The organism is Vibrio sp. 10N.222.54.A3, assembly GCF_041474095.1.
GTDB lineage: Bacteria > Pseudomonadota > Gammaproteobacteria > Enterobacterales > Vibrionaceae > Vibrio > Vibrio crassostreae_C.
In genome coordinates this window covers 1-57,671 of sequence record NZ_JBFRTN010000026.1, presented here as the reverse complement: position 1 = coordinate 57,671, position 57,671 = coordinate 1, and the positions used below count along the sequence as shown (strand labels likewise).

Genomic DNA, 57,671 nt, shown 5'->3' with positions numbered 1-57,671 from the left:
TTAGCTCAGGTGGAGTAAGTCGGCCATCTGAGGCTGTTGTATGACTATGTAGATCAATTCTCATATATTCTTTTTCATTGTTTTCAATTTTTATCGTTATATTTGTGTCAACACACTTGACCCGCAAGCATAAAACTAGTTAACTAGTACACAAATACGAAGTATCACATTTGATAGGTTCACCATGTTACAAGAATTTAACCAAAACCATAAAGATAAAGTTTTAGAACTTTCTTCAGTAGAAGCAAGTTCAGAGCTTAATTGGTGGCGCACTTGGACAAGTTCTTGGTGGGCTAACGTGTACTTCTAGTTAAACAGTTTGTTTATAAAAAAGTTATCACTAAGCCCGCTTTAATAGCGGGCTTTTTAATTTGTCGAACATCTCACATTCAACTGACTAACAAATCATCGAATTGACCATATTCTAGATTGGGTGAAAGGTATCTTTATGCGACTATGTACGGCAGGAAATTTAAAGAATCATAAAGGAGGTCTTGTGAACAAGGCCATTGAAATCAAAAAGCTGGGAACCATTGAGGTCATCAATTCCTCAGTTCCTTACTCGCAAGATCCAACCAGCGTTTTTCATACTTTGTGTGAAAACAAAACTGATAGTCTTTTGTTGGAATCTGCCGAGATTGAATCTAAACAGAACCTGACAAGCCTACTCCTTATCGACTCTGCTGTTCGCATCGTATGTCGCGGACATGAAGTAACCTTTCAAGCATTGACTGAAAACGGTCAAGCGCTTATCGAACATCTCACTCAAAACGTGAAAGCAGAAATTAAATCTGACCTTACTGATAACGTTTTGACGCTGACTTTTATCGAACCAAGCAACGAATTAGACGAAGACTCACGTTTAAGAGAAGCCTCTTCATTCGATGCACTGCGTTTGGTTCAGCACAGCTTTGAGCAAGACGCGGATAACAAACACGCATTATTCATGGCGGGCTTATTCGCTTACGACATCGTGGCAAACTTTGAGCCACTAGGTGATGCTGAAGCAACCAACAATTGTCCTGACTTTGTATTCTACGTAGCTGAAACACTATTGCGTTTCGATCACCAAGAGAACGAAGGCCTACTTCACGCGAGCTTATTTGCTCAAGATGACAACATCAAAGTGCAATTAACTGACCGTCTAGCCGACATTCAAACTCAGTGTCAGTCCCTGAAAGCCATCACTGAAGTAACGCCGTTAGACAACGTTGAAGCTGTACCTAGCGTTTCAGATGAAGACTTCTGCCAAACGGTTCGTGATTTAAAAGAGTACGTAGTTAAAGGCGATGTATTCCAAGTGGTACCTTCACGCCGCTTCACTCTACCTTGCCCTGCCCCACTGGCGGCTTATAAAGAACTCAAACAAAGCAACCCAAGCCCTTACATGTTCTACATGCAAGACGAGCTGTTTACTCTGTTCGGTGCATCTCCAGAAAGCGCGCTGAAATACGAGACAGAAACCAACCAAATCGAGATCTACCCGATTGCTGGTACTCGTCGTCGTGGTAAGCGCCCTGACGGTCAAATCGATTTCGACCTAGACAGCCGTATCGAGCTTGAACTGCGTACCGACAAGAAAGAAAACGCCGAGCACATGATGCTAGTTGACCTAGCGCGTAACGATGTGGCACGTATTGCCGAAGCTGGCACTCGCCACGTAGCAGACTTACTGAAAGTAGACCGCTACAGCCATGTAATGCACTTGGTTTCTCGTGTTGTTGGTCAGCTCCGTGAAGACTTAGATGCTCTGCACGCTTACCAAGCTTGTATGAACATGGGCACGCTAACGGGCGCACCAAAAATCCGCGCAATGCAGCTTATTCGTGACGTAGAAAAAACGCGTCGTGGTAGCTACGGTGGTGCAGTCGGTTATCTAACCGGTGAAGGGACTCTAGATACTTGTATCGTAATTCGCTCTGCTTACGTTGAAGATGGCGTAGCACAAGTACAAGCTGGCGCTGGTGTGGTATTCGATTCAGACCCACAAGCAGAAGCCGATGAAACTCGCGGCAAGGCACAAGCGGTTATCTCAGCGATTCAAGCAGCTCATACTAAGAACCTAACAAATAAGAAGGAGTCGTAATCATGGCTGATATTGTATTCATCGATAACTTCGACTCGTTCACTTACAACCTTGTAGACCAATTTCGTTCATTAGGTCACAGCGTAAAAATTTACCGTAACAACATTCCTGCAAAAGTAGTTGAAGCGGCGATCAACGAACTAGACAACCCTGTTGCACTGCTTTCACCAGGCCCTGGCGCTCCAGCAGATGCGGGCTGTATGCCAGAGCTGATTCAGCTTCTAAAAGGTAAAGTGCCAATGATTGGTATTTGCTTAGGCCACCAAGCGATTGTTGAAGCCTATGGCGGCACCGTTGCAGGCGCTGGCGAAATCATTCATGGTAAGGTGTCGATGATGGAACACCAAAACCATGCGACTTACCAAGGCTTACCTTCGCCATTGGCTATCGCTCGCTACCACTCTTTAGTGGCAACGCATGTATCTGATAGCCTAACGGTGACCGCTGAAGTAGATGATTTGGTGATGTCTGTGGTTCAAGAACAAGACAAGGTGTGTGGATTCCAATTCCACCCTGAATCAATTATGACGACCTACGGTGCAACGCTTCTAGCAAACGCTATCGAATGGGCTCTTGAGAAAAAGACGATATAGGAAACGATCATGGAACAGATTAATAAACTTTACGAACAGCAGTCTCTTACTCAAGAAGAAAGCCAACAGTTATTTGATGTGATCATCAAGGGTGAACTAGACCCAATCTTGATGGCTTCTGCGCTAACTGCACTGAAAATCAAAGGCGAAACGCCCGATGAAATTGCAGGCGCAGCAAAAGCACTACTTGCGAATGCAAACCCGTTCCCGCGCCCTGATTACGATTTCGCAGACATCGTAGGTACAGGTGGCGACGGTCACAACACCATCAATATCTCGACGACTTCTGCATTTGTTGCCGCAGCGTGTGGCTTAAAAGTCGCGAAGCACGGTAACCGCAGCGTATCGAGCAAATCAGGCTCTTCTGACCTACTGGATTCGTTCGGTATCAACCTAGCGATGACAGCTGAAGACACACGTACGGCTGTTGATGAACTTGGCGTAGCATTCCTATTTGCTCCGCAATATCACGTTGGTGTACGTCACGCGATGCCGGTTCGTCAAACAATGAAAACGCGCACTATCTTCAATATTCTTGGCCCACTGATTAACCCTGCTCGCCCTAACATCGAGCTAATGGGTGTTTACAGCAAAGAGCTGGTACGCCCTATCGCAGAAACCATGCTGCAAATGGGCATGAAGCGCGCGGCGGTTGTTCACGGTAGCGGCCTTGATGAAGTAGCGATTCACGGCGAAACCATGGTTGCTGAAATCAAAGATGGCACAATTCACGAATACACAGTGACACCAGCAGACTTTGGTTTGAACACTCACCCTCTTGAAGCAATCAAGGGCGGCGAGCCAGAAGAGAACAAAGCCATCACAACCGATATCCTGACGGGTAAAGGCACTGATGGTCAAGTTGGCGCAGTGGCAGTCAACGTTGCTCTATTGATGCGTCTGTTTGGTCACGAAGACCTAAAAGCCAACGCACAGCAAGCAATTGACGCGATGAACTCTGGCAAAGCATACGAGCTTGTACAAAAGCTTGCTGCACACGCCTAACGAACGACGAATCGAGACAAAGAACATGACACAGACTACCGATAAACTGTCGACCCACGTTTCAGTCAAAGAAGCTGAAATGGCGGAAGTATTAGCAAAAATCGTTCGTGATAAATACCAATGGGTTGAAGCACGTAAGCAGACTCAACCATTAGACGAGTTTAAAGCGTCACTAACTGCAACAGACCGCAGCTTTTATGACGCTCTGAGCGGAGAACAAACGGTTTTCATCACTGAATGTAAAAAGGCCTCTCCGTCAAAAGGTTTAATCCGTGACGAGTTTGACCTCGACTACATTGCTTCTGTTTACAACAACCACGCAAACGCGATTTCTGTGCTGACAGACGAGAAGTACTTCCAAGGTGACTTTGAGTTTTTACCTAAAGTTCGCAGCATTGCTAAGCAGCCTATCCTGTGTAAAGACTTCATGGTTGATACCTACCAAGTGTATCTAGCTCGTCATTACTCAGCTGATGCTATCTTGTTAATGCTATCGGTATTAGATGACGAAGAGTACAAAGCGCTGGCGGAAGTCGCTCACTCACTCAACATGGGTGTATTGACCGAAGTCAGCAACGAAGAAGAGCTTCACCGTGCAGTCGCTCTAAACGCTAAGGTGATCGGCATTAACAACCGTAATCTTCGTGACCTTTCGACTGATTTGAACCGTACTAAAGAGTTGGCGCCGCTGATTCGCGAACTGGCTCCAAACGCAGTTGTGATTTCAGAGTCTGGCATCTACACACATCAACAAGTTCGTGACCTTTCAACGTTTGCAGATGGCTTCCTAATCGGTAGCTCTCTAATGGCAGAGAAGAACCTCGAGCTTGCGGTACGCAAAGTAACACTGGGTGAAAACAAGGTGTGTGGTTTAACTCACTCTGACGATGCAGCAAAGGCTTATCAAGCTGGTGCGGTATTCGGTGGTCTGATATTCGTTGAAGCATCTAAGCGTCATGTGGATATCGAAGCGGCTCGTTTGACTATGAGCGGCGCACCTTTGAACTACGTGGGTGTGTTCCAAAACCACAGCGTTACTGACGTTGCGAAAACGGTTTCTGAGCTAGGCCTGTTCGCTGTGCAATTGCACGGTGATGAGTCTCAAGCGTTTGTCGATGAGCTAAAACAATCACTACCTGAAAGCGTTGAGATTTGGAAAGCTTACGGTGTTTCTCCCGATGCTGAGAGCTCGCTACCAGAATTACTGGAAAGCAACGTGACTCGTCACCTGCTAGATACTAAAGTGGGTTCTCAAACTGGTGGCACAGGCCAAGTGTTCGATTGGAACCTAATCAACAACCAAAGCGCAATCATGTTGGCGGGTGGTCTAACCCCAGAAAATGCTAACCAAGCGGCTAAGTTGGGTTGCTTAGGATTAGACCTAAACTCTGGTGTTGAATCTGCTCCAGGCAAAAAAGACGCAGACAAACTGCAACGTGCTTTTGCTGCGATTCGTAATTACTAGTCCAAGCTCGGCGCTAGAAATTAGAAAGCAGAAACTAAAAACATATTTGTGAGCTTTGCCTTTTGCGAAGCTCAAACAAGATTAAATGACTTGGTGTGAATACACATCAGTAGAATTGAAGGAATAACACAATGGCTAAACTCGATGCCTACTTTGGTGAATACGGTGGTCAATACGTACCGCAGATCCTAGTGCCAGCACTAGACCAACTTGAACAAGCATTTATCGATGCACAAGCCGATCCTGAGTTCCGCAGCGAATTCATGACGCTTCTTCAAGAGTACGCTGGTCGTCCAACGGCACTAACGCTAGCACGCAACCTAACAAAAGGTACAAAAACAAAACTGTACCTAAAGCGTGAAGATCTACTTCACGGCGGTGCTCACAAGACAAACCAAGTTCTTGGTCAAGCATTGCTAGCAAAACGTATGGGTAAGCAGGAAATCATCGCTGAAACTGGCGCAGGCCAACACGGTGTGGCAACGGCTCTAGCGTGTGCTCTACTAGGTCTTAAGTGTCGTGTTTACATGGGTGCAAAAGACGTTGAACGTCAAAGCCCGAACGTGTTCCGTATGAAGCTAATGGGCGCAGAGGTTATCCCTGTTCATTCTGGCTCTTCAACGCTAAAAGATGCGTGTAACGAAGCGCTACGTGACTGGTCTGCAACTTATGAAGACGCGCATTACCTATTGGGTACTGCAGCGGGCCCTCACCCATTCCCAACGATTGTTCGTGATTTCCAACGCATGATTGGTGAAGAAACGAAGAACCAAATTCTAGCTCATGAAGGTCGCCTTCCTGATGCGGTTATCGCTTGTGTCGGCGGTGGTTCGAACGCTATCGGTATGTTTGCGGATTTCATTGAAGAAGAAACTGTTCGCCTAATCGGTGTAGAGCCGGCTGGTAAAGGTATTGATACCGACCAACACGGCGCGCCGCTTAAGCACGGTAAAACCGGTATCTTCTTCGGCATGAAAGCGCCACTGATGCAAGATGAGAACGGCCAAGTAGAAGAGTCTTACTCTGTATCTGCGGGTCTAGACTTCCCATCAGTTGGTCCTCAACACGCGCACCTAAATGCTATTGGCCGTGCTGAATACGACAACGTGACCGACGACGAAGCGCTAGAAGCGTTCCAATTGATTGCACGTAAAGAAGGTATTATCGCAGCGCTAGAGTCATCTCATGCTTTGGCTCATGCTGTTAAAATGGCTCACGATGACCCAGAGAAAGAACAGCTATTAGTGGTTAATCTATCTGGTCGTGGTGATAAAGACATCTTCTCTGTACACGACATTCTTAAAGAGAAAGGAGCATTATAATGGATCGCTATCAATCACTCTTCACTCGCTTAGCTGAAAAGAATCAGGGCGCATTTGTACCATTCGTAACGGTTGGCGATCCTAACCCTCAGCAGTCTCTTAAGATCATGGAAACACTCGTTGAAGCGGGTGCTGATGCACTTGAACTTGGTATTCCATTCTCAGATCCGCTTGCAGATGGCCCGACAATCCAAGGTGCAAACATTCGTGCGTTAGATTCAAAAGTAACGCCAGATGTGTGTTTTGATCTTATTGGTCAAATTCGTGCTAAATACCCAGATCTGCCAATCGGCCTACTGATGTACGCAAACTTGGTGTACGCACGTGGTATCGAGAACTTCTACAAGCGTTGTGCGAATGCAGGTATCGATTCAGTATTGATTGCTGATGTACCAACCAACGAGAGTGGCGAGTTTGTTGCTGCAGCTAAGAAGTTTGGCGTTCACCCAATCTTTATTGCTCCACCAACAGCAAGTGATGAGACGCTTCAATCGGTTTCTGAGCTAGGTGGTGGTTACACTTACCTACTTTCTCGTGCTGGCGTAACGGGTGCAGAAACCAAAGCAAACATGCCTGTGACTGCCCTACTTGATCGTTTGAACAAGTTTGATGCGCCACCAGCACTGCTTGGTTTCGGTATCTCGGCTCCTGAACAAGTGAAAGAAGCAATTGTAGCTGGCGCTGCTGGTGCTATCTCTGGCTCAGCAGTTGTGAAAATCATTGAAAACAACGTTGAACAACCAGAAGCAATGCTTAAAGCACTTGCTGAGTTTGTTACACCAATGAAAGCGGCAACGCAAAAATAATAAATAGGCTCCCACTAGTGCGATAATTTGCGCTGTGGGAGTTTTTCTCCGAGAACACGTCCAAACCCTCTCAATTGTTAAATTTCTGATAAAAACAACACCTCATACAAACCTGTAGCACATCTATAATACCCCACCCAAATATCACTACCATTTATAAAAATAATGATAAATCAAAAAGCAATCGTTTGCTTTAGCGTAAAAAATCATCAAATGACATTTGATTACTGCTTTTTGGTGTTCTTTCATCTCTGCTCATATTGATAAATGTAAAGGATACGTGTAAAACTTCTCGCGAAATATTAATCCAATGGTACATCGTACATTGGTGAGTAGTTCTGGGATTTTTATATTTAGTAGCACAGAGGTTATGGAAGTGTTAAAAGAAAAGAGTTTACTAAGCAACATCGGCGTTCAAGTCGTTATTGCAATGATCATCGGTACCCTAGTCGGTGCGATGATGGGTGACAGCGCAACTATGTTCGCTCCACTGGGTGCTATCTTCATCAATTTGATCAAGATGCTGGTTATCCCTCTAGTCGCGGTTGCCCTAATTTCAGGTGCTGCTGGTCTAGGCAACAGCTCATCAGCAGGTAAAGTGGGCGTGACCACTCTAGGTTACTTTGCACTAACGTCTGCACTTGCTGTAGCACTAGCGCTAGTAATGGGTGAAATATTCGAACCAGGTCGTGGTATCGATGTTTCTGGCGTTGAAGGCATGTTCTCTTCTGAATACGCTGCGAAAGGTGAACTTCCAACGTTCTGGGCAACCATCACAGGCATGATCCCGACCAACGTTTTCCAATCACTGAATGAAGCAAACATTCTGCAAATTCTAGTTTTCTGCTTATTCTTCGGTATTGCGATTTCTAAACAAGCGAAAGAGAAACGTGACCCTATCATCAATGGCGTAAACGCGATTGTTGACGCTATGGTTTGGATGATCAACAAGGTTATGATCATTGCACCACTAGGCGTATTCGGCCTAATGGCAGAAGCTGTGGGTACATTCGGCTTTGGCGCACTTATGGTTGTGTTCAAACTGTTCGTTGTCTACATCGCTGCGATTCTGATCTTCGGCTTTGTTGCTTACCCGCTAATGATTCAAATCTTCACTAAGACTTCTGCTAAGAAGTTCCTAGTGGCAATGAAGAAGCCTCAAGCGGTTGCACTATCAACAGCATCTTCAATGGCGACACTGCCAGTAACAATGGAAACGGTAGAGAAAGAACTTGGCGTTCGTAACTCTACGGCTTCATTCGTTCTGCCACTTGGTGCGACGATCAACATGTCTGGTAACGCAATTTACTATGGCCTAGTTGCTATCTTCTTCGCACAGCTGTTCAACATCGACCTGTCTATGGGTGCTTACGTTGCTATCATCGTAACGTCTACGCTTGGCGCAGTTGGTCAAGCGGGTGTGCCAGGTCCTTCTTTCCTAGTGGTTGCGGTTCTTCTAGCAGCTGGTATCCCTATCGAAGGTCTACCTCTGTTGTTCGCTTTAGACCGTATCTTCGACATGATTCGTACTGCTCTAAACATCACTGGTGATGCTGCATGTGCAGTCATCGTTGATTCTCTAATCGAAGACGAAGCGAAAGAAGCTGAGCTACAAAAACAGCAAGCGTAATATTAAGCTTCAGTTTGATTGATAAATAAAACCGCCTTCATGAGGCGGTTTTTTTATTAGGTAATGATCGATATTGATTCGGTAAATCTTACCCTTGTCAGGCTAATTGATGAGTCCAAACGCACGAGGCAGAGCCAAACTAATTTCAGGAATAAAAGTAATGGCCAACAGTGTGACGATCAATACGGCACAAAACGGCATGATACTTCTTATAACGTTTTCAATCTTAGAGCCACTGACACTACAACCCACAAATAGCGCCGTACCAACGGGTGGCGTTGCAATGCCAATACATAAGTTGAAGATAATCATCATCGCGAAGTGAATTGGATGCATGCCTAAATGCTCAGCAATCGGCATAAAGATAGGGGTAAAGATCAATACGGCTGGCGTAAGGTCCATAAACATACCCACAATCAGTAGAATCAGGTTCATCAGAATAAAGATGATAATTGGATTGTCTGAAATAGAGAGCATCCAATCGCTGATCATGGTTGGTAGACCGGTAAACGCCATAGCCCATGACATGATGGTAGAAGCACCAATCAAAAACAGCATAATGCCAGTGACCTGAACGGTTTCTCTACAAATTATCGGGAAGTGTGCCCATTTGAGGGTTCGGTAACAGAGTGACAGTATAAAAGAGTAAAGAACCGCTATACATGCCCCTTCTGTTGCAGTGAAAACACCACCAATAATACCGCCAATAACCACTACAATAAGCCCTAAGCTGGGCGTTGCTTGCCAAACAATATTCAGCACATCTTTCGCTGTGAAGCCGTCATTGGCACTTGTTTTATAGCCTTTCTTTTTAGCGATGAAATAGGCGACGACCATACAACTTAAGCCCATTAGAATACCTGGGACATAACCTGCGATAAACAACGCCGCAACGGATGTTCCGCCCGATACTACTGAAAATACGATCAGTGAATTACTCGGCGGTATTAGTAAGCCTGCTGGGCAGGATGCAACGTTTACTGCTGTTGCTAAGTTTTTATCATAACCATCTTTTTCTAATTCAGGACCTAAGGTTTTACCAACCGCAGCCGCTGCTGCAACGGCTGATCCTGAAACCGCGCCAAACATCATATTGGCGAAGATGTTGACGTGAAAAAGTGAGCCCGGAATCCAACCAACCAAGAGCTTTGCAAGGTTGATGAGTCGACTCGCGATGCCACCTACATTCATTATATTCCCCGCGAGGATAAAGAAAGGGATGGCTAATAAACTGAAACTATCAATACCGGTAATGATTTTTTGACCCGCAGTAATACTGGCGACTTCAAACGGTAAGATGAAATACATGATGGTTAAAGATGACATGGCAATTGCAATCGCAATCGGCATGCTTATCGCGATCATGAATAAGAATAGGCCTAGCAGCCAAACACCAATGGACAAATCCATAATATAGAGTCCTTTTAAAACTTATTTTTTGTTGGGTTCACAAAAAAGATCAAACGTATTCATGACCAAATAAATGAGGATAATAACGGCTGAAATCGGCAATATTGAATACACCGTCGACATCGGTAATTGCAGTGCTGGAGAGAGTTGTTGTGTGGTTCTTCCCATTAGGGCGATGCCACCTTGAAGCATTGCTAGAAATACAAATGCGCCAGAAATGATATTGATGAGTACATGTAATGCGATATGTGCTTTACCCTTAAGATAACCATCCAATAACGTTATTGCTAAGTGTCCTTTGATACCGAATAAGTAGCTTGCTCCTAATAAGCCAAGCCATACCATCGCATAACGAGCAAGTTCATCAGTCCAGTTACTTGGATCATTCAAAACATAACGACTAAAGACCTGCCAAGTGACAGTAACGACAAGTAACATTAGTGCAAAAGAAGAGACAAAAAGAATCAGCCTATCAAGTAGGTTTCTGAAAGTTGCTAACATGGTGTGATACCTCAAAAAATTTTGCCTTAGCAAAGCCAAGGCAAAATTATATTTTCACTAAGACTGATTAAAGAGCTTCAATTTTTTCAATGAATGGAGCTAGTTTTGGATCTTTTTTCGCCTCATCAATCATAGGTTTAACAGCTGCACGGAAAGGGGCTTTATCAACTTCAACAAACGTGACACCTTCTTTCATTCCTTTCTCTTTGTTCATGTCATCTGTTGCATCCCAGATTTTGATCTGCTCTTCAAGAGACTCAGCAGCAGCTTCTTTTAAGATCTTTTGCTCTTCTGCCGTTAATGAACCCCATTTGTATTCTGAAATGATGATCACGTCAGGTGTCATCATGTGCTGGTCCATAGAGTAAAATTTGGCAACTTCGCTGTGTTTCATTTCAACTAAGCTAGAAATATTATTTTCAGCACCGTCAATTACGCCTTGTTGCAGCGCCGTGTATACCTCATTGAAAGGTACAGGCGTTGCTTTACCACCTAATAGGTTAACCATTTCCATCATGGTTGGAGAACCCGGAACTCGAACTTTCATACCAGCGAGATCAGCCGGTGAGTTAATGGCTTTTTTAGCGTAGAAGCTACGTGTGCCTGAGTCATAGAATGTAAGACCGATGAAGCCTTTACCTTCGCTTGAAAGCAGCATCTCTTGTGCAGCTTCACTTCGCATGAAGGTTCTCATATGTGGAACGTCACGGAATAAGAAAGGCAGTGCATTAACCTTAAACGTTGGTTCAAAAGATTCGGCTAACCCACCATTGATTTTGGCCATATCAATCGCGCCAGTAACAACTTGCTCCGCTTGGTCACGTTCAGAGCCTAATTGACCGTTTGGAAAGATCTTAATCGTAAGTTCACCATTCGATTTTTCTTTAACTTTATCAGCCATGATCACCATGCCTTGGTGAGCTGCGCTTTCTAATGACATTGCATGCCCTAACGTCAAAGTTTTTGCTTGAGCGCCAAATGCCATAAGAATTGAAGCCGCTGCAATCGTCAGTAGGTGTTTTTTCATGTTCTTCTCCAGAATCCATTTTGTAAGAGGTACAGTTTTTATATGCAACGCTATAGCTAAGTTTGAAATCTAACGTTCAATTGCACATCGCTCATAGCAGTAACGTTTCATTACAATATTCTTACCCTATGAATTTTGTATTACAATACTATATGTATATTTTGTGAACTAAGGTTTATCTATTGGCCTGAGAACCTAATTGATTGTGATACCAATCATATTTGGGACTAATTAGACCATTAATCAGTTCTACTTTGGATTTTTTTGTAATTTCGATTACTTTCAACTGCTTTAAGAACAATCTCTTAGTAAAAGAGTATCGATCTATTTATGTTATTTTAAGACATTAAATTCAGTTATGGAGCACGACAAAGAAGGTCTCCTCGCTCGAAAACGCGAGTCGTGAACAGTGCTTTGTGAGGTGATGAAGGCAAGGTTTTCGGTTGGATTTAGGTAACAAGAATAGATAAAGGCAATAGAGAGAAGCTTGAGAGGATGAATTGTTTGTAACAAAAATCCGAGAGCCTTACAGCCCTCGGATTTTTGTTTTTGGTGTTCTAATTTTTAGGCGTTAAACGAATTACAAATCAGCGCCATAGATATCAAACGTGAAGTACTTAGCGGCGATCTTGTCGTAAGTACCGTTTGCTCTGATCTCTTCAATCGCAGCATTGAATTGTTTCGCCAATTTTGAATCCTGCTTTCTTAATGCTAACGCCGTACCCTCACCGATGTAGGCTTTGTCGGTAACGGCTTTGCCTTTGAACTCAAAACCCTCGCCTTCTTTCTTATCTAAGAAAGCCAATGACAGTTGATCTGAGTTGCCGAAGGTTAGATCTAAGCGACCGTTTTGCAGATCCAGATACACTTCATCTTGCCCTGTGTAACGCTTAATGTTGGCAACACTACCAAACTTGTCGGTTACGTAGCGATCGTGAATCGTACCTTGCTGAACACCGATGGTTTTACCCGCTAAGCCTGCCTCATCAACGCTGAATTCTGCGCTTTTAGCAGCAACAAATACGGCTGGTGTTTGGTAGTACTTGTCAGTAAATAAGATTTTACGCTTACGCTCTTCGGTAATGCGCATCGAAGCCATGATCACATCCGACTTTCTTGCCAACAAACTTGGAATTAGCGAATCCCAGCTTTGTGAAACCCAAGTACAATCGAGTTTAGCTTGCTCACACAAAGCATCAGCTATCTCAATATCAAACCCGACAGGCACACCGTCGCTGTTTTTATAGTTGAATGGCGGATACGTAAAGTCCGACGCTAAACGGATTTCTTTCGCCTGTACCGTTGTACCAAGTAAAGCGGCCGCACAAGCGAGTCCTAGTATTATCTTTTTCATCATTGCCATCCTAGATATGATCTTTATCGAGTTGAGATTGAATTTCTTTATGTTGAGCTTGTTGAATTTGTTTGCCTTGTTGACTCTGTTCTAATTCGGTTTGGTAACGTGTTAGTGACGTTATCACTTCTAGCATGCTCTCTTGGCTACCAATACTGATTCGAACACAGTTACGCAAAGCCGGTTCATGGTTTTGGTTCCTTGTCACAATGCCGTCCTTCGCCAAGACACTGAACACTTGGTGCCCTGCTTTTTGACGCAGCAAAATGAAGTTTGTCGATGAAGGGTAAACAGACTCGATGAAATCAAACCGCGTTAGCTCACAAGCAAACCAGTTACGTAGTTCAACCAGCTTTTGCGTCGCGTCTTGCATCACTGAGACTCGTTCATCGGACAAAGCGTCTAGCACGATTTGAGATGAGCAATCTGGCATCGGATACGGTGGAATCAGCTTCGCGACATACTGCATCACATTTTGACTCGCTAAGATAAAACCACAACGAACCGCAGCCAGTCCAAATGCCTTAGACAAGGTGCGAATCACAACCAAATGTGGATAGCGTTCAATAAGACTAACGGCTGACGTTTGTGGTTCAAATTCGATATACGCTTCATCGACGACCACTAGCGACTTCCCAATCGTGCCTTCCAATACCTGAATCAAATCCGATTTAGGAATCACATTGCCCGTTGGATTGTTTGGTGAGCAAAGAAACACGATATTCGCCAGTTTTGCCTTATTCACAATATCAGCGACGTTCAGGCTAAAGTCTTCCTGCAATGGAGAGTCCAAGGTATTAATCGCCAATGCATCAGCGCAAAACTCATACATCGCATACGTTGGAGAGCAGATAAGTATGTTGTCGCACGCCGGTTTACAGAATGTTCTGATCAGCAAATCAATCGCTTCATCTGCTCCTCGAACGGCTAAGGTCTCGGCATCAGTTCCACAATAAGCTTGGTAAGCCTTGGCAATATCTTGCGGAAAAAAATCTGGATAACGGTTATAACTAGTCTCGTTTTGAAACAAAGCGCTTTCCAACTCGTTGGCATTTAACCAAACACGTCCGTCACCACCAATTCTTCTTGCCGATTGATAAGGTATTAATTTTTTTACAGCCTGAGGCACTAAGTTGTCAATAAATGATGTCAAAGAACTATCCCTTCCACTCAATCACAATGTCTTCACCACTTGCCTTCATATTCAAAATAGATGCGTTATACACATATTGAATCACAAATGATGAGTAAGTATTTGCATTCAAACAGAACACTATTGATAAATGAATCGAAATAATTACATAATAGCCATGATTAAAATTCATAGGTATAGACATGAATAACACGTTGCCTTCAACTAAAACCTTGCTCGCGTTTTTGTCTACGGCAAGGCACCTCAACTTTACACGCGCGGCACATGAGCTCAATGTTACGCAAGGTGCAGTGAGTCGTCAGGTATTGTCGTTTGAAGAAAGCCTTGGCTGTGATCTCTTCTATCGCCATGCTCGCGGATTGTCTTTAACGCCGAAAGGAGAAGAACTGGTTCCCCTGATACAAGGAACGATTCATCAGCTGCAATCGGCTCTAAATCAAGTGGCTAGCTCTCCGTCTAAGATCAAACTCAACGCACCGAGCTGTATTACCTCTTGGCTACTACCTAAGTTGATGTCTTTTCAGCAAGCCTATCCTGAAATTGATGTCGAACTGACGTCGACCATCAAGCACGTCTTCGAACCAAGCTTTGATCCGTTTGACGCCGTAATTACCTATGGTAAGAAGCCAAACCAACAATCGATTATCAGCCAATTATTGTTTAACGAGCAGCTAGCGCCCGTTTGCCAAGCACAAAGCATTACACAGAGCCATCTTGTCGACGACGCATCGACCATCATCAAGCCACACAAGCTTGCCCAATACACTTGGCTACACGCCAACAATGAGCAAAGTGATTGGCGACTTTGGTTAGAGCACATAGGCAGCCACGACCTTTCAAGCAAGAACAACCAACAATTCGCGACACTCGATCAAGCTATGAACGCCGCCATTCAAGGGTTTGGCATTGCCATAGGCGACATCACACTGGCCAAGCAAGATATTGATTTAGGTAGATTGGTAAAAGTGAGTGAAGGCAGTGTTTTCTCTGGAAATGGTTACTTCTTGCTGCAACCCAAGAATCGACAAAATACATCCTTATCTACGCTTGTTGATTGGCTCGTCGATTAGCGGCAATCATTGTTGGTAGGCCTCTTTATAAGCGGCAGGAGAGCGTCATAATGAGAATTTTTCCGTTCTCAAAATGAAACTATTTGATGTCTGTTTCGTATTGATTGTCAGAGAATAGAACGTACCTTCCTTTAACTATTTGAAAAGAAGTTCAATTCTATTTAGCCGGGAATTTATTCTGTTCCGTTGGAGAAAATGGCATTCGAGTTGCTTTGTCATAGATAACCCAACCAATATACAGCAGGTTGCACCAGTTTCACTGCAGCTTGTCACGGAGGATAGGCTATGACCTTACAAAGACATACGTATTACGGCTTGATTCACCATGGAATTAAAACCCTATTAATGGACAGAATTGGCCACTTCACAGAGCGTGAATATCACGAGTATCTCGACTTAACGACCGGTAAATCGACATGTTTTGCCATGAGTGAGCAAGAGCTCGAAAACACCTTAGACAGCTTAAAGAGCGAAGGTTACCTTGAAGATATCAAAAAGCTGATACCTCGCTATCAAACCTCGTCAATGCGATAACCTGCTTCAACTCTTTAAACACGATGAGTGGTTAGATTGAATTAATTGGCACCCAATTGTCTCGAGCTATTTAGCATCGAGACAGTTTTCGTTAGACTGTCAGCAACTCAACTAACTGGATAGTCAGTGTCTCATGAAACAAATTCTTGATTTCATTCCTCTCATTATTTTCTTTGCGCTTTATAAGATGTACGACATCTATACCGCGACCGGCGCTTTGATCGTTGCCTCTGCAGTTCAAATTATTTTGACTTATTTCATCTACAAGAAAGTCGAAAAAATGCAGGTCATCACCTTTCTAATGGTTGCCGTATTTGGTGGCATGACCATCTTCTTGCACGACGACAACTTCATTAAATGGAAAGTCACCATCGTTTACGCACTGTTTGCGATTGGCCTGACGGTCAGTCACATCATGGGCAAATCAGCGATTAAAGGTATGTTAGGCAAAGAGATCACACTGCCTGATTCGGTATGGGGCAAGATCAACTGGGCATGGACGCTGTTCTTTACCCTATGTGCCGTTCTCAACGTTTACGTTGCTTTCAGCCTACCGTTGGATGTTTGGGTCAACTTCAAAGTGTTTGGTCTACTCATCGCGACCTTGCTCTTCACCTTGCTCACTGGTGTTTATATCTATAAGCATCTACCAAAAGACCAGCAGAAAGAGTTAACGGATAAAAATACCGACGAGAAATAGCCCTTAGGGATGAGTCCTCATACCCTATTTGATACAATTATTATCAATATGCGATTGGCCAATGATACTCGTGATCATTGGCCGCTGATTATTTGTGTTCGGTGAAGACGTTAAAAATTGGACCACCACGAGTCTCGTAAACACATCTATTTTTATATAAAACAATCAATACCATTAAGAGTACGACAATGACTATTCAATCAACTTTGAACCCGATTGGTTCTTTACTTCTTCGCACATTAGCGATGCCTTCTGATACAAATGCAGCAGGCCAGATTTTCGGTGGTTGGATAATGTCACAGCTTGACCTTGCTGGCGGCATACTGGCAAAAGAGATATCTAACGGCAAGATAGTCACGGTTTCAGTATCGAGTATCGAGTTCAAACAGCCGGTTTCAGTAGGTGATGTGGTGTGCGTTTATGGTGACTGTACTAAAATTGGTCGTAGCTCGATGAATATCGACCTAGAAGTATGGGTTAAGCCTGTACTTGATCACGGCATCGGCGACCGTTACAAGGTGTGTGGCGCGACGTTCAATTACGTGGCAGTTGATGAAAGTGGCAAGCCTCGCTCTATCAATAAATAGGACTTTCGACAGCCCTATCGCACTGTAAGGTCTTTAGCCATTTCGATTAAAAATGCTAAAGACCTTCTCACTCTCCCGCACCAATTCACAATTTCTTATCATTAGTCCTTCCAATACCAATTAGTTCGCGTAAATTAGCAAGATAGCGAATTTAAACGCCCCAATTTAGTGAAGTAAAATAAGGATATCTCAATATGTGGTACGTGATTTTTTCTCAAGACGTCGAAAATTCATTAGAAAAACGCCTAAGTGTTCGCCCACAACATTTAGAACGCCTACAAACACTTCACGATGAAGGCCGACTGTTAACAGCAGGCCCAATGCCAGCCATTGACTCAGATAACCCTGGTGAAGCTGGCTTCACAGGTTCGACTGTGATTGCTGAGTTTAATTCTTTAGAAGATGCACAGACATGGGCAGACGCAGACCCGTACATTGATGCTGGCGTTTACCAAAATGTGATTGTAAAACCATTCAAGAAAGTATTTTAACGTGAAAAAATGGATTATTGGCTCACTGGCTTTAGCTCTGCTTGCAGGCTGTGCTTCAAGTGAGCAAGACGAACAAAGACAGCTAGAGATGATGGCGCAGCACCGAGCTGGCGTTTTATCTGCAGGCCTGCCGATTGAGTATGGCCCACTGTCGGTCATGCGCGTGCTAGCAAAAAACACGGTTATCGAAATCATGATGATCTACAACCAAGATGCAAAAGGTGCTAAGCCTTTAAACCAAGTTGTAGACATGAGTGTGAATAGCTACTGCACCAACTCTGAAGTGAGAGCAAACCTTGATATGGGCTTGGCTTACAACATCAAGATTCGCAACACTCGCGGACAACTGATGGTTGAGAAGTTGATCAGCAAAGAGACGTGTCAGAGCAGCAGCTAGATTCTAGCTCGAGATTCGAACAAGTATAAAACCAGAAGGCCTCGCAAATGCGAGGCCTTTGTTTTATGAAGCAATCAAAATCCTAAGCTGAATTATGCCTCGGTTGATTCCCACTCTTTACGCAGTGCTTTAGTTGCCGAAACTAAGTTAGTCAGCGCCGCTTCCGTCTCTGCCCAGTTCCGTGTCTTCAGCCCACAATCAGGGTTTGCCCACAAACGTTCCGCTGGAATTTTCTCTGCCGCTTTCTTAAGTAAATCAACAATCCACTCTTCTGACGGGATGTTTGGTGAGTGAATGTCATAAACGCCAGGTCCAATCGCATTCGGGTAGTTGAACTCTTCAAATGCTTTCAGCAGTTCCATGTTCGAGCGAGAAGTCTCAATGGTAATCACATCGGCATCTAGCGCGGCTACTGAATCAATGATCTCGTTGAACTCGCTGTAACACATGTGGGTATGAATCTGAGTTTCTGGTTTAGCACTTGCCGCTGAGATCTTAAAGGCATCGACCGCCCACTCTAGGTATTCTGCGTGGTCGCGCTTTTTCAATGGCAGACCTTCACGAATCGCTGGTTCATCGATTTGGATAATGTTGATGCCCGCGTCTTGCAAATCAGACACTTCATCTCGCAGCGCAAATGCCAATTGATTAGTGATCTCTTTGCGTGAAATGTCTTCACGTGGGAATGTCCAACATAAGATAGTGACTGGGCCTGTCAGCATCCCTTTCATCTGCTTCGAGGTCAGAGATTGGGCATAGGTCGACCATTCTACGGTCATCGGCTTCTCACGCTCTATATCCGCGACCACAATCGCCGGCTTCACGCAGCGTGAGCCATAGCTTTGTACCCAACCAAACTTAGTGGTTTGAAAGCCTGCTAGGTTTTCTGCAAAGTACTCCACCATGTCGTTACGTTCAGCTTCGCCATGAACAAGCACATCCAAATCCAGTGCTTCTTGACGTTTAACGGCATCCGCAATATGGCCTTTCAATGCAGTGTTATATTCCGCTTCACTCAGTTTGCCAGTGCGGTAAGCGCTACGTTGAACACGGATCTCGCCTGTCTGTGGGAATGAACCAATGGTTGTGGTTGGTAACAGCGGTAAGCCTAACACCTCAGACTGGTGCGCGGCACGTTCTGCGTATGGAGCAGTGCGCTCTGCTAGCGCTTTAGTTATCGTGTTAATACGAGCTTGAACTTGCGGCTTATTCACATGAGTTGCACTCTTGCGTGCAACAATCGGGTGGCTATACGTCTCACACGCTAAAATGGCATTTTGGTCGCCGTCTAACGCCGCACCCAATAAGCTCACCTCAGTGACTTTCTGTTTTGCAAAGGCAAACCAACTCTTCACTTCTTCGCTAAGCGTCTCTTCTAACTCAAGGTCGACTGGGCTATGCAGCAATGAACATGAACTTGCGACCCATAGTTTATCGCCTAGCTTTTCTTTCACTGGTTGCAGCAACTCAAGCTGCGCGGCTAAGTCTGCTCGCCAAACATTGCGTCCATTGATTGCACCCGCAGAAAGCACCCAATCTTCAGGTAGCTTATTCACCACTTGATCGAGTTGCTGCGGTGCGGCAGCCAAATCGATGTGTAAGCCGTTGACGGGCAGTTCCATGATTTTATCTAACGTGTCAGTCACAGAATCAAAGTACGTGGTAAGGAGTAGCTTCACATCACCTTGAATCACCTGATAAGCCAATTTGAATGAATCTGCCCACTTAGTCTCAAGTTCCAGAGAAAGGATAGGTTCATCGATTTGTACCCACTCAACGCCCAACTTGGCCAGTTTTGCCAGAATCGCTTGGTAAGCGGTAAGCAAGCGTGGAAGCAAAGTTAAACGGTCAAAGCCCTCTTCTACTTCCTTGCCGAGATATAAATAAGATAATGGGCCTAGAAGAACTGGCTTCACCTTATGCCCCGCTTTAATCGCTTCACTCACTTCGTCAAACAGTTGTGGCCAACTCACTTCAAAGGTGTCGTCTTTACTGAACTCAGGAACAATGTAGTGATAGTTAGTGTTGAACCACTTCGTCATATCTGATGCTGCTGCACCATCTTTATCGCTTTCAGAGCCGTGCTTAGCGCCACAACAAGTTGGCTGCCTTTGAGATTGTATTTGAGTTTGAGATTGACCGCGACCAACGCGGAACAAGGTATCTAAATCTGGGAAGGCTTTTTCACCTTCTGATCCACCAGCGTGACGCTCAGGTACATGACCTAGAAGTAACGTCGTTGTTAGAACATGGTCGTACCATGCGAAGTCACCCGCAGTTGCAAAGCTTAGATTCGCCTTAGCTTGTACATTCCAGTTACGATTTCTTAGTTCGCTACCGAGTTGCTTTAAATCTGATTGGTTAATCTCACCGCGCCAGTATTTTTCTAAAGTGAATTTGAGTTCGCGTTTTTCGCCGATACGTGGGTAGCCTAAAATATGCGTTGTCGTAGTCATGAACCTGTTCCTTATTCAATAATTTTTAGTGTTCGATCAAACTGCCTAGCTTATGGTTTAAGTTCTTCACAAGGCGTCTAGATGGCTAAACTATCTCCCTAATCTGAACGATGAACAACGTCCAAATATTCATCTTGTTTATTAAAAATATTCATCTTGAATAATCTAAAGCTGAAAAATTAGATCCATCTGGACATCTAGACGTTTACAAATGAAAGAAAAGCCCGTAGGGTGATTATTAAGAAATATTGAATTGGCTTAGGGAATATGAGGAAAACTCATGATAGAGCTTAAACACCTTCGAACATTGACTACCTTAAGAGACAGCGGCTCGCTAACAGCGACGGCAACTTCTCTTCACTTGACTCAGTCGGCGCTTTCTCACCAACTGAAAGACCTTGAGGCGCGTATCGGTGGTCAGCTTTTCCTACGTAAAACTAGACCAGTTAAGTTCACCTCTGAAGGTGAGATTTTGCTTAGGCTTGCCGATGAGATACAGCCAAGAATAGCTAAAGCGGAGAACGAACTCGCGAGCCTGAAAGAGGATGTGAATGGTCGTTTGCACATGGCGATTGAATGTCACTCATGCTTCCAATGGTTAATGCCTGCTTTGAAGGAATATCAAGTGGCTTGGCCAAGCGTAACGCTAGATTTCTCGTCAGGCTTTGGGTTTGAGCCGCTACCGGCATTAATGGCTGGTGAATTGGACTTGGTGATCACTTCAGATATACAGCCTCGTTCTGAAGTTCATTACGAGCCGCTTTTCGATTTTGAGATGCGTCTTATCACCGCGATCAACTCGCCTTTGGCCGATAAAGCGAGCATTGATCCGCAAGATCTTAGCGAGATCACCATGCTCTCCTATCCTGTTCAAAAACAACGTTTAGACGTCGTGAAACACTTTTTGCAGCCTGCAGGCGTAGAACCTAAGAAGTGGAAACAAGCAGACAACACCTTGATGTTGGTGCAAATGGTATCGGCGGGTTTAGGTGTGGCGGCATTACCCAACTGGGCGATCAGTGAGTTCTCAAGACAAGGTTTGATAGCAAGCAAGCCGTTAGGTAAAGGGCTTTCAAGAAGACTGTTTGCAGCGGTAAGAAACTCAGAAAAAGACAAACGTTACCTGCAGGCTTTCTTTAGCACAGCAAGACAGCAAAGTAAGAGTCACTTAGATGGTATTGAGGTCGTTTAAGAGGTTCATTATTGGGCTAGCTTAAGACTTTGTTAAATCGGATAGGCAAACGCCAGAAACAAAAAAAGTCACAGATAATCTGTGACTTTTTAGTTTCAGTATCGATGATTTTCGATATCTGTTGATTCGCGAAAATAGACTATCTTGGATAAGACTTAAACTGGTTAGTCAATGGGTCGTATTGATAGCCAAGCATATCGAGCTTGCCCACGACACTTTCTATATCCATTTCATACATACTGATCAGCTCTTCAAAGCTATCGCACTCTAGGCGAAGTTTCTCATTCACGATTCCCAGCAAGATAATGCTATCGAAACCTTTGACGTTGCTTAAATCCATCTCGTACTCCTTACGAACACACCGACTAAAATTAAGTTTAGAACGCTTACCAAGGCCATGCTAAAAAACTGATCACACTTCTTAAAGAGAATGCGTGATTAATGAGCACACGTAATTAATGAAAGTGCGCGATTAAAGTGCCCACACTGGCGTTAAACCCACAGCCGCAGCCAATAACATCAGTAACGAAACCGTCAGTTGAAGTTTTTCCGGGGTTTTAACGAACAGTAGATGCCAACACCACACCACGATAGCTGAGATTAGAAAAGCAAAGCTGAACAGTAGCGTTGAAATCACTGGTTCTAGTTGAGCTTCAGACAAAGAATAGACACTCACGACTGTTGCCAAAACCACCAACATGCCCGTCAAAACACCAACAACAGGCAGAACACGGTGAAATGCCTGTAAGCGTGTTCTTGCAATCGTCAGCAGTAAATGGCCAAACGCTGAGCCTAACAGTGCCACTAGCAATACAGTAGTTATGATGCCGACAGTAGTTGCTTGTTCAGTCGCTTGAATAGCCACGTAAGACAATGCCAAACCACAAGCTAAGTACATCACCCAAATAGGGCCGGAATCACGTGTCTTCTTGGTTTGAACTTGAGAATAGAAATAAAAGATCGCAAACACGACCAGAAAGGCTTCAATTTTTACTGAAGCGACGGCAAGCCACAGCACGCCAATCGCAGGTAACATCTTGTGGATCCGACCACGCTGCCCCGGACAAATATCCCCTTTCACCAAGATGAGGGTTAAGATCAGTTGGGCTCCTAAAAGCATCGGAGCAAATTGTACTAATAACGTTTCGACCATTGTGGATCTACTTCTTCAGACTTATTTTCGCGAATAATATCAAAAACTGCTGCGAACACTAATCAAAATCACAAATTAGCGACGTTATTCAAGGCTTCAACTATGCTGTTGTATGGTTCTTTTGTCGCCATTTACCGTAAAAAGACGAAAGACACCAGAACTAACAGGGGCATGTTCTACTGGCTAGTCTAGGCTCATGCCGCTATAATTCCCGCCTCAAAAATCAGAGGTTGAAATATGTACAGCGATATCACTCCTATTCACGAACACAAAAAATACTGGGCCGAGTGCTACGGAACTGCACCCTTTTTGCCTACCAGTAGAAAGGAGATGGATGCTCTTGGATGGGATAGCTGTGACATTATTATTGTAACTGGTGACGCTTATGTCGATCACCCGAGCTTTGGTATGGCTATCATCGGCCGTCTGCTTGAAGCTCAAGGTTTCCGCGTGGGCATTATTGCTCAACCAAAGTGGGACAATAAAGATGCCTTCATGAAGCTAGGTAAACCTAACCTATTCTTCGGCATCACAGCGGGTAACATGGACTCCATGATCAACCGCTACACCTCTGATCGCAAATTACGTCACGATGATGCTTATACTCCGAACAATGAAGGTGGCAAGCGTCCTGATCGTGCAACTCTGGTTTATTCTCAACGTTGTCGTGAAGCTTACAAAGGCACGCCAATCGTGCTTGGTGGTATTGAAGCGAGCTTACGTCGTGTAGCTCACTACGACTACTGGTCAGATAAAGTTCGACGCTCTGTATTGTTTGATGCAAAAGCTGACATTCTTCTTTTTGGTAACGCTGAGCGTGCACTGGTTGAAGTAGCACACCGCATTGCCGATGGTGAAGACATGTCTACGCTGACCAATATCCGCGGTACTGCTATCAATCTTCCTGCGGCCCCTGAAGGCTTCAAGATCATTGACTCTTCTCGTATCGAAAAGCCGAACAAAGCGTATGTTCCGGTTAACCCGTACGAAGTTGAAACTCAATGTGATACCAAGAAAGACGAAAAAGAAGAAGTAAAAGCGCAACCTATTACTATTCGCCCTTCTCGTCACGATGCAAAAACTACAGCGGTTCGTATCCCAGGTTACGAAAAGCTAAACAATGACCGTATTCTTTACGCTCACGCTAGTCGTATTCTGCACCTTGAGACAAACCCGTACTCAGGTCGTGCTCTGATTCAACGTCACGGTGATCGCGAGCTTTGGATTAACCAAGCGCCTATTCCATTGACCACAGAAGAGATGGACTACGTGTTTGGCCTTGCGTACAAGCGTGTTCCGCACCCGATGTACGGTAAAGCGAAAATCCCAGCATACGACATGATCAAAACCTCGGTTAACATCATGCGTGGTTGTTTTGGTGGTTGTTCTTTCTGTTCAATCACAGAGCACGAAGGTCGCATCATTCAGAACCGTTCGAAAGAATCTATCTTGGATGAGATCGAAGACATTAAAGATAAAGTACCGGGCTTCACAGGTACTATTTCTGACTTGGGCGGCCCAACGGCGAACATGTACCGTTTAGGTTGTTCAGATCCAAAAGCTGAAATTAACTGTCGTCGTCCATCATGTGTGTTCCCGAAAATCTGTGAAAAGCTAAACACAGACCATCAACACACTATCGACCTGTACCGCTCTGCGAGAAAAGTACCGGGTGTTAAGAAGATCATGATCGCTTCTGGTGTACGTTACGACTTAGCGATTGAATCTCCAGAATACGTTCGTGAGCTTGTGACTCACCACGTTGGTGGTTACTTGAAGATTGCTCCAGAGCATACTGAAAAAGGCCCACTGGATCTGATGATGAAGCCGGGCATGGGCACTTACGATCGTTTCAAAGAGATGTTCGAGAAGTACAGCGCTGAAGCCGGTAAGAAACAGTACTTAATTCCTTACTTTATCTCTGCTCACCCGGGCACAGAAGATGAAGACATGCTTAACCTTGCAATGTGGCTGAAAAAGCACAACTACGAGTGTGACCAAGTACAGAACTTCTACCCATCGCCAATGTGTAATGCAACGTCGATGTACTACTCAGAGACTAACCCTCTGAAACGCGTGAAATATAAGAAGCGTGAAGATGTTCCTGTGCCGAAAGGTGATCGTCAACGTCGTCTGCATAAAGCACTGCTTCGTTACCACGATCCTGAAAACTGGAAAATCATCCGTGAAGCACTGATCAGCATGGGTAAACAGCACCTAATTGGTGACAAAGCAAACTGCCTAGTACCAGCAGAAGACTTTGATGCACAAACACCGGCACAACGTCGTAAGTCTGGTCGTCACGGTTCACAACGCTTTGCGACTAAGCACAGTAAATCTCAGCCAGGTCTTGGTGGCGAAAGCCCACGTAACCACTCTGGTAAGAAACCGGGTGGCAAGAAGCCGAATGGTAACGGCAACGGTAGCCAAGGTAATGCTAACCAAGGTGGCGGTAATGGCAATGCTCGTAAACCAGCGACTGGCTTCATTAAGAAAGGTCCTGGTGGTCAGCAATCACAAGGTAATGGCGGCGGAAATGGCAAACCAAACCGTAACAAAGCGGGCAATGGTCAAGGTGGCAAACCTGCAAGTAACGGCAAGAACCGCCAGCGCGCAGCACAACGCTAATATCGCGAACCGATTGACTTCGCTATCGTAAAAACACAAAGCGCAGCTATTTAGCTGCGCTTTTTTGTGTCTGTTACAAGATAGCCTAACGAGCAAACACCCAATACTGACTAAGCAAATAGTTACTGACCATGCCCACCAAGATGCCAACCGCCATTGCGATAAACACTGCCCCAGTAAATGCAGGCAGCAATTCAGTCATCAACTTAAAGCACAGCAAATTAGGTATCGCCGATATTGATGCAGAGAACATGAACTTTTGCCATTGAATCAGCTTTTCGGACCAATTCCCCTGCCCTTTGAATTCAAAGGTCAACACTCGATTTCCAAACCAGGTTGTCGTTGCTGCAACGATGAAAGAGCCAATTCGAGCACTCATTAACGGCAGCCCAATAACGTAATGCAGCAACGCAAACACGGCACAATCGACAACAAAGCCACCCGACCCCACCATAGCGAATTTAATCATCTTATGATGAGGTTGTAGTTTTTGGTTTAGCACGTCGAACTTGTGGCTAAACAGTCTCGATGACGAGTTAAAATTGAACATCGCCATCACTTCGAATATGGCTCAACGATAGATTTGGTTTGATGTTTTGGCTATGACAACTAAATAGAGCGCGCTTGATCTTCACCGTCGGCTCTAAAATACAGGTCAACACATTGTCTTTAATCTTGGTTTCCACTTCCGCTCTTTTACCAATCAGATAGAACTTGTCGATACCATCTAACTGTTTAACATCAAGTAGCTTTTTCGCTTGTCCATGACTGTAAAATTGCCCAGAGAACGGTCGTTTACCGATGTAAAAGCTCGGCGCTTCATCCGTGATCTGCTCGAAGATAATACGGTCACTTTTCTCGTTCGCTTTGCCTAGGTTGAGGTAGACCATCGCAATCATTAACAGCACAGGTAGCACCAAAGCCACACTCGAGAACCACTTCTTATCTTTTTCTACCACAAGCGTTGCCACCAGCAAGCCAAGGGCTGGAATACCCGGTAGGACGTAAGCTGGAAGAATATTACCCGCCATAGTGAAAAGAATTAGAGGAGAGACCAACCAACACACAAGGAATGAAAACAACCCACTATGTTCAGCGTTAACTTCTGCGATTTTCTTACGACGGGCGAAAGTCAAAATAGGCAACACAATCGACCACGGCGCAGCCGCTTGAATCCAGAAAATCCAAATCATGCCTCTTGCTTGGTCATGGGCAGAACCGTATAAATCGCCCTCCCAACCACTCACAACAAAACGCTTAAAGTGCTCGCCAACAATAAAGTAATCAATAAAACCCGGTGTTGCCATTTCAGCCATGATGTACCACGGCAAAGCAATCGCTAGCATCACGCCTAAGCCTGACAACAGTGGAAAGCGTTGCCATAACACTTTAAAAGCGCCAAAAAATCCATGTTGCAATACTAACCAAGGGAAAACTGCGATACCCATAATCACAATCGCTACCGGCCCTTTTGCCAGCAAGCCTAGTGCTAAGCCAATGAAACCGACATAGCCCCAAGACCGATTAGTCTTCGCGCTCCCTTCTCCCTTCGAACCCTCTCCTCCTAACCAACATAGGTAGAAACCTAACATGGCTATGGTCATCGCTAACGTTAATGCCATGTCAGTCATAACAGCACCCGCCGCGATAGAGAAAATCCCACATGTCGCCAATACCACGGCCGCCACCAAGGCACTTTGTCCGGTGCGCTTAGCCATGTACGCAACCAACAAAATCGTCGCAAAACCTGCTAACCAGTGTGGCGCACGCACAGCAAACTCACTCAAACCAAACAGCTCAATGCCAATCGCGCTCATCCAGGTAAACATCGGAGGCTTACCCCAGAAAGGGATGCCGTAATCAAATTGAGGGGTTAACCAATTGCCGGTTTCTACCATCAAGCGAGCCATCTCACCGTAGCGCGCTTCCGTAGTGTCCATTAAAGGGTATGTCGCCAGAGATAAGAGCCTTAGAACCAATGCAAAAGCCAACAAATACCATAGGTGCGTTCGGTTCAGGTTCAGGCTCATGCTGACTCCTCTAATTTAAAATGTGTTTTTAATGCCGGTGTATCGACCACCGATTGGATCAGATACAAAGGACGATTCTTGGTTTCAATGAAAATACGACCTATGTACTCTCCCATTAAACCAATACACAACAGTTGGATACCGCCAAGAGCAAGCTGTACGACCATCATTGACGGATAGCCCGTGATGGGCTCACCAAACATCATGGTTTTGAACACGATGAAGACGCCATACACGAAAGCAGTAAGTGCCACTAAGCCACCAACGGCCGTCGCAATACGCAGTGGGCGGATAGAGAATGAAGTGATGCCATCCATCGCCAAGCCAACCAGCTTCAAGTAGTTCCACTTGGTCTCACCACAAAAGCGCGCGTCGCGCTTAAACTGAATCGTTGCTTGCCTAAAACCCGGCCATGAGAAAATACCTTTCATGTAGCGATTACGTTCAGGAAGTTGATTGATATGGTCGACGACTTCACGGCTCAACAGTCTGAAATCACCGACATTTTCAGGAACATCGATTTTCGCAGCCACATTCATGACTTTGTAAAAGCTCGCCGCTGAAAACTTCTTAAACCACGTTTCACCATCACGCTGGCTGCGCTGCATATTCACAACGTCATAGCCTTCGCGCCACTTGGCAACCATTTGTGGGATCAGCTCCGGCGGATCTTGCAGGTCTGCGTCTAACAAGATCACCGCTTGTCCTCGGCAATGCTCAAGGCCAGCACTCATGGCTGACTCTTTACCAAAGTTACGGCTTAAACCAATCACCGAGATTGAGCTGTTGATTGAAGTGAATGAACTCACCAAGTCCAAGCTGTTGTCTTTGCTGCCATCGTCGACATAAACAATCTCACTCGTGATCGGTAAGCTATCAAGCACCTTGGTAAGGCGAGAGTGGAACTCTTCCAATACCTCTTGTTCATCGTAAAAAGGCACAATGATAGACAAAGAGACCGCAGGATTGATCTGCGATGTAGATATCTTAGGGCGGCTAATATGAAGTTCAGACATAATACGTTCTTCTATTTTTTAATCTGAAGCCAATCTACCCTCCCATAAGTGAAAGTTATGTTATTGACATATTTTTCACGCTCACTCAGGATAATGTTACTGTCTATTTCTGTATGAGAATCAAAATGAAACGAGTTCTATTAGTCGAAGATAACCGTGAAATTGCAGGTGTCTTGTTTGATTATTTTGAGTGTATTGGCATGGAACTCGATTACGCAGACAACGGTGAACTTGGCCTACAACTCGCGTTGGAAAACTCATTTGATATCATCATATTGGATCTAATGTTACCGAGAATGGACGGCCTAACGGTTTGTAATAAACTGCGAGACCAAGGTAACGCGACACCTATTTTGATGCTGACCGCCTTAGATAGCCGAGAAGATATGCTGAAAGGCTTTGAACACGGTGCCGATGATTACCTCACCAAGCCATTTGATTTGGATATTCTAGAGGCAAGAATGAACGCGTTAGTCCGTCGTTACCGCGGAAAAGTCGCCTCTTCAAAACTTCAGTTCGATGAACTCACCATCGACCAAAAAACCCGTAAAGCTTACCGCCAAGATAAACTACTAGCGCTCAATCCAACCACTTACACCATACTTGAGATGCTGTGCCAAAGCGCACCTGAAGTAGTCACTCGTGAAGCTATTTCCTACAAGTTATGGGAAGAAAACGAGCCCAACAATGATGTGTTGCGCAGTCACATTTATCAGTTACGTAATCAACTCGACAAGCCTTTTGACACTCAGATGTTAATTACGGTGCCTAAAGTTGGCTTCCGATTGGAGCCATCGAATTGATTTCAAATGTTCTTACAAGCACAAAAACCCTAACGGGCCGCTTAGCGGTTTTCTTTGGGTTAATGGCCGTAATTGTGTCGGCATTTGTCTATGTGGTATTTATCACAGCCCTGTACTTGTCGGAAGACCGCGTGGGTGAAAGACGCATCCTAATTGACCGCAACTATGCAGTCGGGTTATTCCAGTCAGGCGAAAGTGGAGAGCTTCGTATTGATGACCTGACTATCGCTTACAACGATCTTTCCTATCTACCGAAAAAGTATTTAAAGTATATTGAAGGCAAAGAAAATTTCATTGGTGAGGTCGGTGAAGATCCAGAATCTCGCATGGTCTATGTAGGCGAGTATACTCATGAAGGTAGAACTCACCCTATTGTTCTGCTTTCTGAAATAGACCGTGTCGAGCTTAGTGTCTTTGAGCTCGTTTATGCCACCACATTTGTATTAGCCCTTCTCTCTATTCTAATATTCAGCTTCGGAGCTCTGCTCTATCGGTTGTCTAAACGGCTAATTGAGCCCTTCAACTCCCTGTCTGAACAGCTTGAATCCAATAAGCTCAATCTAAACGAAGAATTTGGAGTGAATGACGATGCGGCGGTGGAGTTTCGTCAGTTGACGGATCAACTCAATCAATACAGAAGAGAAATCAATTCTCTAGTAAAACGCGAGCAAGCTTTCGCACGCTACTCAAGTCATGAACTAAGAACTCCGTTGACTGTTGCTCGTGGTGCCAACAAACTGTTACTGAGAAGCGAAACAACCGAATTTCAATCTCGTCAGGTTGAACGTATTGATGAAGCCATTGTTCAAATGTCTGAAATGGTCGATGCACTGCTTGGTCTCGTTCGCTATGAAAGAAACAGTGACGATGCACCGCTACGTTTATTCAGCCAGCAAGAGCTAGAGACTATCGTTTCTAAAAATTCGTTGCAGGCTGACGAGAAGGAAGTCGCGATAACCTTACAAGTTCAATCAGAACCCACAATTCAGGCCACCAGCGCGATAATGAATATGTTGGTCGGTAACTTGTTAAGAAACGCGATTGCAGCCACTAATAGCGGTACAGTAACTATTACCCTTTCTCAAGACAGTCTTATTATTGAAGACCAAGGCGAAGGCCTGCAGGAGCAATACAACCCGAATGGACACGGGCTAGGTTTGTTGATTGTCGATGACTTGTGTCAGCGTTTTCATTGGGACTTTGAATTGTTTAATCGCAGCTGTGGTGGATGCACAGCCAAGATCACCTTTCAAGCCGATTCATCCGCGTCAATATCGAACGAAAACTTGATTTAGTTGGTTTACAGCCGCCTCTGGCTACTAGATACTCGTCCGTCCTATTTGATTTAAAAATGCTGGCTCTTGAGTCAGCATTTTGTCTAAGTGCGATGAAACTAAATAATAGCCCTGTAACTCAACATCAATACAACGACCACACCTTTTTCTTAAAGCGTGACGATCAGCTTCATTCCCACTTTTGCGGCAACAAAGCCAGAAAGTTCATGAAGCTACTGGAAGACGAGCACCCAAGCACTACCACCCTAATAAGCTATGGTTCCGCTCAAGCCAACTCATTGTTCTCGCTCGCCGCACTTGCAAAAATCAAAGGTTGGACGCTTGAGTTCTACGTCGACCACCTGCCTCAATGGCTACAAGAACGCCCACTCGGCAACTACCGTGGCGCTATCGACCTTGGGGCTGAGGTTATTTCAGTCAAAGAAACAGGCTCTGAACTTCATCCACAGACGTATATTGAGCAAGTCAGACAGCCTGACTCACAATGCATTGTGTTACCAGAAGGTGGACGCTCTCAGCTTTCTGAATATGGCGTAAAACAACTGGCGATGGAAATACTGAGCTGGACTCGCTTTGAAAACCAATACGATTTTGTTGTGGCACTGCCAGCAGGCACAGGCGCCACGGCTCTGTATCTACATAAGCATTTAAAACTACACAACATCCCGGTATTAACCTGTGCATGTGTTGGCGGCAGTGATTACCTAACGCAACAGTTCAACGAGCTTGGCGAAACCGATCACCCGCAGATATTACCGCTTAAAGCCAAACACCACTTTGGTAAGTTGTACCAGCAGGACTATCAAACTTGGTTGGCTCTACAAGAACAAACTGATATTGAATTCGACCTGCTCTACGACCCATTAATGTGGCAATGCTTAGAACAATGGCAAGAAGATAACCCAACCAAAACTGTCATCTATATCCATCAAGGTGGTATCTTAGGTAATGAGTCGATGTTGCCGCGCTATCAACGTAAGTACCCAGAACTTCGAAGTAGTCACACCGCTGATAACGCTACTTGGTAGTAATCCGTTCTTTTCTACTCTAATGCCCCGCGTTTCTGCGAACTGAGAATTTCTCAGCGCATCATGAACAGCCATCGCACTCCCTTTCGATGGCTGTTTATCAGTAATAGCCACCTGCTATCCCTGCCAGACATTTCAAGTTAGAGACAGAAATCTGGCGAGAATCATCGCGTTATCTATACTTTCGATTGGAACGTCAATTGTCATCGAAAGGAATTACGCATGCGAAAACTCACTACGCTCGGCCTGTTTTCAGTTTTACTGCCCTTCTCTGCGATATCAGGAGAAAACGTCACTTACCAAGTCGATGGGATGGATTACGAAGGTTATTGGAGTGAAGCCAGTGACCAAGCGCCTTTGGTACTGCTAATACACGATTGGGATGGCTTAACCGATTACGAAAAGAAACGTTCTGAGATGCTCAACGAACTCGGTTACAACGTGTTCGCCATCGACCTATTTGGTAAAGGCATTCGCCCTACGGAAGTGAAAGATAAAAAGCAACATACAGGCGAGCTGTATAAAGACAGAGAAAAAATGCGTACGTTGCTCAACGCTGGTGCCATGGAAGCGAAAAGACTTGGCGGCAACTTAGATAACAACGTAATGATGGGATACTGTTTCGGCGGAGCCGCTGTATTGGAAGCCGCTCGTGCGGGCATTCCTTCGAAGGCTTATGTCACCTTCCATGGCGGTTTATCAACACCAAAAGGTCAAGACTACTCGCAGACTAAAGCTCCCGTAGTCGTGTTCCACGGCACGGCTGATGCCATGATTTCAATGCACGACTTTGGAAGCCTCGCCGCTCAACTTGAATCAACCAAAGTTCCGCATGAGATGATCACTTATAGTGGTGCGCCACACGCCTTCACAGTATTCGGATCGAATAACTATCAACATGAAGCTGACCAAAAATCATGGCAACGCTTTACTCAGTTGTTAAGTTCGGTATCTCGTTAACTTTCAATCTAGGTAACAGCCCAACGGCAGCCTGTTACCTAATTCGTACTAATTATTAGCGAGTATTTCTTTAAATTTGGTGTTCGTCACTCAAAAAGAAAGCGCTTTCTTGTAGTGTGTCTCTATTATCAATCAGGCACTCTGAATCAGATATGCTTTTTTAACTGTGAGAAATTATGAAATATTTAGCAATTCTACCAGCGGTATTCGCACTAAGCGCCTGTTCAACAGTGACAGAGTCACCGGTTAGCTACCACAAAACTTCTCCGGGGCTAGAGTCACTACAGAACAACGAAAACTGCTGTGAAAACCTGAGTACAATTCAATATCAAAGCGTTACGAACCCAGAAGAAACATCTGTTTCGATCACCACAGCAAGCCCTAAGATCGAGTTCAAATCGGGCCGATCCTTTGCTGGAGGGCTAAAGCTTCCTGCAACACTAGATGCTATTCGTTTTTCAGTGACTTCAAATGCTAGTTATTCAGCATTCGTTCCGTCACTTTTAGTCTTAGACAAAAATTACCAGCCGCTAGATGTCATTGGCAATGAAAGTATTAAGTACCAACCACTTAGCCTGCTTGATGGTGCACAATATGGCGCGCAAATCGAACTGCAAGAACGTTACTTAAACGGCGAGGCTCCTGCTTACTTGGTCGTATTCACAACCAGCGAAGCACTCGCGGAAACAACTCCTGTCGAAAAACCAAGTGATATGGCGATACGTTCTGGTGATATCCAGGCAAACATCGCTCATAACACGGACTACGCCATCCCTCATTCTGCAATCGGGAAAGTCTCCTTTGATTTTAAATTCACAGCGGTAACCACCGTTGTTGAAGAACAAAACCGTCAAAAGCGAGTTCAACAAATTATTCCAGAATCAACCGTAGCCCAATCAGATTTATTAACGGAAAATACACTGAATAAGAAAGAGGTTTATCAAACTCTTATAGAAAACTCGGTTTCATCTGGAGATTTTAGTGCAGCACTGACTTACGTTGAAGAATCTGAGCGATTAGGAATCGAAGGGATGCGAAACTCCTTTGTTGACGCGATGAAGCAATATCAAAAAGCACAATAACTCAACCTCAAAGTAGTCGTTTATTTTCTCTCACTTTACCTCTTTTTTGAGCAACGAGAGTTAAATAAACGACTGTTATCCCTTAGCCCTATTCAGGCATAAACGAAAATACTAATTGCTCCAATTCTAAGCCTAATTTGATGAATTCAATATCCAAAGAATAAAAGCCTTTATCAAGCTTAACGGAGAGCCCCTCAACTGAAACTGTCTCGCCATTAGTACCATTCACTGATAGAGACATCGCGTACACGTTATTGAGACTTAAACTACACGCAGATTGAGCCAAAGTGCCACTATCGTAGTTAACAATACCTGCACATCGATACACACCAGCCTGTTTAACTTCCAAAACAATGCTACGGTTTTCTCTGATATTAAGTGGTAATACTATTGCATGTTGCTCTGCCGTCAGAGAGCAAAAGTCTCCATCAGTTTTACTCTGTTGTTTATTAAGATTTTGGGTCGCCTCAAAGCTCTTAACTGGATCAAAAGCGACTAATGGGCGACCCATTGCTGGAGAGTCCATAATAAAACGACAAATATTCATCGCGCTTCGTTGCAACTCCCCTAAGCTCAACGTTCCGTTTTCAAGCGCCTGTAACGTATCGTCATTCGACACGTTATTTTCCGCACCATCATGCTCAACAACCATATAAAGATCATTTTGAGAGCGAAGCATAAAGGATGTGTAACTTCGACTTTCAGAGCCACCTTTGATTGGGTCATTCATTTTTGCCCACCAATCCGTCATCACTATCCCTTTATAACCCCACTCCCCACGAAGAATCGTAGTATTGAGGTCGTAATTGGATGCAGCCCAGTGACCATTAATAGGGTTGTAGGAGGTCATAACACTCGAAGCTCCTCCTTGTTTTACCGCTATTTCAAAAGGCTTCAGATGAATCTCACGAAGTGCTCTTTGAGATATAACACTATCAACATCAAACCGTGACGTTTCTTGATCATTCGCCACCAAATGCTTGATTGTGCCAGATACTCCTGCAGCTTTAAGACCAAGAGTTTGAGATGCAGCTATTACCCCTGAGAGAAATGGATCTTCTGAGAAATACTCAAAATTTCGACCATTCAAAGGGTGGCGGTGGATGTTAATCCCAGGACCAAGCAACGTATCAATATGATTGGCTTGCATCTCTTTCCCCACTAAATGAAATAGTTTCTCATTCAGTTCTGGGTTCCATGTACAGCCTAATAATGTACCAATTGGGACTTGAGATGCTTTATGTCCGCTGTCCATTCGGATACCAGACGGACCATCAGCAGCTGCAACGACAGGGATACCTAAATCAAATAAGCTCGGCGAAACACCCCCAAAAGCAGCAGCAGTACCTGGCGTCACCTTAGGGCTGCACATACCTTCCCCACGAACAATTGTCGCTAACTGCTTTACGGTCATTTGCGAGATAAATTCGTCAATGTTCGCTCGCCCCTGCTTAACATCCAGTAAACGAATGCCCGTATCTTCACCAAGAGGAATAGAGCTTGGAAGCTCACTCAGAATACGTTTACTCAAATCAATAGTTCGCAGCGGCACAGATTCGTAATCGCAACTGTAAACACCATTTTCCTCGTTGCCTTTTGGGATCAACCTACTAAATCCGGTGACAGGAGCAAGTGCTTCCGTTAATTGCTCAACAACTAACAGCTCTTCTATTTTAACGCTCTCACTAACAAGCTTTGCCTGGCGAACACTTCCTCCTAGATAAAAGTGATATTCTCCAGCTTCAAGTACGTAACTATTTGGGTGTCCCGTTTTACCGGAGTCATCAAATGATGCGAAGGAAGATAGAGGACATGAAATAGTCAAACACACCGTATCTTGCGGGTCCAAGGTCGGTGTTTTCACAAAACCGATCAGTGCTCGTGAAGGCTTACCAAGGTGACCTTGAGGCGATTCAACATACAGTTGAACCACATCCTTACCACTGTATTTCTCGCCTATGTTTTTAACTTCAATATCGAAGACCAACTCTTGTTCAGAGCCGGAACCAAGAGTCGTCAATGCATTTAATTTATTGGAAAAGCGGGTGTAGGACAGCCCAAAACCAAACTCAAATTGAACAGCTTTAGGATTGAAAGTTTCAAAATACCGATACCCGACATAGATATCCTCTTGGTACAGATTACGCTCTTTATTTCCGAAGCTAGCGCTGGAAGGATAATCAGATAAAGAGTGCGCAATAGTGTCGGTCAAACGTCCACTCGGGCTAACATCACCTGATAAAACATCAGCTAAAGCATGCCCACCTTCCATACCTGCGGCCCAACTATACAGAACAGCCTTAATCGCAGCAGAACCTTTAAGTGAACTTGTCCATGACATATCGATTATGTTGGTCACGTTCAGTATCACAATGACATCATCAAAATATTCTGTCACTTTCTCCAACATTTGTATTTCTAGCGCGGTTAAATTGTAACTGCCTTGCTGCTGTGCATTATCTTGATCTTCACCCGCCGTTCGACCGATAAAAATAACGGCTTTGTTAGATTTGGCAACGGCATCCATCACAACTGAATTTGAAAGAGGCATTTCATCTTGAAACCAAGGTTCTGCTGCCCAACCACCTCCTCCGTCATTGAACGGGTTGTCCTTGACCCAACGTTTGTATACCTCCACCAAACTGAGATTAAGATTGATGTTTGGATTCTCATACAAGCCCTGTAATGCATTAACGGAATAAGGGACATTCACAGCTCCACCAGATCCAGTGCCACTACGGTAGGTATCAATCTGACAGCGACCAAAAAGAGACACCGTATCACTAGCCTGCAATGGCAATATTGAATCACTATTTTTTAGTAGCACAATGCCCTCAGTAGCCGCTTGTCGACTTATGGGTGCAAGCTGCTTCTGTGCTTCGAGAATTTCCACAGTATTCATTTAAAGTCCTACTATTATTTTACTTAGAGCAAAAATTTGACCTCTCGCTCTAAAAGTTAATATTGTCTTTGTTCAAAAAATAGTAATCTTAACCACGGCGTTTAACTACCAAATAAGCGACAGAAATAGGTAAAATAGCGACATGAAAACCAAGTTTAGACTCCAAAGTCACCAGAGATATCCTCAGATAAAATTTGCCTATGTCGATGGTCATCACGATTTCGACTTTGACGTACATAGCCATGACTTTTCTGAACTTTTCTTAGTTGTGAGTGGTAGTGGAAAGCATACGGTAGCTAGCCACACTTACCCTTTAAGTACAGGAGATGTATTTGTTATTAATGGGGATATTGAACATGGATTTTGTGAAGTAAATAAACTGAAGATTGTAAACTTGATGTTTGATACGGCATTGCCTTTTTTTGAGGTCCCTTCAATGCGTCAAATGCCAGGTTATCAAGCGCTTTTCAAGGTAGAACCAATTGCTCGACAAGCATCTGAATATCAAGCAAAGCTTACGTTATCACTTTCTCAGTTGAAACGAATCAATGGACTTCTACAACAAATCAAATCGGAATACGACAACGCAGAACAGGGGTTTGAAATCATATTGACGAGCACAATGCAGCAACTTGCGATAGAACTTGCTCGGCGATATCAAGAACAGACCCATAGCTTACCAAAAACAACCCTGGCATTGAGCCGTGCTCTCGCACATATTGACCGTCATTACAAAGAAGTAGGATTAGATACAGAAACCATTGCGCAAGCGGCCTATATCAGCAAGCGGCAACTAGAAAGGTTATTCAGGCAGTTTTTAAATACATCCCCAAACCAATACGTCAAAGACCTTCAAATTCGACACTCGGCATCCTTATTATTAAACGACAACAAAAGCATCCAACACATTGCTGAGTCTTGCGGCTTTTCTGACAGCAACTATTTCTCCAAATGTTTTAAGGCCCAAAATGGATGCAGCCCTCGCGAATTTAGAAAGCAACATTCTTCCCATAACTCATAACCCTTTCCCCCTTAAACCTTAAACCTTAAACCTTAAGCCTTAAGCCTTAAGCCTTAAAAGATTAGATATGTCACACATAAAAAAACCGCTCCTTTCGAAGCGGTCGATGAGTATCTTTGGCAAGAACACATTTGAAACGAAACTCAAATATGGAAGACTCATAGCAATAAAAATGAAACTCTTTGTGCTGCTAGGAAAGAGCTCAACTATTGCAATAAATAGGATATCGAGAACCTTGCCCGCCCTAAAGGCAAGGCCGTCATACCACTCCCCCGGTATGCTCGATATCACTTAAGACCCGAAGGTAAAAAATTCTACCACCACATGTCAGCTTGAATACCTACAACAAAGTCGCCCTCTTTACCCGTACCATCTTGCATTTCACCATCAAGGTAAGATGCCATGAAGCGAATTTCTGGAGATGGACCGAAGCCAGAGTGCACAACTAGAGTCGGTGCTACTGTTAGCTTGTAATCATAAGAATTCTTTGACTCACCATTACGGTCTTCGTAGTTGTACATGTAACCAGCTTCGGTAGCGATAAAGAAGTTTTCTGAAATTGGGAACGTTGGTCGCACCATTGCTGATACCCAGCCGTCTGTGTCACCATTGTCAAAATCGTTGTACTGGGTTTGAAGAGAGTGGAAAATATTCACACCATTTTCAAAAAAGTACCCACCCCATGCTAAAGCACGTAGCGATACATCGTTTTCATCAACAGCCTTCAAACAAGACGTACCACAGCCCGTGCCTGTCGTTAACCAACTTTGATAGTCGCTACCAGGCTTGTACGTGTTGTAAGTCGTAAGAGTACCGCCTAAAAGGTTACCTGAACCTAAGCCTTTACCAGCCTGCGCGATGTATTTTGTAAAACCTTTATCTGACAACCCAAAGACAGACTCAGTGTGAACAATTGCCGTCATTTCATAGCCATTCTCAGCGAATGCTTCTGGGCCATTACCAAAACCTAAATCGACCATATTGTCTGGCATATACTTAGCCATAGCGTGAAGCTCAACACTGCCAAAGTTCACGCCAGCATGAAGTGCATGCATGATGTTGTTGCTGTCACCCCAGAAACTTGTATCGCCAGAGTCATCGCTTGCAATATAAGCAAAGTCCCACTTATTACCACCTAGCTCAACACCTTCAATACCAACACCAGTACCTGACATATCCGTGTAGAAAAAGTCGGTCATAAAGATGTAATTATCTTTACCATAAAAGCGCTTACCACCCCATACAACACCGGTTTCAGATACACCTTCAAACTCGACAAAAGTTTCTGCCATACCAATTTCGCTGTTGGTTGCATCGGCATTGGCACCAAGTTGGTTGGTTGCATATTCCGCATTGTTGGCTGCTGCTCGTGTTTTGATTCGAATTTTCTGACCACCGTCATTCTCAAAATTTTTCTGCAGTGCAACTTCAAAGTGGCTATCCGACTCAACACCCAATCGACCTAAACGCTCTTTAGATGCTGGGAACTTTGCTCGTTTAAAATCATCATTTTCACTGAATAGAACACCAGCACGGAAATAACCGTGAAATTCAAATCCATCCGATTTTTCGGCATGTACAGCAGGTGCAGTAGACAAGCCAGCTGTAGCGACTAAACAAGCAAGGGTAAGCTTAGAAAGTTTCATAATAACTCCATGTTCCAAATTATACTTTCACAAAGAAAGCGCTTTCTTTATTTTTCTTAAAAAAACCAATCGAACAGATTTAAAGAAGATCAAATCTAAGCCCACATTCACTATGCACTCTTAACCTTATTGGCTTTAACCGCTCAGTTGGTATGGAAAGAGTATAAATCGATCTCGTGAATATAAACCGTGATCAACCCCACCAAAGAAAGCGCTTTCTTATGCGTAAGTCACAAAAATAGAGATGTTAAGTATTTTGTTTGAACAATCATGGAACCAAGTAAAATATCACTGTTCACATATTAAGGACGAATTGCTCCGTTCAAACACTCAGAACCTGTTTCGAATGACACCGTCGGTTGTCTTCCTCAAATAATCGTCGAAATAAAAAAGGGAACATACATTGTATGTTCCCTTTATATTCAGAATTTTATTCAAACCCTTTTGTTAAAACGCTTACTTTTCAAATCGAATATTGTCTAGTTTAAAACGCATTTCTCCTTGAGGCTCAAACACTAAAAGGTTAGTGATCATTTTTGGATCAGCTTGATTCCCACCAGCAAAACGGTTGTCTCTCTTTAAAATGTCAGCTATTGGAATACGTACCGTCTTCCATTCATTCATTGCTGATAGCGGCACGGTATAGTCACTTGTTTTCGGCCAGCCACTGTCCATCTTAACCAGTAGTTCAACCCCGTCGGCCATACTCTCAACTTTCAAATCAAAGACCAGTTCACCCGTTTCTTGCCAATGTGTCACATCCGTTACAGGAGAACGAAAATAGATATTTCCTGATCCTTCATTCTTATTCACTTGTAGCACTGTTCCACGATCTGGTTCGCTCACTTCTTGATAGTCAACAATATCCAATGGGTCATAACTTGCATAAGCCAAGCTTGCGTTAAGAGTTTCGGTAAAAATCTCCAACGTTGGTCCATCAGCATAACTATCATCGGTTGCTAAGATCTCTGGAGCTTCGTGCCCTATTACTTGTATTGCATGTTCAGAGCGACTTGCACACCCTTTTCCTTTCCAACGATCAACCTTACAACGGTATACCTTTACTGAATCAACTAGCATTGTTTTCGGAAACAAACCTTCGTCGATGCCTTTATCATTTGCGTTTGCTGACCACGCTCCACCGACAGCCAAGTTCAATAACAAATGAAACTTTTCATCAAACGGAGCTGCTCCACTCGCATTAATGAGTTCCCCTTCTTCCGCTTCATATTGGCTGTACCAGCCCTCTTGAGTTTGAGTCGCGTAATGAATATTGTCTACATACCAACGAATTTCACCTTCTTCCCACTCAATCGCGTATGTATGGAAGCCCTCAGTAGGGTTCACACCATTTGGCAATGTCGCGGCCTGCCCTTTATAAACATTGTCTGGCCAATTTCGTCCGTAATGTAACGTCCCGTAGACTCGGCTCTCTAGATCATCATTTTTCACTCCCGCCGCATCTGAAAGTGTGTTTAGGTTAACCGCTTCCATAATATCGATTTCGCCAGAAGCTGCCCATGTGCCATATTTATTGTCGGTTGGCAGCATCCAAATTGCGGGCCATGAACCTTGTCCACCAGGTAACTTTGCTCTGATTTCATAACGGCCATATTTGGTGTCACGCTTGTCTTTTGTGCTAAGCCTCGCAGAAGTATAAGGGAGTGTCTTAGTTGCTCCGCCAATCGTACCTTCAGCATTGTCAGGCCCAGTATGACTTTGCTTCAGCGCGACAATGTGTAAAAAGCCATCTTTAACAAATGCGTTATTGGGATCATCCGTGTAGCACTGTTGTTCATTGTTCCCGCCCCCCCAACAGTTCACTTCTAATGACCAATTACGTTTATTTATTTGCTCGCCTTCAAACTGGTCTTCCCATACCAATAGCCAGTCTGGACTTAAAGTAACTGGAGCATGGGATAGCACGATCGGTTTTTCAGTTTGAGCTAAGTCCGGACTTTCGGATACCGGCAGCTCTATCGCCGTGCAGCCAGACATCAAAGCGGCAGAAATAAAAGACGTTAATATCTTTACCTGATTGGTTAGATGTTGCATTACAACTCCTTGTATCACGACTTTCAATGCAGGCGACACGTAATGTCGGCACCCATAAAAGAAAGTCGATTAGTGAATAACTCCGCGAGAATGGATCTAATATGAATATGCCATGCACGACTTTTTCAAAATGAGTATATAAAAGTGCATAGTTCAAAAAAGAGACAACGCTCACTTTAAGAAAGCGCTTTCTTGTTGGGTTTCACATTTTGCTAAAGTTCATTGCGGTTTATATAGATTCCCAAGAATTTTCATAACCCGATTATCTGCGATAACGCCCTGGTAGCCATTTATTCTCAGACTTCTATTTTATCTAGTTCATAACTAAGATCAGAAAAACAGATTCACTTTCACTACAACAACAAAGAAAGCGCTTGCTTGATATTTAATCGAGTATATGAAAATATTCGTTACCTTACTTTGTATGCTTGACCTTCAAATTTAGCGTTAAGCAGTTCAGAGTTTTTAAATATTAATCATTGGATTACTAGGCTCTTATTGATCACGAAGGTAATATAGCTTAGTTCACTCCTTGTAGAGATAAGGCCACTACCATTGATCACCATTAAAGAAGTATCTGAACTTGCTCAAGTTTCTCAATCAACCGTCTCACGAGCATTAAATGGTCACCCTACGGTAAAGGAAGCCAATCGCGAAAAAGTATTCAAAGCTATTGAGCAACTGGGCTACAAGCCTAATGCGTTTGCACAAGCTCTAGCCTCCAGTCGTTCAAATAGCATTGGCATGCTAGTTGGTTCGCTTGATGGGCCTTTCTATGGACCATTAATGCATACAGCCGAAGATACCGTTCGCCAAAATAATATTCACTTAATCGTTACAAGTGGCCAGGAATCACGAACCAAAGAGCTCGATTCTATCCAGTTTTTGCAATCTAAACTTGTGGATGGCCTCATTGTTCACTCAGACAAGCTCAGTGATGACGAACTGATCAAAATCGCGAAAGACAGTGAAACAATGATTGTTCTCAACCGTTTTATTCCTGAGATTTCTGATCGCTGTATTTACATTGATAATGAGCTTGGTGGCTACCTTGCAACGAAGCACTTACTTGAAAATGGGCATAAAAAAGTCGCTTGTATCACAGGCCAGTTGAGTAAAGTTGATAGTAGAGATCGCTTTCAAGGATATCGAAATGCCTTGTTAGAGTTCGGTATCGAATACGACGCAGGGCTGTTTGTAGAGGGACGCTTTGATCATCAAGGCAACCACGAAACTGCGCGACGCTTGTTAGACCGAGACCCTGAGATCACCGCGATTTTCTGTCAAAATGACAACATCGCGCTTGCTGTATATGACGTAGCAGCAGAGCGAAACCTCATTATTGGGCGAGACCTTTCAGTCGTAGGCTTCGATAACGATACTCATAGCCAGCATATTCGTCCTCGCTTATCGACGGTCGACTTTCCAGTTCATGAGATGGGAGAAGAAGCTGCAAAAGGTGTTTTATCGTTAATTAATAAACGCGACTACCCATTGAAGCACAAACTAACCCCGACATTGATTGTAAGAGAGTCCGTGGCTAAGCTTTGATTTTTGTATATCAAGCACCCCATTTTTTACACTTAAAAGAAAGGCTCTAAGTATTCACTTAGAGCCTTTTTATTTCACTTTAAATTAGAATTAGAGTAACTGGTGCTTTGACAACACGACAACGACTTTCTCAATAAGACCACTACGAGAAAAGAGCTGTGAAGCCATTTCATGGTTTAGCGTTAACGATGCAAATGCCTCACTTGTTCCGTCTTTAAACTGAACTTCAATACCCTGTGTTGGCTCATCATTGAGTTGGTAAATAAACGGTACCTGACAGTAAGTAAAAGCCAGTTGCCCAGCCTGAACAATAAAGCTCTGCATTTGTCCTTCAATATTTTGGCAGTCAAAAGTCGCCGCTTTTTGTAAGAACTCTTTAGGACTAAGAAGTGAAGGGTTAATTACAATTGTGCCATCAACGACCTCTAGACCTAGCTCTCCAAAACGAGTAATCACTTCTTCCTTAACTTGCCCTGTCATCCCTGGCTGCTGTGCTCCAGAGTGCTTTGGCGTATGAGAATACGGATCCGTCGGAAACGCACCGTAGTTTTCCGGCGTTTTGTTGAAACCAATACCAGCTCTCACTTTGTAATAGTAATCCGCTAATTTAAGAGTTTCCTGGCTATTAGAGTCCATACTCCAAGCATGCTGATAGTTTTCTTGCACAGCTAGCAGCAACTTAGAAACCATATGCCAATAGATACAACCTAAACCTTCATAACCAAACATGGTTCCCGAACGCCCAGTAAAGGCTTTATGGTTGAATACACGCTCATACAAACTAGATACATGACAAAATTCATCATCACTAATTGACGGGTAATCGGCTTTAATTTCATCAATCGCAGCCTGAAGGAAACCTTTGTTTTCAAAGCTTGAATTGAAGTGGTAAGAACCTTTGCTGTCTTGGTTTACTAATCGGTTATCTTTGGCAACAACCATCATGCTTAACAATTTGCTCTGGTCAATGTCTTTAGCGTCTAAACAGTTTTTGTCCATAAAAGAAGCCAGCTCACGGTCAGGGTAAAGCATGAAGCTATTTTGATCAGCACGATACATGTCACTGGCAAACAATTTATCCAACAACTCAACCGCTTGTTTAGATGATAATAGACCCGAGCTCAATACTGCAACTTGCCCTTCTAGCATAGGGTAAAGCTCTTCAACCATTAAGCTCTCACCAGAACAACTCAAGATGTTATACGCATTGTACAAACCGTCTTCACGCAAGTTGTTTGCAATCGTAGAATCTAGGACTTTTAAGCTCGCGCCCATCAATTGAACAATCGCTTCTTTCTCAACTTTCGTTTTCCCTGAGAATCCATTTACTCGGTACACGCGCTCACGATAATTAGCAGCGGATTTAGCCAGCTTAGTCAGCATTGCTTTACGCGTTTGACGAGTGACCGTATCTTGACGAATCTCTGTATTTGCCTCTGAAACGATCTGTGTAACAGAAGACATCCACTCAAACACTTCTTTGGAAATACTGTATGACGATGGTGACTTCTCTAACAGGCGCTGCATAAAGGCAACATAGCGACGCATGTAGTACAAGGTTACCATTGAGAGGCCGTTGCCAACGATAGCGTTGTTTGCATCATTCCATTCTGGACGTTGTGTATTGAGCCAAATACCACCATCAAGCACTAAGTTACTCAATTTCGCCAATAAAGGGACGAGTATCTTCTCCATTAAGTTGACCATATAAACTTCTTGGTCACCCGTCATCAACAAGCGACCGTCACTGCCTAAGCTCTTTACACGTTGCTCTGTCAATTCCTGCAAGTCTTGGTTGAACTCTACGGTATCTTTAGGGTTATCAAAGAGGCCTTGAACTCCACAAAGCTCGTAAGGCACGTTGGCATAACTAAAAATGTCACTCTCTAGTAATTCGATAAGATCGCTTTGCTCAAATTTGTCTGCTAACTCAAGGAATTTTAATAGATAAATGATTTGATGATCGCCCCAGTAACCAATGTTACTCCAAGGATCATCCGCCTCTAACAGCTCCCAATCTACACCATCTTTAGTAATTCGATACGGATTGTAACCATCCACCGTTGAAGCATTAACAAACTTAGAGATGAATGATTTGATGAACCCTGGATAACTAAGAGCCATCGCTTCCCAGTTTTGGAAAATATCACGCCAGTTGCCTTGATAAGAAAGTAAGCGTTCGCCATTTTCATCTTTAAGCTTAATCTCATAGTGGTTCCAAGGGCGACTAGGGTCACCATGACGACGTCCAAAAGTAAGCGGTAGATACTCGTAGCTCAATCGAACTAATTGAGAATCCCCTGTCGCTTTAGCGCGCGAAACTAATTCAGAATGGCTGAAAACATCCCCTAACTGATCAAAAAAGTCTTGATGGCGGCCAGCTACCTGAGAGTTGGCCTTTTCCATAGTTTTAACTACGTCAACCTTTTCTAACATATAGCCGTTTTCAAACACGCCACCACGCATGTTATTGAACAACACATTGGCATAATGGTGAACGCTGGTATTTTCTTCAGCTGTTATTTGCCACGCATCCGCGCCAGACATTAATGTGATCAATTCATCTTGATTATCTGCAACGCTCTTTTCTAAAGCTAGTGCTAGGTTAGCAGGAACAGAGAGCTCAGATTGAAGCTGACAGATATCGGAATGAGTCTTGTCTATATCAGCGACAATCGACCAAACTTTGGTTTGATGTGCTCGCAGCGTCAGAGACTTATGAACTAAATAGCTCCCTCTAACCCCTTTCGTTAAAGGTTCACTTTTAACCGCTCGACCTTTTCTGAACGCATTAACTTGAGCACTCGTCAATAAAATTTGGCTGCTTTCCGTTTCTAAGCTGAAGACTGTCGTCGCTAGCAAAGATTCAGCAGGGTCGGCTCTATCGCTCAATTTCGCGTACATGCTGAACAGAGCTAATGAACTACCATCAACTTGTTCATTCCACTTGTACGCATCAACTAATGCACTTCTTGTTTGGAGAGCTGATAACGGAGCGCCTGAAGGAAGTATATTTTGTAAGCCATCTAGTGCTTCGACTTTACGCTCAAAGCTCGCGAGGTTGGTCAGTTTTGAACGACGAATAAAGCCGTATTTTTCACTCGTATTCCAGCTGTATTGGAACTGTAGTTGCAAAGTATGGTTTATCTCTTCAAATACAATCTTGTCTCCAATCGTATTTTTATAAAGATTGCGTTCAACATCAAAAATACCATCATGGAATGTATTAAACGGTTCCCAAAGTACAACCTTGTCGCCATGTTCAATACGGAAGATGGATTTTGAGCCGGTGTTTTCCGCATTTTCATGAATATGGTCAACAGACTTGTAAGGAAAAAGCGCATTTTCCGGACGAATGCGTCCAGCTGAAAGGCTGCCTGTTGATGAAATAAATAACCAGTGATCGCTCGACGATACAACGCTAATAAAGAATGGCGTCATTTGGTCAACATTAGAGATTTGGTAGTAACGCTCACCATCTAAATCAACGAACTTGCCATCGACCTCTGGTGTTGAGTTGTAGTCTTGTTTCATATCAAAATTCCAAAAAATTCTTACACTTAAACTTTGAAAGCGCTTTCTTTTGCGTTTCAAAAAGGATTTAAAGTTTACAAATGATGACAACGAGCAAAATGCTCTTCTGCAATTTGAGTCGGTTCTGGTATTGATTGCGTGCAAAGTTTATCGGCTTTCATACAACGGCTTGCGAACGGGCAACCTACGCTACTTGGCTTCCAAGAAGGGATATCGCCTTTTTTCACGTTCATGTCACGCTTGCCCGATTTACCGACTTCTGGCACTGCTGACAACAACAACTGAGAATACGGATGTTGTGGGTTCTGAGTGACGTTGTCGCTATTGCCCCATTCGACCATATGTCCTACATACATCACCGCCGTTTTCTCAGCAAAATAACGCGCTGTCGCAATGTCATGAGTGATGTACATGAACGAAATACCATGCTTATCCTTCAAGTCAGCCATTAGGTTTAAGATTCCTAACCGCACAGACACATCAAGCATAGAGATAGGTTCATCAGCTAGGATAACTTCAGGGCTAACAGCAATTGCGCGTGCAATTGCGACACGCTGTCGTTGTCCACCACTTAGTTCATGGGGGTACTTCTCTGCGGTCTCTTTAACTGGTGTAAGCCCAACCATTTCAAGCAATTCATAAACGAGGTTCGGAATCGCTTCTTTTTCTGCTCGTTTATGGATAAGTAATGGTCGCGCAATATGGTGGTAAATCGTATGTACAGGATTCAACGAGCCAAACGGGTCTTGAAAAATCATTTGCACTTGGCGTGCATATTCAAGCTCACCATATTTTTCAATATAATCAGACAGAGGCTCACCTTTGAATTCGATATCTCCAGCCGTCTTATCGTAAATTCGGGTAAGAATTCGAGCTCCTGTGCTTTTCCCTGAGCCAGATTCGCCAACAATCGCTAATGCTTCTCCTTTACGAAGATCAAATGAAACATCATTTACGGCTCGCATCATATTGCTTTTGACTGACTGGCCAAGTGGGAAATCTTTTACCAAATTCTTAACTGATAAGATAACTTCGCTTTTATCAACGTTCTTTAAAGTATTCATAATCTTTCGCTCAAACTAGGTGACAAGATACGTGATGCCCAGTCGCAATAGCGCCCAAACGAGGCTCACTTTTAATGCACATTGAAATGCATTCGCCACATCGCTCTTGGAAGTTACATCCTTGAGGTGTATCCAAAAGGTTGACAGGATTCCCAGGGATCCCGTAGAGACGTTCTTTTGGCCCATGAATAGTCGGGAATGAAGAGATAAGCCCTTTTGTATAAGGATGCTTAGGTTCACTAAATACCGTTTTCGCATCACCTAATTCAATAAGGTTACCCGCATACATCACGCCAATTCGATCAGCAATTTCGCCCATGAGGCTTAAGTCGTGACTAATAAACAGAATAGAGAAGCCAAACTTACTCTTAAGCTCATACAGTTCATTCAAGATTTCACGTTCAACCACTACATCAAGTGCCGTTGTTGGCTCGTCCATGATGATCAGTTTAGGTTCCAGCGCCAAAGCAATCGCAATAACAACTCGCTGACGCATACCTCCACTCAGTTGATGGGGAAAGCTCGACATTCTGTCGCCATGAATCCCAACCGTTCCTAACAGCTCGACCGCACGATCGTGAGCCTGTTTATAAGGTATTTTTCTGTGCGCTAGAATAACGTCCGTTAGCTGCTCACCGATGGTAATGACAGGGTTAAGTGAGTTCATTGCGCTTTGAAAAACAATAGAAACGTCATTCCAACGGAAGTCACGTAACTGCTTGTTATTCATCTTTAAAACATCCTGCCCTTTGTAGAGTATTTCACCCTCAGAGATAAGCGCTGGTGCTTTGTGTAGGCGTGATATAGCAAAAGCCAATGTACTTTTACCGCAACCAGACTCACCGGCAATACCGAGCGTTTCACCGGGCGCAATGGAAATACTAACGTCATTAACGGCTCTTGCTACGCCATTAGGAGAAACGTAATCAACACACAGGTTATTAATTTCTAATAGATTGCTCATTATAGGCCTCGGCGTTTATCTGCTTCTTTTTTAAGTTTGTGCCACAGTTTGATGTGTGGGCCCGTACGTAATTTAGGGTTGCTCACTTGGTCAATTGACATGTTAATCAATGCGAGTCCACCACCAGTAATCGCTAACGCCAATGCAGGAACCAGCATTTCCCACCACGCTCCGGTATATAACGATGAAGAGGTCTGTGCCCAATACAGCATAGAGCCCCAACTCACTTCTGTTGCATCACCTAAACCTAAAATACCTAGACCAGCTTCAGAGCCCATTGCGTAGATAACCGTGCCTAGGAACCCGCCAAAAACAATCGAAACTAAGTTTGGTAAGATCTCTACTAAAATAATGCGGATTTTTGATTCACCCATAACTTCTGCAGAAATGATGAATTCTTTGCTTCTAATTGCCATGGTCTGTGCACGAATCACCCTAGCTCCCCAAGGCCAGGAGGTTATTCCTAACAACACGGTAATAACCAGCGAACCGACCTGCCCTAAGAATGCGGCGAGAACAATCAGCAAGGGCAACTGTGGAAACACAAGAAATACGTTAGTAACGAAGTTCAAGCGTTCATCGACTTTTCCACCAAAGTAACCAGATGAAACCCCGACGAGCACTGCTATTGTCATCGCGATTACGCCCGCAGAGATCGCAACAGTAAGCGACTTTCTTGCTCCAAATAGAACCTGGCTATATACATCACGCCCGCTACGAGTAGTGCCCATAATATGCTCAGAACTTGGTGCAATATGTGGACGTGCTACGCGCTTTTCTGGATTATGAGTCGATAATACAGGCGCAAATAACGCCCCAGCTAAGACAATCGTAAGTAAAAAAGTACCTACAATGGCTGGAGGGTTACCGTAGAAAAATGCGTAAGCTTTACCGAGAGTTTTCTTTACGTTTTTCCACGACCATTTTGGCTCACGTACTGGCATATTCGGCTGGTTAGCGGTTTTTTGAGTATCCATTAAATTATCCATCATGCGCCTCAGTTCGAGATTCTAGGGTCAAGCCAGACATATAGAAGGTCGGCAATAAAGTTAGCGGTCAGTACCGCTGTCACCAAGATAAGAAGAATGGCTTGGATAAGTGGGTAATCACGAGCAACTATGCCTTTAAGAAGGATGTTCCCCAAGCCTTGGTAGTTAAAAACCACTTCGGTCATGATTGAGCCTGCGAATGAGAATCCGATTGCCATTGCAATAGCGGTCGCAACAGGAAGGATGGCATTTCGACCAGCATAGCGAGACATAACACGATAACTACTCAAGCCTTTGGCCTCAGCCATCGTTACGTAATCTTCACCCAACACATTGATCATCGCATTACGCATATTGAAGACCCATGTTGCGATCCCAACCAGGACCATAGAGCCCATAGGCAACACAGCGTGTTTAGCCACACTAGAAATAAACTCCCATGTAAAACCTGGCTCTAGCGATGGGTCATAAGTGTATGCCAAAGGTAATAGTTCGAGTTTTAAACCGAAGAAATAGAACAACAGTAACGCGGTCACGATGTACGGGAAGTTACTAATAAATGCCAAAACTGGCGGAACAATTTGTCCAAATAGCCCTTCACGTCGATACGATGCATACGTACCAATACTGACACCAATGATAAGAGCAACAATCAGCGAACCAAGCGCTAGGAACATAGTCCACGGCAGTGCCATAGCAAGGACATCTGAAACACTTACAGGAAACATAAGCACTGAAGGTCCCAGATCAAGAGTGAATACGCTTTTCATATACGCGAAGTATTGTTCGAAAACATTGCCATCAACAAAACCGTACATTTCACGAACAGCATCCATTTGAGCAGGATCCATTCGACCTTGAGCTGCAGCGAAAAGAGCATCAACAGGATCTCCTGGCATTAGGCGAGGCAACATGAAATTAAACGAGATAGCGATTAAGAAAGCGGTAAAATAGAAGCCAAATCGGCGAATTAAAAACGACATAAAAATCTTTTAACCTAGGGGCTACAACCTAAGCTGTAGCCCTCTCAAAAATAACTTACTTAAGGTGTAGATTGTTGAGAATTATTACTCTCTTACCACCGTCGTACCATACTGGCTGTACGTATGGGTCTTTTTCACTTGGCCAACCAACAATATGTTTAGTACTGTATTGGAACCAAGTTGGGTTAGAAAATAGAGGGATAAAGGGAAGGTTTTCAGCCGTAAATTCCTGAAGTTCACTCAACACTTTCTCTTGCTGCTCTGCATCACCAATTTTGCCGAAGCTGTCGATCAATGCGTCGATTTCTGGTGAATTAACACCGTGACCAGCATGCCAAGTTTTTCCGATTCGAGACGTTGAGAAGTACTCTTGGTACGCCAAGATTGGATTTGTCGCGACCATTGACCAGTTAATTGACATGGTATATTTGCTTTCTTTCAAATTGCTGTCATATACCGCCCAATCCACAGTCTTAACGTTTGCTTTCACACCCACTTCTTCAAAGTATTCAGATACCATCTGAACCACTTGGATCCAGTCGGTCCAACCGTTTACAACCTCGATATCAAACTCAACCGTTTCCCCGTTTGCTTTGTCGCGGAATCCATCACCGTTTTTGTCAACTAAGCCCGCTTCATCAAGTAAAGCGTTTGCTCTTTCAACATCGTACTTAGTTAGATAACCATATTTCTTAGATACATTTTTATCAATGTGCGTTTCGTATAGCTCACCGATGCCACCAGCATTGAAGTTTGCGGTCGGATAACCGTAAGCAGCAATATCAACGATGGTTTCACGATCAAGAGCCATAGAAAGTGCTTGTCGTACTCTTAGGTCATCAAATGGCGCTTCTTTGGTATTTACGTAAAGGTGGATAGCATCATTCGCTGGATACCAAAAATGGTTATTTTCTTTATCCATATCGACAAATGTTGACTCAACGTCAGCAATAAAATTTGAACCCCAATCAATCTCACCTTTGATTAAGGCAGGTTGGATCTGAGAGTTGTCATTGTAAGAACGGAAGTTGATGCAATCTAAATAAGGTCTATTTTCTAAATAGTAATTTGGGTTTCGGCACAGCTCCATCTGTTGCGGTTTAATGTATTTAACCGTCGTCATTGGGCCACTACCTACCGGGTTAAGGTTGGTAAACGTTGTCAGCTCTTCAACTTTCGACCAAATATGCTTTGGTACAATATGGTAACGCTCTAAGTTCCAAGCAAATGTAGAATCCGCTTCCGTCAGCTCAAACACGACGGTTCGCGCGTCAATAGATTTGATTTCTTTTAAATTACCTGAAGACCAAATACCTTTCTGGTCAAAAGCTGGTGCCTCTTTAGTCAACATAAAGCTAAAAACAACGTCGTCTGCAGTTAACTTTGAACCATCAGACCACTTCAAATTCTCTCGTAACTTAAGCGTCAATGTTTTCAGGTCAGTTGAATACTCAACCGACTCAGCCAGGCGATAATCAACATCACCTGTCATGTTGTTGAATACGACCAATGGCTCAAACATTACCCCATGCAGCAAGTCTTTAGTTGTATAAGGGTTAAAGTTTTCAACAAAGCCAGTATTGATAATTGGCACCGTTAGTGTGCCACCCTGCTTAACTTCATCTGCTTGTACAGAGGCTCCGAATAAAGCTCCAATGGCGAGCGAAGCAATCAATGTCTTTTTGTGCATCACGTTGTCCTTTTAATGATAATAACCAGAAAGAAAGCGCTTTCTTTTAACTTTAAAAAAGGGGGTGTTTTCGTATTCACTATCGGCAACTCGCATCAAGAAACCGCTTTCTTTAGGTGGATAATAAGCCGATAGAATGATTCTTCAACTTACATTTCGGTGAAACGAACCATAGATCACAAATTTAGAATAGATTGAGAATAGAAATACACAACAGTGCCATTCGTCACATTAATTGTTCACTAACACGAAAAACAATTTAAAAACAATAAGTTAAAATTCACTAATGGTACCCCCATGGTCTTTCCTAATCGTCGAACCTCTAACCCATCAATGAACTTATGTGCTTTCTTTAAAATAGCCTTTCCGTCGCGATTCTCAACATACATAGACTGTATCTATGTATGATTCTCTCAAAAACAAAAGAAAGCGTTTTCTTGGACGCTAAACCTATGTCAGCATACCAGTCATAAAATGTAAGTTCCCCCTTAGGACAACTATGTTTAACTTTTGGAATGGCAATAAATCAGGTAAAAGACAGCACTATGAGTTGGAGCTAATTCATAGCTTGTTGAATTGGGATCCGAACGAACCTATTGTCGTTCACAGCGATAATACAGACTTTCCAAGAGCTGAGGATGAAGGAAATATATTCCGCAAGAATTATGATGTACTCGTCACGGTGGCGGGAAACCGTAAATTTGCTGATAAGCCTGCAATCAAACTCAACTCTCCAATTTGTAAAGGCTTATTAGGACACCGTATCCTGATAATTAGGGAACAAGATCAACCCACATTCCATAATATCAACAGCAATAAACTGAAATCACTTATCGCTGGAATTCCTGCGACATGGGCTGATGCTGAGCTGTTTAGAGCAAATGGATATCGAGTACTAGAGCAAGGAACGTTACCAGAGATTCTGAAACTTCTCTCAGATAAAAAATGTGATTATGTGTCACTCGGAGCCAATGAAGTTGAAAGCATATACCAAGAACATACCTATTCCCTGGATGGGTTAGTCATAGAAAAAAGTATTATGCTTTATTACCCTCTTCCTCTGGTCTTCTATGTCCACCCAGACAAGGCTCAACTGGCTCAATTACTTGAGGACAAACTGCAAGACTACAAACTCAGTGGTGATTTCGAGCTATTGTTTAACCAACATTTCGGGGACGTAGTGAGATCCATTGGATTAGAACATCGCAAAGCTATTAACCTCGTAAATAAGGAGCTACCGCCAGAGCTAAGGTCATTTAAGTCTCAATTCATCTCGTGATTATAAATAGAGGAGACTTAAAACCATGCACCTAGATTTACAACATTAGGTGCATCCGCTTTATGCTCCTAATGTCGATATCATCAAACCATAGGCAAGATAACTAACGGCTTGCTTTTACATATAGCGGTGGATACTTAAGTCATCAGTTTTAATATCACTAGCTGAGCCACTGACCACGCTTGCCAAGATCTTTCCTGAGCCACATGCCATTGTCCAACCTAATGTCCCATGTCCAGTATTTGTAAATAGGTTCTTGATAGGCGTCTTACCGATAATAGGCGTACCATCCGGCGTCATTGGTCTTAACCCAGTCCAGTATTCAGCCTTAGAAAAGTCACCCGCTTGTGGGAAAAGATCTTTAATCACCATATCAATCGTGGCTTTGCGTTTTTCAGGGATAAGGTAATTAAACCCCGCAAGTTCTGCCGTCCCTGCAATGCGAATACGATCATCAAATCGCGTCATCGCTACCTTGTAAGTTTCATCCATCACAGTCGAGGTTGGTGACTTATCTGCATTCACGATCGGTAGTGTTAACGAATACCCTTTCACTGGATAAACCGGGATAGACAAGTCGACTTGTTTCAACAGTTCTCGAGAATAGCTTCCTGAAGCGACCACATAAGCATCCGCTTTGAACTCGCCTTGAGTCGTTGTAATACTCTCAATGGTTTGATTCTGATGATTCAAACTTACCACTTCGGTATTAAACACGAACTGAACGCCGAGTTGCTTGGCTTTTTCGGTCAAGGTTAAACAGAACTGATGACAATCACCGGTTTCATCGTGTGGTAAATACAGGCCGCCCACCAGCTTGTCTTTAACGTCTGCTAAACCAGACTCCACTGACAGACACTGTTCAACATCAAACAGCGAGTGTTCGATTCCACTCTCTGTTAATAGCTTCATATCCTGCTGAATAGCGTCCAATTGTTTTTCGCTTCTGAATACTTGCAAGGTGCCTTTCTGCCGGCCCTCATAAGCCAAATCTTCACTGATTCTTAGATGAGTCAGGCAATCTCGGCTGTAGTTAGCGACTCGTAACATCCGCGATTTATTCTGTGCGTACTTGGCTTCATTACAGTTGGCGAGCATCTTAGTCGCCCAAGACATTAACTCTGGAGAAAGAGAAGGCTTCACTTTAAGTGGCGCATGTTCTTGGGTAAGCCATTTCATCGCTTTCAAAGGGATGCCCGGTGCCGCCCATGGTGATGAATAACCGTAAGAAATTTGCCCGGCATTCGCAAAACTGGTTTCTTTGCCACTGCTATCTTGACGATCGATAACCGTCACCGAGTGGCCCTCTTTCGCCAGATACCAAGCACTGGTCAAGCCAATCACACCGCTGCCAATTACAATTACTTCCATTCTCTTCCCCTAATGCCCGACAAAGCCAAAACCAGCCGAACACAACTGTCAGTGTAAAACTCGTTTCGTTAATGGTTTGTAACTTATTCCGCACGTGTTGACTTAACAATAGAGAGAGCGTTGACAAAAACTCAATTCGACTTAAAAACGAATTCGGCAGTTTGAAAGTGTGATATTGGCGGTATTTGAAAGCTTAGGTAGGAGTCGCTAAGTAAATCAACTAAGCCTAGATATTATAAGCGTCATGGCTTAAGAAAGTGGCGTTCTCGAGTAAGAAATCCAACAAGGTTTCGGCTTGTAGCGTAAGTGCACGGCCTTTCAAAGATTGAACCTTAACCGTCGCCTTCGATAGCATCTCCAACTCGGTCGCAACCACTTCAATCTGCCCTGACTTTATTTCATCGATCACAGTGAGCTTAGGCATAAAGGTGACGCCCAACCCTGCTGAAACGAAGTTAGTCAGTGCCGTGACTGAGTTAGTTTGAAGTTTTGGCTGCAAGGTAAGATGGGAAATTTGTTCAGCCTGCTTTACTAGCCTCCCCATACCGGTCGAGTTATCGATCAAGGCGAGAGAAGCGTCTTGAATATCTTGCATTACCACTGGTGCATCTTTCATCGTAAGGAAGTGCCCCTTCGGAGCAATCAATTCGAGCGGATGACTACGCTCGACGTGTGAATGCAGTTTAGGATGAGGTGCAGACGCATAGGTGATCGCGAAATCTATCTGTTGATCTTCTAACATTTTCACGGCATCCAATGCACCTGCAATTTCAATCGATAAATTGATATCAGGGTATCGAGCCATGAAGGTTTGCATCGGTTTAGAGACCAAGTTAGTAATAAATCCTTCTCCAATCGCGATGCTAACATTACCGCCCTTGAGGTTTTTAAGCTTGGTTAGTCGAGCAAGCACAGCGGCCTCTCCACGAACAATGGAACGGTAGTAATTCAGCAGTTCATTACCCGCTTCGGTTAACAGTGATTGGCGGTTGTTGCGCTCCCATACTTTCATTTCCGCTTGCGCTTCTAACTGTGTCAACATCCGACTCATCGCGGCAGGGTCAACGTTCATCATCTTAGATGCCTTACGTAACGACCTGTATTTTGATAACGCGTTTAAGTACTCGAGAGCACGGATATTAAAGTGGTGCATTCAACTTCCTTGTAATTCAACTGACACTTAATCAAGCGTCTCACAAATTTGCTGCGAACATATATCCCAATTTATCAAGATCGTAATTGCTCTTACTAACTTGTGCACCGAGTCACTTCAAGACATCACATCAAAGGCTGATATACGTGTTTTAGCTTGCTGTCGATAAAACAAAGGCGACGACTTTCGTCATCGCCTTTGTGGTCATTATCCCGATGTAAACCTCAAGCAGTCAATAACCGGTCACTTCACTACAGACCAACAAAGAAACTGATCACCAATGCGTTGATCAAATCAACAAAGAAACCACATACTAATGGCACCACAATGAATGCTTGTGGGCTTGCGCCATATCGATGAGTTACTGCGGTCATGTTCACAATTGCTGTTGCGGTCGAGCCTAGAGTGATACCACCGAAGCCTGAACATATCACCACAGAATCGTAGTTTCTTCCCATCAAGTAATAAACGACAAACACAGTAAACAACAGGGAAAGCAAGATCTGGATACTCATGACAACAGAGATATAGCCAAACAGTCCATCGAGATCCCAGATACGCAACCCCATCAATGCCATGGTCAAGAACATGCCTAAACAAATATCAGAGATCATCGCTAAGCCTTTGCGGCCTTGAGCGATTTTCTCTTGTGTACGACGTTTCTTAAACAGTGCGCGACCAACGTTTCCGATTAGGATACCTGCGATCAAACAGCTAACGAATAACGGCAGTTTTAGGCCCATCGAGTCGATAACTTCACTCAAGCTGTAACCCAGCATTAGTGTTAAGTTAAGAATCAACCACGCCCACAGAACGCCGTAGTGGCTAAGCTCTGTTTTTGTTTCACTCTCTTGGAATGCACCAACCGTAACCTCTTCTTCATTAGAAGGGCTTACTTTGTGTTTATTGAGCAGGTAGTTCGCAATCGGACCACCAATCACACACGCTGCAATTAAACCAACCGTGTTTGAAGCGACACCAAGTTCGAGCGCGTTAGCAATACCAAACTCTTCCACAAACATTGGCGCCCAAGCTAACGTTGTGCCTACGCCGCCTATCAAGCTAACAGACCCAGATAGCAAGCCTGCTTTCGCATCCATTCCAAAGCCAGAAGCGACTGCCATTCCGACTACGTTTTGCAACACGATAAAAATGGCAGCAAGACACAGTAGGATGAACAACGGTCGCCCGCCTTTAATCAGTGTTTTAATATCCGCTTGGAGCCCGATGCCAGCAAAAAAGTAGAGAAGCAAAAAGTCTCTGACATCTAGGCTAAAAGTGATTTGGATTTCAAAAATATAGTAAAGCGCCGCTACGGTCGCTGCGCAGACAAAGCCACCAATCACAGGCTCTGGCAGTGAATACTTTCTTAATACTTCAGATCGCTCGATCAAACCTTTACCGATAAACAGTAATGAAATCGCGATCGTAAAAGAGAGCATTGGAGAAACTAGGGTTTCTGTCATGAGGTTATGGATTCCTAATAGTTAGATTATTCATAATATTGCGTACTATTAATAATCTAGGTTCACGCCAAAAAATCAAGCGATTATCTATGATAAAAACACCTAATATGGTTAATTCTGCGACGGTATTAATAGAGATTATAACTATAAAGCAATGATTAAAGGAACGGATATTAGGGAGGTATACAGATGAGGTGGGATATAGAGGCTCTAAATCGAGTAGGAGGAG

General features: G+C 43.8%; 48 protein-coding genes and 1 other annotated feature (1 of these 49 running past the window's edge). Of the genes, 24 read left to right on the top strand and 24 right to left on the bottom strand.

Annotation, left to right across the window (positions count from 1 at the left end; all coding sequences use genetic code 11):
* On the bottom strand, nt 1-64 hold the 5' end (the start) of the coding sequence (gene rnm / locus AB4507_RS08235) for an RNase RNM (protein ID WP_017063546.1). It extends 791 nt beyond the left edge of the window; the window shows 64 of its 855 coding nt (coding positions 1-64); its start codon is at nt 62-64; its stop codon lies off the left edge, out of view.
* 120 nt (nt 65-184) lie between these two features.
* Here rnm and AB4507_RS08230 point away from each other — a divergent pair, with 120 nt between their 5' ends.
* The 8 genes from AB4507_RS08230 to AB4507_RS08195 all read left to right on the top strand — a co-directional run bounded on the left by AB4507_RS08230 (nt 185) and on the right by AB4507_RS08195 (nt 8,907).
* Complete coding sequence (locus tag AB4507_RS08230; RefSeq protein WP_009848753.1) at nt 185-310, top strand: trp operon leader peptide; 126 nt, start codon at nt 185-187, stop codon at nt 308-310.
* Nucleotides 257-371: a sequence feature (Trp leader region), on the top strand. Its footprint overlaps the gene before it by 54 nt.
* A 125-nt stretch (nt 372-496) precedes the next feature.
* Complete coding sequence (locus AB4507_RS08225; protein WP_372148954.1) at nt 497-2,086, top strand: anthranilate synthase component 1; 1,590 nt, start codon at nt 497-499, stop codon at nt 2,084-2,086.
* A 2-nt stretch (nt 2,087-2,088) separates the two neighbouring features.
* Complete coding sequence (locus AB4507_RS08220; protein WP_010438041.1) at nt 2,089-2,679, top strand: aminodeoxychorismate/anthranilate synthase component II; 591 nt, start codon at nt 2,089-2,091, stop codon at nt 2,677-2,679.
* A gap of 9 nt (nt 2,680-2,688) precedes the next feature.
* Nucleotides 2,689-3,684 (top strand): anthranilate phosphoribosyltransferase, encoded by a 996-nt coding sequence (trpD, locus tag AB4507_RS08215; protein ID WP_017063543.1) that lies wholly within the window; start codon nt 2,689-2,691, stop codon nt 3,682-3,684.
* A 25-nt stretch (nt 3,685-3,709) separates the two neighbouring features.
* Nucleotides 3,710-5,149 (top strand): bifunctional indole-3-glycerol-phosphate synthase TrpC/phosphoribosylanthranilate isomerase TrpF, encoded by a 1,440-nt coding sequence (gene trpCF, locus AB4507_RS08210; protein WP_017063542.1) that lies wholly within the window; start codon nt 3,710-3,712, stop codon nt 5,147-5,149.
* 131 nt (nt 5,150-5,280) lie between these two features.
* Complete coding sequence (trpB, locus tag AB4507_RS08205) at nt 5,281-6,471, top strand: tryptophan synthase subunit beta (protein ID WP_372182508.1); 1,191 nt, start codon at nt 5,281-5,283, stop codon at nt 6,469-6,471.
* Nucleotides 6,471-7,277 (top strand): tryptophan synthase subunit alpha, encoded by an 807-nt coding sequence (gene trpA, locus AB4507_RS08200; RefSeq protein WP_372148956.1) that lies wholly within the window; start codon nt 6,471-6,473, stop codon nt 7,275-7,277. The genes trpB and trpA overlap by 1 nt, the downstream gene beginning before the upstream one ends.
* A gap of 310 nt (nt 7,278-7,587) precedes the next feature.
* The gene (locus AB4507_RS08195; protein ID WP_321163247.1) at nt 7,588-8,907 is read left to right on the top strand and encodes a dicarboxylate/amino acid:cation symporter; all 1,320 of its coding nucleotides are present in this window, start codon (nt 7,588-7,590) and stop codon (nt 8,905-8,907) included.
* Between the two features lie 102 nt (nt 8,908-9,009).
* Here AB4507_RS08195 and AB4507_RS08190 read toward each other — a convergent pair whose 3' ends face one another.
* The 5 genes from AB4507_RS08190 to hisC all read right to left on the bottom strand — a co-directional run bounded on the left by AB4507_RS08190 (nt 9,010) and on the right by hisC (nt 14,352).
* Nucleotides 9,010-10,317 carry a TRAP transporter large permease gene (locus AB4507_RS08190; RefSeq protein WP_017083908.1) on the bottom strand — a complete coding sequence of 436 codons (1,308 nt, stop codon included), beginning with the start codon at nt 10,315-10,317 and terminating at the stop codon, nt 9,010-9,012.
* Between the two features lie 21 nt (nt 10,318-10,338).
* Nucleotides 10,339-10,818, bottom strand: coding sequence for a TRAP transporter small permease (locus AB4507_RS08185; protein ID WP_004736522.1), 480 nt, complete (start codon nt 10,816-10,818; stop codon nt 10,339-10,341).
* Between the two features lie 67 nt (nt 10,819-10,885).
* Nucleotides 10,886-11,845: a TRAP transporter substrate-binding protein gene (locus tag AB4507_RS08180; RefSeq protein WP_017063537.1), complete on the bottom strand. Its 960-nt coding sequence runs from the start codon at nt 11,843-11,845 to the stop codon at nt 10,886-10,888.
* Between the two features lie 580 nt (nt 11,846-12,425).
* A complete protein-coding gene (locus AB4507_RS08175; protein WP_029235360.1) occupies nt 12,426-13,199 on the bottom strand; it encodes an ABC transporter substrate-binding protein in 774 nt (257 codons plus the stop codon).
* Nucleotides 13,200-13,209: 10 nt separating this feature from the next.
* Nucleotides 13,210-14,352: a histidinol-phosphate transaminase gene (gene hisC, locus AB4507_RS08170; RefSeq protein ID WP_372182507.1), complete on the bottom strand. Its 1,143-nt coding sequence runs from the start codon at nt 14,350-14,352 to the stop codon at nt 13,210-13,212.
* Nucleotides 14,353-14,534: 182 nt separating this feature from the next.
* On the opposite strand from hisC, the gene AB4507_RS08165 reads away from it, so the two are divergent.
* The 6 genes from AB4507_RS08165 (at nt 14,535) to AB4507_RS08140 (ending at nt 18,131) form a co-directional block, all read left to right on the top strand.
* Nucleotides 14,535-15,422, top strand: a complete 888-nt coding sequence (locus AB4507_RS08165) for a LysR substrate-binding domain-containing protein (RefSeq protein WP_372182505.1) — start codon at nt 14,535-14,537, stop codon at nt 15,420-15,422.
* Between the two features lie 285 nt (nt 15,423-15,707).
* Entirely contained in the window at nt 15,708-15,956 is a 249-nt protein-coding gene (locus AB4507_RS08160; RefSeq protein WP_017069991.1) for a hypothetical protein, read from the top strand.
* Between the two features lie 133 nt (nt 15,957-16,089).
* Nucleotides 16,090-16,656 carry a septation protein A gene (locus AB4507_RS08155; RefSeq protein WP_017061509.1) on the top strand — a complete coding sequence of 189 codons (567 nt, stop codon included), beginning with the start codon at nt 16,090-16,092 and terminating at the stop codon, nt 16,654-16,656.
* A gap of 188 nt (nt 16,657-16,844) precedes the next feature.
* Complete coding sequence (gene yciA / locus AB4507_RS08150; protein ID WP_009846426.1) at nt 16,845-17,243, top strand: acyl-CoA thioester hydrolase YciA; 399 nt, start codon at nt 16,845-16,847, stop codon at nt 17,241-17,243.
* 194 nt (nt 17,244-17,437) lie between these two features.
* Entirely contained in the window at nt 17,438-17,734 is a 297-nt protein-coding gene (locus AB4507_RS08145) for a YciI family protein (protein WP_136982017.1), read from the top strand.
* Between the two features lies 1 nt (nt 17,735).
* Nucleotides 17,736-18,131, top strand: coding sequence for a GspS/AspS pilotin family protein (locus AB4507_RS08140; RefSeq protein WP_017062026.1), 396 nt, complete (start codon nt 17,736-17,738; stop codon nt 18,129-18,131).
* A gap of 92 nt (nt 18,132-18,223) precedes the next feature.
* Here the strand turns inward: AB4507_RS08140 and metE are convergent, their stop codons facing one another.
* A complete protein-coding gene (metE, locus tag AB4507_RS08135; protein ID WP_372182503.1) occupies nt 18,224-20,587 on the bottom strand; it encodes a 5-methyltetrahydropteroyltriglutamate--homocysteine S-methyltransferase in 2,364 nt (787 codons plus the stop codon).
* A 280-nt stretch (nt 20,588-20,867) separates the two neighbouring features.
* Here metE and AB4507_RS08130 point away from each other — a divergent pair, with 280 nt between their 5' ends.
* A complete protein-coding gene (locus AB4507_RS08130) occupies nt 20,868-21,779 on the top strand; it encodes a LysR substrate-binding domain-containing protein (RefSeq protein ID WP_017062028.1) in 912 nt (303 codons plus the stop codon).
* 139 nt (nt 21,780-21,918) lie between these two features.
* Here the strand turns inward: AB4507_RS08130 and AB4507_RS08125 are convergent, their stop codons facing one another.
* Entirely contained in the window at nt 21,919-22,119 is a 201-nt protein-coding gene (locus AB4507_RS08125; protein ID WP_004736508.1) for a DUF4250 domain-containing protein, read from the bottom strand.
* A 132-nt stretch (nt 22,120-22,251) separates the two neighbouring features.
* Nucleotides 22,252-22,932 (bottom strand): hypothetical protein, encoded by a 681-nt coding sequence (locus tag AB4507_RS08120; RefSeq protein WP_372126635.1) that lies wholly within the window; start codon nt 22,930-22,932, stop codon nt 22,252-22,254.
* 330 nt (nt 22,933-23,262) lie between these two features.
* On the opposite strand from AB4507_RS08120, the gene AB4507_RS08115 reads away from it, so the two are divergent.
* Nucleotides 23,263-25,560, top strand: a complete 2,298-nt coding sequence (locus AB4507_RS08115; protein ID WP_017067347.1) for a YgiQ family radical SAM protein — start codon at nt 23,263-23,265, stop codon at nt 25,558-25,560.
* A gap of 85 nt (nt 25,561-25,645) precedes the next feature.
* On the opposite strand, the gene AB4507_RS08110 is transcribed toward AB4507_RS08115, so the two are convergent.
* The 3 genes from AB4507_RS08110 to AB4507_RS08100 are packed head-to-tail and all read right to left on the bottom strand — an operon-like array spanning nt 25,646 to nt 28,606.
* Nucleotides 25,646-26,110, bottom strand: a complete 465-nt coding sequence (locus AB4507_RS08110) for a GtrA family protein (RefSeq protein ID WP_017062031.1) — start codon at nt 26,108-26,110, stop codon at nt 25,646-25,648.
* Nucleotides 26,097-27,584, bottom strand: a complete 1,488-nt coding sequence (locus tag AB4507_RS08105) for an ArnT family glycosyltransferase (protein ID WP_372182509.1) — start codon at nt 27,582-27,584, stop codon at nt 26,097-26,099. Before AB4507_RS08105 ends, AB4507_RS08110 begins: the two co-directional genes overlap by 14 nt.
* A 2-nt stretch (nt 27,585-27,586) precedes the next feature.
* A complete protein-coding gene (locus tag AB4507_RS08100) occupies nt 27,587-28,606 on the bottom strand; it encodes a glycosyltransferase family 2 protein (RefSeq protein ID WP_048659621.1) in 1,020 nt (339 codons plus the stop codon).
* Between the two features lie 125 nt (nt 28,607-28,731).
* Here AB4507_RS08100 and AB4507_RS08095 point away from each other — a divergent pair, with 125 nt between their 5' ends.
* The 5 genes from AB4507_RS08095 to AB4507_RS08075 all read left to right on the top strand — a co-directional run bounded on the left by AB4507_RS08095 (nt 28,732) and on the right by AB4507_RS08075 (nt 33,774).
* The gene (locus AB4507_RS08095; protein ID WP_017062034.1) at nt 28,732-29,409 is read left to right on the top strand and encodes a response regulator transcription factor; all 678 of its coding nucleotides are present in this window, start codon (nt 28,732-28,734) and stop codon (nt 29,407-29,409) included.
* The gene (locus tag AB4507_RS08090) at nt 29,406-30,704 is read left to right on the top strand and encodes a HAMP domain-containing sensor histidine kinase (RefSeq protein ID WP_017063525.1); all 1,299 of its coding nucleotides are present in this window, start codon (nt 29,406-29,408) and stop codon (nt 30,702-30,704) included. The genes AB4507_RS08095 and AB4507_RS08090 overlap by 4 nt, the downstream gene beginning before the upstream one ends.
* A gap of 92 nt (nt 30,705-30,796) precedes the next feature.
* Nucleotides 30,797-31,732 carry a pyridoxal-phosphate dependent enzyme gene (locus AB4507_RS08085; RefSeq protein WP_136982024.1) on the top strand — a complete coding sequence of 312 codons (936 nt, stop codon included), beginning with the start codon at nt 30,797-30,799 and terminating at the stop codon, nt 31,730-31,732.
* Between the two features lie 222 nt (nt 31,733-31,954).
* Complete coding sequence (locus AB4507_RS08080; protein WP_136973590.1) at nt 31,955-32,692, top strand: dienelactone hydrolase family protein; 738 nt, start codon at nt 31,955-31,957, stop codon at nt 32,690-32,692.
* 176 nt (nt 32,693-32,868) lie between these two features.
* Nucleotides 32,869-33,774, top strand: coding sequence for a MalM family protein (locus AB4507_RS08075; RefSeq protein WP_061038885.1), 906 nt, complete (start codon nt 32,869-32,871; stop codon nt 33,772-33,774).
* A gap of 88 nt (nt 33,775-33,862) precedes the next feature.
* Here AB4507_RS08075 and AB4507_RS08070 read toward each other — a convergent pair whose 3' ends face one another.
* On the bottom strand, nt 33,863-36,676 hold the full coding sequence (locus AB4507_RS08070) for a glycoside hydrolase family 3 C-terminal domain-containing protein (protein WP_017071400.1): 2,814 nt from the start codon (nt 36,674-36,676) through the stop codon (nt 33,863-33,865).
* Nucleotides 36,677-36,818: 142 nt separating this feature from the next.
* Between AB4507_RS08070 and AB4507_RS08065 the strand changes: the two genes are divergently transcribed.
* A complete protein-coding gene (locus tag AB4507_RS08065; RefSeq protein WP_048664698.1) occupies nt 36,819-37,697 on the top strand; it encodes a helix-turn-helix domain-containing protein in 879 nt (292 codons plus the stop codon).
* A gap of 314 nt (nt 37,698-38,011) precedes the next feature.
* Here AB4507_RS08065 and AB4507_RS08060 read toward each other — a convergent pair whose 3' ends face one another.
* Both AB4507_RS08060 and AB4507_RS08055 read right to left on the bottom strand, forming a co-directional pair.
* Complete coding sequence (locus tag AB4507_RS08060) at nt 38,012-39,343, bottom strand: carbohydrate porin (RefSeq protein ID WP_019821079.1); 1,332 nt, start codon at nt 39,341-39,343, stop codon at nt 38,012-38,014.
* A gap of 456 nt (nt 39,344-39,799) precedes the next feature.
* Nucleotides 39,800-41,398, bottom strand: coding sequence for a family 16 glycosylhydrolase (locus tag AB4507_RS08055; protein WP_372182502.1), 1,599 nt, complete (start codon nt 41,396-41,398; stop codon nt 39,800-39,802).
* Between the two features lie 555 nt (nt 41,399-41,953).
* Here AB4507_RS08055 and AB4507_RS08050 point away from each other — a divergent pair.
* Entirely contained in the window at nt 41,954-42,949 is a 996-nt protein-coding gene (locus tag AB4507_RS08050) for a LacI family DNA-binding transcriptional regulator (protein ID WP_372132257.1), read from the top strand.
* Between the two features lie 90 nt (nt 42,950-43,039).
* Here the strand turns inward: AB4507_RS08050 and AB4507_RS08045 are convergent, their stop codons facing one another.
* The 6 genes from AB4507_RS08045 to AB4507_RS08020 all read right to left on the bottom strand — a co-directional run bounded on the left by AB4507_RS08045 (nt 43,040) and on the right by AB4507_RS08020 (nt 52,173).
* Entirely contained in the window at nt 43,040-46,483 is a 3,444-nt protein-coding gene (locus AB4507_RS08045) for a hypothetical protein (RefSeq protein ID WP_102319663.1), read from the bottom strand.
* Between the two features lie 74 nt (nt 46,484-46,557).
* Complete coding sequence (locus AB4507_RS08040; protein WP_017071889.1) at nt 46,558-47,547, bottom strand: ABC transporter ATP-binding protein; 990 nt, start codon at nt 47,545-47,547, stop codon at nt 46,558-46,560.
* 10 nt (nt 47,548-47,557) lie between these two features.
* The gene (locus tag AB4507_RS08035) at nt 47,558-48,511 is read right to left on the bottom strand and encodes an ABC transporter ATP-binding protein (RefSeq protein ID WP_048659634.1); all 954 of its coding nucleotides are present in this window, start codon (nt 48,509-48,511) and stop codon (nt 47,558-47,560) included.
* Nucleotides 48,511-49,488, bottom strand: coding sequence for an ABC transporter permease (locus AB4507_RS08030; RefSeq protein ID WP_371957688.1), 978 nt, complete (start codon nt 49,486-49,488; stop codon nt 48,511-48,513). Before AB4507_RS08030 ends, AB4507_RS08035 begins: the two co-directional genes overlap by 1 nt.
* Before the next feature lie 20 nt (nt 49,489-49,508).
* On the bottom strand, nt 49,509-50,483 hold the full coding sequence (locus AB4507_RS08025) for an ABC transporter permease (RefSeq protein WP_017071753.1): 975 nt from the start codon (nt 50,481-50,483) through the stop codon (nt 49,509-49,511).
* A 55-nt stretch (nt 50,484-50,538) separates the two neighbouring features.
* Nucleotides 50,539-52,173, bottom strand: coding sequence for an ABC transporter substrate-binding protein (locus tag AB4507_RS08020; RefSeq protein ID WP_017071752.1), 1,635 nt, complete (start codon nt 52,171-52,173; stop codon nt 50,539-50,541).
* A 499-nt stretch (nt 52,174-52,672) separates the two neighbouring features.
* On the opposite strand from AB4507_RS08020, the gene AB4507_RS08015 reads away from it, so the two are divergent.
* Entirely contained in the window at nt 52,673-53,452 is a 780-nt protein-coding gene (locus AB4507_RS08015; RefSeq protein ID WP_107898491.1) for an ABC transporter substrate-binding protein, read from the top strand.
* Between the two features lie 117 nt (nt 53,453-53,569).
* Here the strand turns inward: AB4507_RS08015 and AB4507_RS08010 are convergent, their stop codons facing one another.
* The 3 genes from AB4507_RS08010 to gltS all read right to left on the bottom strand — a co-directional run bounded on the left by AB4507_RS08010 (nt 53,570) and on the right by gltS (nt 57,442).
* Entirely contained in the window at nt 53,570-54,823 is a 1,254-nt protein-coding gene (locus AB4507_RS08010) for a D-amino acid dehydrogenase (protein ID WP_372182501.1), read from the bottom strand.
* A gap of 226 nt (nt 54,824-55,049) precedes the next feature.
* Nucleotides 55,050-55,976, bottom strand: a complete 927-nt coding sequence (locus AB4507_RS08005; protein ID WP_136973584.1) for a LysR family transcriptional regulator — start codon at nt 55,974-55,976, stop codon at nt 55,050-55,052.
* A gap of 251 nt (nt 55,977-56,227) precedes the next feature.
* Nucleotides 56,228-57,442, bottom strand: coding sequence for a sodium/glutamate symporter (gltS, locus tag AB4507_RS08000; RefSeq protein ID WP_017062061.1), 1,215 nt, complete (start codon nt 57,440-57,442; stop codon nt 56,228-56,230).
* Between the last annotated feature and the right edge of the window lie 229 nt (nt 57,443-57,671).

Coding starts and splice junctions, on each gene's coding strand:
- AB4507_RS08100 (WP_048659621.1), bottom strand. CDS start 28,606: ATGTCTGAACTTCATATTAGCCGCCCTAAGATATCTACATCGCAGATC.
- AB4507_RS08110 (WP_017062031.1), bottom strand. CDS start 26,110: ATGTTCAATTTTAACTCGTCATCGAGACTGTTTAGCCACAAGTTCGAC.
- trpB (WP_372182508.1), top strand. CDS start 5,281: ATGGCTAAACTCGATGCCTACTTTGGTGAATACGGTGGTCAATACGTA.
- trpA (WP_372148956.1), top strand. CDS start 6,471: ATGGATCGCTATCAATCACTCTTCACTCGCTTAGCTGAAAAGAATCAG.
- AB4507_RS08190 (WP_017083908.1), bottom strand. CDS start 10,317: ATGGATTTGTCCATTGGTGTTTGGCTGCTAGGCCTATTCTTATTCATG.
- AB4507_RS08175 (WP_029235360.1), bottom strand. CDS start 13,199: ATGAAAAAGATAATACTAGGACTCGCTTGTGCGGCCGCTTTACTTGGT.
- AB4507_RS08185 (WP_004736522.1), bottom strand. CDS start 10,818: ATGTTAGCAACTTTCAGAAACCTACTTGATAGGCTGATTCTTTTTGTC.
- AB4507_RS08220 (WP_010438041.1), top strand. CDS start 2,089: ATGGCTGATATTGTATTCATCGATAACTTCGACTCGTTCACTTACAAC.
- AB4507_RS08020 (WP_017071752.1), bottom strand. CDS start 52,173: ATGCACAAAAAGACATTGATTGCTTCGCTCGCCATTGGAGCTTTATTC.
- AB4507_RS08180 (WP_017063537.1), bottom strand. CDS start 11,845: ATGAAAAAACACCTACTGACGATTGCAGCGGCTTCAATTCTTATGGCA.
- gltS (WP_017062061.1), bottom strand. CDS start 57,442: ATGACAGAAACCCTAGTTTCTCCAATGCTCTCTTTTACGATCGCGATT.
- AB4507_RS08060 (WP_019821079.1), bottom strand. CDS start 39,343: ATGAAACTTTCTAAGCTTACCCTTGCTTGTTTAGTCGCTACAGCTGGC.
- AB4507_RS08010 (WP_372182501.1), bottom strand. CDS start 54,823: ATGGAAGTAATTGTAATTGGCAGCGGTGTGATTGGCTTGACCAGTGCT.
- AB4507_RS08125 (WP_004736508.1), bottom strand. CDS start 22,119: ATGGATTTAAGCAACGTCAAAGGTTTCGATAGCATTATCTTGCTGGGA.
- AB4507_RS08230 (WP_009848753.1), top strand. CDS start 185: ATGTTACAAGAATTTAACCAAAACCATAAAGATAAAGTTTTAGAACTT.
- AB4507_RS08040 (WP_017071889.1), bottom strand. CDS start 47,547: ATGAATACTTTAAAGAACGTTGATAAAAGCGAAGTTATCTTATCAGTT.
- AB4507_RS08065 (WP_048664698.1), top strand. CDS start 36,819: ATGAAAACCAAGTTTAGACTCCAAAGTCACCAGAGATATCCTCAGATA.
- AB4507_RS08070 (WP_017071400.1), bottom strand. CDS start 36,676: ATGAATACTGTGGAAATTCTCGAAGCACAGAAGCAGCTTGCACCCATA.
- AB4507_RS08085 (WP_136982024.1), top strand. CDS start 30,797: ATGAAACTAAATAATAGCCCTGTAACTCAACATCAATACAACGACCAC.
- AB4507_RS08005 (WP_136973584.1), bottom strand. CDS start 55,976: ATGCACCACTTTAATATCCGTGCTCTCGAGTACTTAAACGCGTTATCA.
- AB4507_RS08160 (WP_017069991.1), top strand. CDS start 15,708: ATGACCTTACAAAGACATACGTATTACGGCTTGATTCACCATGGAATT.
- AB4507_RS08115 (WP_017067347.1), top strand. CDS start 23,263: ATGGATGCTCTTGGATGGGATAGCTGTGACATTATTATTGTAACTGGT.
- yciA (WP_009846426.1), top strand. CDS start 16,845: ATGACTATTCAATCAACTTTGAACCCGATTGGTTCTTTACTTCTTCGC.
- AB4507_RS08045 (WP_102319663.1), bottom strand. CDS start 46,483: ATGAAACAAGACTACAACTCAACACCAGAGGTCGATGGCAAGTTCGTT.
- trpCF (WP_017063542.1), top strand. CDS start 3,710: ATGACACAGACTACCGATAAACTGTCGACCCACGTTTCAGTCAAAGAA.
- AB4507_RS08055 (WP_372182502.1), bottom strand. CDS start 41,398: ATGCAACATCTAACCAATCAGGTAAAGATATTAACGTCTTTTATTTCT.
- AB4507_RS08130 (WP_017062028.1), top strand. CDS start 20,868: ATGATAGAGCTTAAACACCTTCGAACATTGACTACCTTAAGAGACAGC.
- AB4507_RS08165 (WP_372182505.1), top strand. CDS start 14,535: ATGAATAACACGTTGCCTTCAACTAAAACCTTGCTCGCGTTTTTGTCT.
- AB4507_RS08095 (WP_017062034.1), top strand. CDS start 28,732: ATGAAACGAGTTCTATTAGTCGAAGATAACCGTGAAATTGCAGGTGTC.
- AB4507_RS08155 (WP_017061509.1), top strand. CDS start 16,090: ATGAAACAAATTCTTGATTTCATTCCTCTCATTATTTTCTTTGCGCTT.
- AB4507_RS08120 (WP_372126635.1), bottom strand. CDS start 22,932: ATGGTCGAAACGTTATTAGTACAATTTGCTCCGATGCTTTTAGGAGCC.
- AB4507_RS08025 (WP_017071753.1), bottom strand. CDS start 50,483: ATGTCGTTTTTAATTCGCCGATTTGGCTTCTATTTTACCGCTTTCTTA.
- metE (WP_372182503.1), bottom strand. CDS start 20,587: ATGACTACGACAACGCATATTTTAGGCTACCCACGTATCGGCGAAAAA.
- AB4507_RS08145 (WP_136982017.1), top strand. CDS start 17,438: ATGTGGTACGTGATTTTTTCTCAAGACGTCGAAAATTCATTAGAAAAA.
- AB4507_RS08075 (WP_061038885.1), top strand. CDS start 32,869: ATGAAATATTTAGCAATTCTACCAGCGGTATTCGCACTAAGCGCCTGT.
- AB4507_RS08030 (WP_371957688.1), bottom strand. CDS start 49,488: ATGGATACTCAAAAAACCGCTAACCAGCCGAATATGCCAGTACGTGAG.
- AB4507_RS08015 (WP_107898491.1), top strand. CDS start 52,673: ATGTTTAACTTTTGGAATGGCAATAAATCAGGTAAAAGACAGCACTAT.
- trpD (WP_017063543.1), top strand. CDS start 2,689: ATGGAACAGATTAATAAACTTTACGAACAGCAGTCTCTTACTCAAGAA.
- AB4507_RS08035 (WP_048659634.1), bottom strand. CDS start 48,511: ATGAGCAATCTATTAGAAATTAATAACCTGTGTGTTGATTACGTTTCT.
- AB4507_RS08080 (WP_136973590.1), top strand. CDS start 31,955: ATGCGAAAACTCACTACGCTCGGCCTGTTTTCAGTTTTACTGCCCTTC.
- AB4507_RS08195 (WP_321163247.1), top strand. CDS start 7,588: ATGGTACATCGTACATTGGTGAGTAGTTCTGGGATTTTTATATTTAGT.